The sequence below is a fragment of the Tolypothrix campylonemoides VB511288_2 genome, assembly GCF_045999855.1.
Taxonomy (GTDB): Bacteria; Cyanobacteriota; Cyanobacteriia; order Cyanobacteriales; family Nostocaceae; genus Scytonema; species Scytonema bouteillei_A.
In genome coordinates, this window is sequence record NZ_JBFPMW010000019.1 from 1 (window position 1) to 57671 (window position 57671).

The 57671-nt window shown below is 41.5% G+C and carries 46 protein-coding genes (1 of these 46 running past the window's edge); 26 read left to right on the forward strand and 20 right to left on the reverse strand.

Annotation, left to right across the window (positions count from 1 at the left end; translation table 11 throughout):
* Window positions 1–1169: 1169 nt before the first annotated feature.
* From hetF to AB0756_RS36650, 3 genes are all read left to right on the forward strand, one after another.
* Entirely contained in the window at window positions 1170–3710 is a 2541-nt protein-coding gene (gene hetF / locus AB0756_RS36640; RefSeq protein ID WP_038106001.1) for a cell division protein HetF, read from the forward strand.
* Window positions 3711–4102: 392 nt separating this feature from the next.
* Window positions 4103–4411 (forward strand): hypothetical protein, encoded by a 309-nt coding sequence (locus AB0756_RS36645; protein WP_050045631.1) that lies wholly within the window; start codon window positions 4103–4105, stop codon window positions 4409–4411.
* Between the two features lie 3 nt (window positions 4412–4414).
* On the forward strand, window positions 4415–4858 hold the full coding sequence (locus AB0756_RS36650) for a type II toxin-antitoxin system VapC family toxin (protein WP_038106003.1): 444 nt from the start codon (window positions 4415–4417) through the stop codon (window positions 4856–4858).
* Window positions 4859–5198: 340 nt separating this feature from the next.
* Here AB0756_RS36650 and AB0756_RS36655 read toward each other — a convergent pair whose 3' ends face one another.
* Window positions 5199–6698 (reverse strand): glycosyl hydrolase family 57, encoded by a 1500-nt coding sequence (locus AB0756_RS36655; RefSeq protein WP_050045630.1) that lies wholly within the window; start codon window positions 6696–6698, stop codon window positions 5199–5201.
* Window positions 6699–6917: 219 nt separating this feature from the next.
* Here AB0756_RS36655 and AB0756_RS36660 point away from each other — a divergent pair, with 219 nt between their 5' ends.
* Window positions 6918–7433: a hypothetical protein gene (locus AB0756_RS36660; RefSeq protein WP_038083055.1), complete on the forward strand. Its 516-nt coding sequence runs from the start codon at window positions 6918–6920 to the stop codon at window positions 7431–7433.
* A 287-nt stretch (window positions 7434–7720) separates the two neighbouring features.
* Here AB0756_RS36660 and AB0756_RS36665 read toward each other — a convergent pair whose 3' ends face one another.
* Together AB0756_RS36665 and AB0756_RS36670 are read right to left on the reverse strand one after the other, a co-directional pair.
* On the reverse strand, window positions 7721–8083 hold the full coding sequence (locus tag AB0756_RS36665; RefSeq protein WP_237265913.1) for an Hsp20/alpha crystallin family protein: 363 nt from the start codon (window positions 8081–8083) through the stop codon (window positions 7721–7723).
* Between the two features lie 72 nt (window positions 8084–8155).
* Window positions 8156–9118 (reverse strand): RpnC/YadD family protein, encoded by a 963-nt coding sequence (locus AB0756_RS36670; protein WP_038083056.1) that lies wholly within the window; start codon window positions 9116–9118, stop codon window positions 8156–8158.
* A gap of 141 nt (window positions 9119–9259) precedes the next feature.
* On the opposite strand from AB0756_RS36670, the gene AB0756_RS36675 reads away from it, so the two are divergent.
* Window positions 9260–9550, forward strand: coding sequence for a nucleotidyltransferase family protein (locus tag AB0756_RS36675; RefSeq protein WP_038083057.1), 291 nt, complete (start codon window positions 9260–9262; stop codon window positions 9548–9550).
* Between the two features lie 78 nt (window positions 9551–9628).
* Here the strand turns inward: AB0756_RS36675 and AB0756_RS36680 are convergent, their stop codons facing one another.
* A complete protein-coding gene (locus AB0756_RS36680) occupies window positions 9629–10333 on the reverse strand; it encodes a carbonic anhydrase (protein WP_050045629.1) in 705 nt (234 codons plus the stop codon).
* Window positions 10334–10594: 261 nt separating this feature from the next.
* Complete coding sequence (locus tag AB0756_RS36685; RefSeq protein WP_038083065.1) at window positions 10595–11803, reverse strand: NupC/NupG family nucleoside CNT transporter; 1209 nt, start codon at window positions 11801–11803, stop codon at window positions 10595–10597.
* Window positions 11804–12327: 524 nt separating this feature from the next.
* On the opposite strand from AB0756_RS36685, the gene AB0756_RS36690 reads away from it, so the two are divergent.
* Window positions 12328–13047 carry a hypothetical protein gene (locus AB0756_RS36690; RefSeq protein WP_038083066.1) on the forward strand — a complete coding sequence of 240 codons (720 nt, stop codon included), beginning with the start codon at window positions 12328–12330 and terminating at the stop codon, window positions 13045–13047.
* A gap of 139 nt (window positions 13048–13186) precedes the next feature.
* On the opposite strand, the gene AB0756_RS36695 is transcribed toward AB0756_RS36690, so the two are convergent.
* The 6 genes from AB0756_RS36695 to AB0756_RS36720 form a co-directional block, all read right to left on the reverse strand.
* A complete protein-coding gene (locus AB0756_RS36695) occupies window positions 13187–13750 on the reverse strand; it encodes a hypothetical protein (protein WP_038083058.1) in 564 nt (187 codons plus the stop codon).
* Between the two features lie 52 nt (window positions 13751–13802).
* A complete protein-coding gene (locus tag AB0756_RS36700) occupies window positions 13803–15149 on the reverse strand; it encodes a cytochrome P450 (protein WP_038083059.1) in 1347 nt (448 codons plus the stop codon).
* A 174-nt stretch (window positions 15150–15323) separates the two neighbouring features.
* On the reverse strand, window positions 15324–17216 hold the full coding sequence (locus AB0756_RS36705) for a lipoxygenase family protein (RefSeq protein WP_038083060.1): 1893 nt from the start codon (window positions 17214–17216) through the stop codon (window positions 15324–15326).
* A 633-nt stretch (window positions 17217–17849) separates the two neighbouring features.
* Window positions 17850–18722 carry a DUF5895 domain-containing protein gene (locus AB0756_RS36710; RefSeq protein ID WP_038083067.1) on the reverse strand — a complete coding sequence of 291 codons (873 nt, stop codon included), beginning with the start codon at window positions 18720–18722 and terminating at the stop codon, window positions 17850–17852.
* Window positions 18723–19068: 346 nt separating this feature from the next.
* Entirely contained in the window at window positions 19069–20667 is a 1599-nt protein-coding gene (locus tag AB0756_RS36715) for a bifunctional pantoate--beta-alanine ligase/(d)CMP kinase (protein ID WP_038083061.1), read from the reverse strand.
* A 160-nt stretch (window positions 20668–20827) separates the two neighbouring features.
* Window positions 20828–21937 (reverse strand): septal ring lytic transglycosylase RlpA family protein, encoded by a 1110-nt coding sequence (locus AB0756_RS36720; protein WP_167844719.1) that lies wholly within the window; start codon window positions 21935–21937, stop codon window positions 20828–20830.
* Between the two features lie 756 nt (window positions 21938–22693).
* Between AB0756_RS36720 and glsA the strand changes: the two genes are divergently transcribed.
* Complete coding sequence (gene glsA, locus AB0756_RS36725; RefSeq protein ID WP_050045628.1) at window positions 22694–23671, forward strand: glutaminase A; 978 nt, start codon at window positions 22694–22696, stop codon at window positions 23669–23671.
* A gap of 243 nt (window positions 23672–23914) precedes the next feature.
* Here the strand turns inward: glsA and AB0756_RS36730 are convergent, their stop codons facing one another.
* Window positions 23915–26134: an ATP-binding protein gene (locus AB0756_RS36730; protein WP_050045627.1), complete on the reverse strand. Its 2220-nt coding sequence runs from the start codon at window positions 26132–26134 to the stop codon at window positions 23915–23917.
* 471 nt (window positions 26135–26605) lie between these two features.
* Between AB0756_RS36730 and AB0756_RS36735 the strand changes: the two genes are divergently transcribed.
* The 5 genes from AB0756_RS36735 to AB0756_RS36755 all read left to right on the forward strand — a co-directional run bounded on the left by AB0756_RS36735 (window position 26606) and on the right by AB0756_RS36755 (window position 32336).
* Entirely contained in the window at window positions 26606–27517 is a 912-nt protein-coding gene (locus AB0756_RS36735; RefSeq protein WP_167844718.1) for a DUF4344 domain-containing metallopeptidase, read from the forward strand.
* A 498-nt stretch (window positions 27518–28015) separates the two neighbouring features.
* Entirely contained in the window at window positions 28016–29332 is a 1317-nt protein-coding gene (locus tag AB0756_RS36740; protein ID WP_038082797.1) for an ABC transporter substrate-binding protein, read from the forward strand.
* A gap of 10 nt (window positions 29333–29342) precedes the next feature.
* The gene (locus AB0756_RS36745; protein WP_038082801.1) at window positions 29343–30242 is read left to right on the forward strand and encodes a carbohydrate ABC transporter permease; all 900 of its coding nucleotides are present in this window, start codon (window positions 29343–29345) and stop codon (window positions 30240–30242) included.
* A gap of 14 nt (window positions 30243–30256) precedes the next feature.
* Window positions 30257–31141 carry a carbohydrate ABC transporter permease gene (locus AB0756_RS36750; RefSeq protein WP_038082796.1) on the forward strand — a complete coding sequence of 295 codons (885 nt, stop codon included), beginning with the start codon at window positions 30257–30259 and terminating at the stop codon, window positions 31139–31141.
* Window positions 31142–31244: 103 nt separating this feature from the next.
* Complete coding sequence (locus AB0756_RS36755) at window positions 31245–32336, forward strand: ABC transporter ATP-binding protein (protein WP_038082794.1); 1092 nt, start codon at window positions 31245–31247, stop codon at window positions 32334–32336.
* A gap of 74 nt (window positions 32337–32410) precedes the next feature.
* On the opposite strand, the gene AB0756_RS36760 is transcribed toward AB0756_RS36755, so the two are convergent.
* Window positions 32411–32728, reverse strand: a complete 318-nt coding sequence (locus AB0756_RS36760; RefSeq protein WP_038082792.1) for a hypothetical protein — start codon at window positions 32726–32728, stop codon at window positions 32411–32413.
* A gap of 191 nt (window positions 32729–32919) precedes the next feature.
* Between AB0756_RS36760 and AB0756_RS36765 the strand changes: the two genes are divergently transcribed.
* Both AB0756_RS36765 and AB0756_RS36770 read left to right on the forward strand, forming a co-directional pair.
* Window positions 32920–33558 (forward strand): Uma2 family endonuclease, encoded by a 639-nt coding sequence (locus tag AB0756_RS36765; RefSeq protein WP_038082790.1) that lies wholly within the window; start codon window positions 32920–32922, stop codon window positions 33556–33558.
* Window positions 33559–33754: 196 nt separating this feature from the next.
* On the forward strand, window positions 33755–34099 hold the full coding sequence (locus AB0756_RS36770) for a hypothetical protein (protein ID WP_038082788.1): 345 nt from the start codon (window positions 33755–33757) through the stop codon (window positions 34097–34099).
* A 65-nt stretch (window positions 34100–34164) separates the two neighbouring features.
* Here the strand turns inward: AB0756_RS36770 and dcm are convergent, their stop codons facing one another.
* From dcm to AB0756_RS36785, 3 genes are all read right to left on the reverse strand, one after another.
* Window positions 34165–35289 (reverse strand): DNA (cytosine-5-)-methyltransferase, encoded by a 1125-nt coding sequence (dcm, locus tag AB0756_RS36775; protein ID WP_038082786.1) that lies wholly within the window; start codon window positions 35287–35289, stop codon window positions 34165–34167.
* The gene (locus AB0756_RS36780) at window positions 35258–36541 is read right to left on the reverse strand and encodes an alpha-amylase family protein (RefSeq protein WP_038082783.1); all 1284 of its coding nucleotides are present in this window, start codon (window positions 36539–36541) and stop codon (window positions 35258–35260) included. Before AB0756_RS36780 ends, dcm begins: the two co-directional genes overlap by 32 nt.
* 158 nt (window positions 36542–36699) lie before the next feature.
* Window positions 36700–36993, reverse strand: a complete 294-nt coding sequence (locus AB0756_RS36785; protein ID WP_237265912.1) for a DUF6679 family protein — start codon at window positions 36991–36993, stop codon at window positions 36700–36702.
* A gap of 235 nt (window positions 36994–37228) precedes the next feature.
* Here AB0756_RS36785 and glgA point away from each other — a divergent pair, with 235 nt between their 5' ends.
* The 3 genes from glgA to AB0756_RS36800 all read left to right on the forward strand — a co-directional run bounded on the left by glgA (window position 37229) and on the right by AB0756_RS36800 (window position 39456).
* A complete protein-coding gene (gene glgA / locus AB0756_RS36790) occupies window positions 37229–38707 on the forward strand; it encodes a glycogen synthase GlgA (protein WP_038082780.1) in 1479 nt (492 codons plus the stop codon).
* 151 nt (window positions 38708–38858) lie between these two features.
* The gene (locus AB0756_RS36795; protein WP_038082799.1) at window positions 38859–39257 is read left to right on the forward strand and encodes a DUF433 domain-containing protein; all 399 of its coding nucleotides are present in this window, start codon (window positions 38859–38861) and stop codon (window positions 39255–39257) included.
* Window positions 39250–39456: a DUF5615 family PIN-like protein gene (locus AB0756_RS36800; protein WP_050045626.1), complete on the forward strand. Its 207-nt coding sequence runs from the start codon at window positions 39250–39252 to the stop codon at window positions 39454–39456. The genes AB0756_RS36795 and AB0756_RS36800 overlap by 8 nt, the downstream gene beginning before the upstream one ends.
* 163 nt (window positions 39457–39619) lie before the next feature.
* On the opposite strand, the gene AB0756_RS36805 is transcribed toward AB0756_RS36800, so the two are convergent.
* Window positions 39620–40597: a 2-hydroxyacid dehydrogenase gene (locus tag AB0756_RS36805; RefSeq protein WP_050045625.1), complete on the reverse strand. Its 978-nt coding sequence runs from the start codon at window positions 40595–40597 to the stop codon at window positions 39620–39622.
* Between the two features lie 378 nt (window positions 40598–40975).
* Between AB0756_RS36805 and AB0756_RS36810 the strand changes: the two genes are divergently transcribed.
* Complete coding sequence (locus AB0756_RS36810) at window positions 40976–41404, forward strand: hypothetical protein (RefSeq protein ID WP_167844717.1); 429 nt, start codon at window positions 40976–40978, stop codon at window positions 41402–41404.
* A gap of 206 nt (window positions 41405–41610) precedes the next feature.
* Window positions 41611–44244: a hypothetical protein gene (locus AB0756_RS36815; RefSeq protein ID WP_038087590.1), complete on the forward strand. Its 2634-nt coding sequence runs from the start codon at window positions 41611–41613 to the stop codon at window positions 44242–44244.
* A 55-nt stretch (window positions 44245–44299) separates the two neighbouring features.
* On the opposite strand, the gene AB0756_RS36820 is transcribed toward AB0756_RS36815, so the two are convergent.
* Entirely contained in the window at window positions 44300–47899 is a 3600-nt protein-coding gene (locus tag AB0756_RS36820; RefSeq protein ID WP_050045623.1) for a WD40 domain-containing protein, read from the reverse strand.
* Window positions 47900–48656: 757 nt separating this feature from the next.
* Here AB0756_RS36820 and AB0756_RS36825 point away from each other — a divergent pair.
* From AB0756_RS36825 to AB0756_RS36840, 4 genes are all read left to right on the forward strand, one after another.
* Window positions 48657–48896, forward strand: a complete 240-nt coding sequence (locus AB0756_RS36825) for a hypothetical protein (RefSeq protein ID WP_072040734.1) — start codon at window positions 48657–48659, stop codon at window positions 48894–48896.
* Between the two features lie 90 nt (window positions 48897–48986).
* Window positions 48987–49814 carry a PD-(D/E)XK nuclease family protein gene (locus AB0756_RS36830; RefSeq protein ID WP_038087587.1) on the forward strand — a complete coding sequence of 276 codons (828 nt, stop codon included), beginning with the start codon at window positions 48987–48989 and terminating at the stop codon, window positions 49812–49814.
* 30 nt (window positions 49815–49844) lie between these two features.
* Window positions 49845–50483, forward strand: a complete 639-nt coding sequence (locus AB0756_RS36835) for a GNAT family N-acetyltransferase (RefSeq protein ID WP_038087583.1) — start codon at window positions 49845–49847, stop codon at window positions 50481–50483.
* Window positions 50484–50486: 3 nt separating this feature from the next.
* Window positions 50487–52874, forward strand: coding sequence for a single-stranded-DNA-specific exonuclease RecJ (locus AB0756_RS36840; RefSeq protein WP_038087579.1), 2388 nt, complete (start codon window positions 50487–50489; stop codon window positions 52872–52874).
* 26 nt (window positions 52875–52900) lie between these two features.
* Here the strand turns inward: AB0756_RS36840 and AB0756_RS36845 are convergent, their stop codons facing one another.
* Window positions 52901–53599: a YdcF family protein gene (locus AB0756_RS36845; RefSeq protein WP_038087577.1), complete on the reverse strand. Its 699-nt coding sequence runs from the start codon at window positions 53597–53599 to the stop codon at window positions 52901–52903.
* A 300-nt stretch (window positions 53600–53899) separates the two neighbouring features.
* Here AB0756_RS36845 and ctpB point away from each other — a divergent pair, with 300 nt between their 5' ends.
* The 3 genes from ctpB (at window position 53900) to AB0756_RS36860 (ending at window position 57251) form a co-directional block, all read left to right on the forward strand.
* Window positions 53900–55240, forward strand: a complete 1341-nt coding sequence (gene ctpB, locus AB0756_RS36850) for a carboxyl-terminal processing protease CtpB (protein WP_038087574.1) — start codon at window positions 53900–53902, stop codon at window positions 55238–55240.
* A gap of 77 nt (window positions 55241–55317) precedes the next feature.
* Entirely contained in the window at window positions 55318–56262 is a 945-nt protein-coding gene (locus AB0756_RS36855; protein WP_050045620.1) for a glycosyltransferase, read from the forward strand.
* Window positions 56263–56555: 293 nt separating this feature from the next.
* A complete protein-coding gene (locus tag AB0756_RS36860; protein WP_038087572.1) occupies window positions 56556–57251 on the forward strand; it encodes a response regulator transcription factor in 696 nt (231 codons plus the stop codon).
* A gap of 297 nt (window positions 57252–57548) precedes the next feature.
* Here AB0756_RS36860 and AB0756_RS36865 read toward each other — a convergent pair whose 3' ends face one another.
* Window positions 57549–57671, reverse strand: partial view of an Npun_R1517 family heterocyst differentiation transcriptional regulator gene (locus tag AB0756_RS36865; protein ID WP_038087569.1) — the end only. The gene runs 159 nt beyond the window's last position; the window shows 123 of its 282 coding nt (coding positions 160–282); its start codon lies off the right edge, out of view; the stop codon is at window positions 57549–57551.

Below are 57671 nucleotides of genomic sequence, written 5' to 3' on the forward strand. Positions count from 1 at the left end.
CAGGGGAGTCAGTTATCAGGGTGCATCTACCACTACATTGTTCTTAGATTAACCAGGGCATCCGGATAAGTAGTAAAAAATCAAGGTGTTATTTATCTCACTAAAAAAAAAGACCCCTACTAGCTAAAAGCTAGCCAGGGGAGTCAGTTATCAGGGTGCATCTACCACTACATTGTTCTATTGGTAACTACCCTATCCGGAATTTTTTTCCCGAAACAGGTAAAAATTGTTGATTGAGTAGAAATGAAACTTTACCAACCCTTCTCTCAAATTTCATTTGAGTCATCTATTACCAATACGGTATTTTCATGTACCGTTAAAGAACAGCCTTAAAAAGTGTTGCAGGTCACTACCACTTTTGTAAAACAGCAGTCACTTCCATGGACGGCGTCAACTGTATCTATAACTTTGGAGAATAATATGATATGCAAAGCACAGCAAAACCCGTAAAGGGTGTAGGTTTGAGTCAGGGGAGTTAATTATTAGGGCAAATTAATTGTTAGGATGTCTCCGGATTGTTTTCCGTAGATTATAGCCTTGCCTTCATCACATCTATTTCGTTGCATCAACCATCGCATCAACCACTAAACTTTTTAGGCAAGGTAGAGGGCAAAGGGCAGAAGGGAAGAAAAAGTTTAAGGTATTCCCTTTTGCTTTGCCTGAAAGGCATTTTTAATTGGATAGGGTCTGAAGCGCCATCCAAGTGCTTTCGGACTCCTGTTTTCTTCAAGAAAACACAGAAAAACTCCCAAAAGGCTTTGATTAGCTTCATGGGAGCTCGCGATCAAGGTGCATCTACCACTATGAATGTTCTGGGCGGAACTTATAAAATCCGGATAAAGTTAAAAAAGGAGGTAGAATTCACAAACTTAAGAGCCAAAACTACTTCACTTGTAGAAATGTAGTCTTGGTCTCAAGGGAGGAATTTTCTCTCCTTTTTACCTCAGATAACATTGCACCTACTGCAAACCCATTTCTTAGTTGCATGGAATACAGTATGAATTCTGCTCTATGAAATATGAGTTTTCATGGGTTAGATTATGTTAAGCGGAACAACCTGAATCAGAAACATTCAGTGGCGGGATGCATCTAAGGTATCAGAAAGAGCGAAACATCGACTTGAAACTTTCGCGTTCCAAACCAGATTTAGGAGGCAAGCAGGAGAAGTTGTGACCCAGGAATTTCACATTTCCGTAACCCCAGTAGGGCAAAATGACTACTTGGTGCGGACGGAACAAGTCGCGCCTGGGGTGCCATTGGCAGAGGAACTGGTGACTTGGCCTGTAGCTGATTGGTTGACGGCTGCAGGTCATTTGATGAACGACCCATTAAAATTAGTGCTCCAAGGAGATGCGATCGCAAGAAACTCCATTAACTTGGTAGCGTTGGGTCAACAACTGTATAACGCACTGTTTCAAGGCACTCTCAGAGATAGCTGGATTACCGCCCAAGGAATTGCTCAGAACCACCAACAGGTACTGCGCTTGCGCTTGGGATTAAAAGATACCAGGTTAGCTCGCCTGCCATGGGAAGTCATGCATGCAGGCGATCGCCCCATAGCTACTGGTTTATACATAGCATTTTCTCGGTACCAAAATGCGTCTGGTGGTACTTCTCGTTTGCCGACAACAAGTATGCCAGTACCACCCTATGAGGAGAGTGGTATCAAAGTGTTGATGGTGATTGCTTCACCTACAGACTTAGCTCGCCTGGATTTACTCAAGCAAGAAGCTATTAGACTGCAAGCAGAATTGCATCGCAGTGTCAATGGAGACATTCCACGCATCCGATTAACCTTGCTAGAGCAACCGGGGCGAGAGGAACTGACACAAGCCTTAGAACAAGGAAGATACCACGTTCTACACTACTCCGGTCATAGCAACCCAGGTCCAAATGGTGGAGAAATTTACTTAGTCAGTGGTAGAACTGGGTTAAAAGAAACCCTAAGTGGCGATGACCTAGCAGGTTTACTCGTTAACAATCACATACAAATGGCAGTGTTTAACTCCTGTCTGGGAGCATACGCCGCCACCACCGATCCTTCAGGAGATACGGGCGAACGAAATCTAACAGAAAGCTTAGTCAAACGGGGTATAAAAAGTGTTTTGGCAATGTCAGAACGCATACCCGACGATGTAGCGCTTACACTAACACAATTGTTCTACCGCAATCTCTTGCTGGGGTATCCCGTAGATTTATGTGTCAGTCGAATGCGTCAAGGGCTCATTGCAGCTTACAGTTCCCATCAAATGTATTGGGCATTACCGATTCTGTATCTTCAGCCACAATTTAACGGCTATCTCAGTCCGGGAATGCACCCAATTCACAACGATGAGTTAATTGACGAGTTTAATTCCACTGCTTTAACGACGACAACAAGCCCAATTTATCCAGATACGGCAAATGATCCCGATATGCCGTTACCAATTGAGGAGATAATGCCTCCTCTAGCCAGGGAACCCTCAGAATTGGACTGGCTTGACGATCTTGCTGATGAAATTGAGTATGACGAGCCAACCTATGAAGAAGACTCTGCCATAGTTTCCGACTTATTCCGCCAAATCGATCGCCAACGGGCTGAGTCCGAAAACTCGATGACCGCCGAACTCGTGCAAGACTTCGGTGAAGACCGTTTTGATGAGAATGAAGTGTCAGGAGAGATAGCATCCCTAGAGAGCGATCTTGGGATGTGGGAAGAAGTAAGAGCCGCCGCCGCATATGGCAGACAACAAGGTACGGGGCGTCGCGAATTACCCTCCTCTAATGCTGGGTCCTCAGAAACACCTCTAAGATTGGAAGGGAATTGGGATCGCTTACAACTTCCCCCATCAACTGAAACAACTGTTTCATCACAACAAACTGAGCTAAAACAGCAGAAAAAACATAACCCCTTGGGTATAGTTGGTATCGCTGCTACGAGTGCTCTTGTAGCGGTTTTGGGTTTTAATTTGTTGTCAAAAACTCCGTTACCTGGCTTAATGGTTCCTTCCCCATCTCCACCAGGCTTCGATATTACAAAGGCAGAAGTCGATGATTTGACCGCCCATGCAAATGATAGGTTGAGCAAAAGTGATTTAGATGCAGGGTTGAAAGCAGTGGAAGAACTGCTCAATCGCGGCGCACTTCCCGATGCTGAAAAAATCCTCGGTCTCATTCCTCAAGATCGAGCCGATAATTCATTTGTTAACTTCCTTAAAGGGAGATTGGCATGGCAGTCTCTACGACGGGGAGACAAGAAGTACAGTTTAAATGATGCTCGGCGTTTTTGGGAAAGTGCCGTGAAAGAAGCCCCTCAGTCACCCACTTATAAAAACGCTTTAGGATTTGCCTACTATGCACAAGGAAATTTGATTCAAGCTAATGACGCTTGGTTTAGGGCGTTAGACGTAGCGGTTAAAGAGCAAAAAATGTCTGCGACTCCTCTTGCAGACAATGATAAGAACGAAAAACCTATCCCAAAAGACGCTTTAACAGCTTATGCTGGATTAGCCCTTGGATTGTATAAAACAGCTTACCAACAACCTCCTGCAAAACGGCAGCAGTATCTTAGTGAAGCCATTAAACTGCGGCAAACAGTTGTAAGAGAGGATTCAGTGCATTTCCAACCTGAAAAATTGCGTCAAGATTGGATGTGGACAGATAAAGCCATTCAAGATTGGCAAGCTTTGCTTCGGCTGAAACTGAAGGGTCCCGTTAGAAGAAGTAGTTAACAACGACTCACAAAAATGATTTATTCATTGCAATTGCTTCAAGGTTTTTACCTTGAAGCAAATTGGTTTTTGTATTTAGAATACTAGAGCCTACAGCATTTTATCGTTTGTGAAGGTGCCCCAATACTGTGTGGGTTCGCATATGAACCCACAAAACCCTAATCTCAACTTGCGTTCGACTTATCTTAGTGCCATTCTGCTAACGGAAACCCAGTATCAGGCAATTAAAATTTGCGCTACTAAGAAAGGGATGAGCATCAAAGAACTAATGATTTCTTTTATTGAACAGGAGTTGGAGAATTAATGTAATAATTAACATTATTACATTTGTAAATTTTAATAAAATTACAGACTTATATTTTTACAAAAGTAATCAAGATGGTAACAGTGTTATGCCTATAAACAGTCAAGTTTCGGAAATTCTTCGTCATTTTGAGGAAGCTCACAAAGAAGACATCGAGGTAATCACCCAGGTTCTGGCGAGAATAACAACTCTTAGTCCTGAGCAAATTAAGCCATACCTTGATACGATGCTTGAGCGGTTAGTGAAACCACAAACGGAGCGTCCTTTGTATGAGACTGCTACTCCTTTTGAATTGTCGCAAGCTTTTCGGGAGTGGGCAGATAGCCACGATCGCAATACACCACTTTTATCCGACTATGCTGTCAGCCGCGAAAATATGTACTCAGACGAGGAGTGAAGCGTGGCCTTTCTTGTAGACACAAACCTACTTCTGCGTAGCGTTGAACCATCTCACCCCATGTATGGGGATGCAAGTAATGCCATCGCCACTCTACTATTGCAAGGCGAGCAGCTGTGCATTGTCCCACAAAACTTAATAGAGTTTTGGAATGTTTACACTCGGCCTGTAGAGAGGAACGGCTTGGGACATAGCGCAGCTGAAGCTGAAGTTGAAATTAAACGCTTAAAGGCATTTTTCCCTCTACTACTAGATACCGAAGTAATTTACCAAGAATGGGAAAAGCTTGTAGTAGCTTATGCTGTCAAAGGCATAAATGTGCATGATGCCAGACTTGTTGCGGCGATACTCGTGCATGGCTTAACCCATATACTCACATTTAACACCGAAGACTTTACCCGTTACTCCGAAATTATAACTGTTCATCCCACAGCTACAATATCTTGACTTTAGCTAAACGGGAGTAAAGTCATGGCACGTCGAATCACTTTTACCTTTCATTTTCCTTAACCAAGCAGTATTGGAAGATGTCCTCTCCCGCCCTCTTAACAAAGTGTACGGGCGAGGACGCGAATAGCACGCTCAAAGTGCGACGCGGAGACAGAAGGAAGCAAAGACGCGGAGAAATTAGATAGATTACTCCCTTTTCGCCCGAAGATTACCTATTTAAATGAACCGAACTCGACGCAAAGAGCAAGGAAGTAATAGGAAAAGTAGTTCGGTAATTTTCTAGCGGCAAAGGAGTAGAAAGAAGAAAAAGTGTTTGGGTGGTGAAATACTATAACGGCTAGGATTGGAGTAATTCTTCACCACGGCGATAAAGTTCGCGAGCATAATCAGTCCAAGTGCCTTGTCCCCAGTAACGAAAACAACTTGTCTGCAACAATAAGTTATACAGCAATGCTTTTTGATACTCAGAAGTTTGTGTCAATGAAGGATTTTGCTGTACGAGTGGATCGTATTTTTCATGAAATAAAACACTCAATTTCTTCATGGGATCTAAAACATTTTCGTAACCTTGAATCCAACTTAAATGATTCGTCCAAGAAGCACCATCCATATGAAATTGTTGGTCTGTTTCTCGAGCGAGTGCGATCGCCTTTTCCACTGCTTCTGGCGTAACATTATCTGGATTGACATGCTGCCAAATTTTGTGTTGCTGTACAGCTTGACAAGCTGGATAATCGTCTGGATTAGCACCTGCTGCTTCAATCAACTCTAAATATTCAGTTCCATTGAGTGCAACTGTTCCTGAGTCATTTCCTCCCGAATCGCGAATTTCGCGATACACCCTAAAGACATCACGGGGATATTCATTCATCATAACGCCCCCATTTTCCCCATCAGCAATTTGAGTCACTAAAGAGGGAAACGTTCTATTTCCAATTGACTGCTGATTTCTACCTTTTGCCTCAAAATAGGGCTGCATCTGCGCCACTAATTTTGTATCCGAACCTTTGGTTTTAATTAATGCAGTGATACCAATCGTTTCCCCGTAAGAATTACGAGCAACCAAACGATTGGGAATATATTTATCATCATGTTTCAGCCCCGAACCATCCAAACGCTCTACGGAATGCTCTTGAACCATTAACCAACGATATCCACACTCTTTCAACGCTTTAATATACTCAAACAGCGTATCTGGATGATTTGGCAAGTGCATTTCTGGAGGAGAGAAACCTTTCACTCGCGCTAGGGCATTATAGCCAAAAATAGCTGCAAAGTGATGTTGCCACGCTTGAATGTGAAGTTTAAGATCGGGAATAGGGGTAGAAGGAACAACGGCATGGCTCCACATTGTTCCGAGCCACTCCACGTAAGGCTGGTATTGAGGATCGCAGGTGATACGCTTGAGATTGTTAAGAACATCATCTCTTCCCATTTGTCGCAATCCCCATAACAAATTACCCGAGTAGTCGAGCATAATTCGAGGATTGCAGCCTTCAGCAATCATTTGAGGAATAAAATCTCCCATGCGCTTGTAGCACCAAGCAAAAGGTTCTGCGTTATGGTTATCTCCTTCATGGGGGTGTTCAAACATATACTGGAGATTGCTAATAAGTTCGCCATTGACACCTGCTGGGATAGTAGGTTGGTGCATGTGAAGGGCGCAAGCAAATCCAGATGCGATATTTTCCAATCGGATATTTGTAGTGTTTAAAAATACAGGTTCATCCTTTTGAACGACTGAGCTAATTTCCGACTCCCAACCACAAATATTTGGTAATCCCGAGCGTAATTCTTCCAAAATTGGCAAATTCGCCGATGGTGCTGTTATTGGCATGAGACTTTCCCGTATACTGTGGTTTTTACGATACTTTCTATTCTGGCTTAAAACAAAAAAGTTCGCGATTAACTGAAAAAAAATTTAATCATGTTACGCTTATGAGCTTGTTAGTAGTTAGTGGTTAATTGTTAGTAGTTAGTTGTTAGGTTTCCAAGAAACACTAATCACTAACCATTAACCACTAACCAATAACTACTAACCTATTAGGAGATAAATGTGATTCAAGATTACTCAACAAAATGGTGGGCAGCATTTACATGTATTGCTTTTCTTGAAGCAGTCTTGCTCATGATGTTACTTTCCGGACAAGCTTCTATACAACTGCTCATAGCGATTGTTATTATCGCAATTTTACTATTTTTAATTCCTCGTCTTGATGAGGTTATTTCACTAACTTTCGATCGAGGCAAGATAGATGCAAAACTCAGTACGCTTGGCAAAAAAATTACAACTGCTAAGTCAAGAACTGATAAATTTCTTTTGCTATCAATGCCTAAATCAATGTATGAAACTCTTAAGAAGATTGATGCTGGTAAATTTGGTCAGTATAAAATGACCGAGCGTTTGGAAAGAGAACTTTATCACTTGCGGGATATCGGTTATGTAGAGGCAGAAAGAATACGCGATATTCCCTATGAAGGTAACAATCTTTCAGAATTTGTGATGATTACAGATTCTGGCAAACAATTTCTCGATCTGCGTGAAAGCATTGAGAAAGATGGGAATAGTTAATGGAACGTAAGTTCAACTGATATCTCATTAGACTCCACTCTAACCCTCCCCTTGTAGAGGGCTACGGTGATGTACACAGGTCTTCTAAAGTGCATTTTTGCAGTTTCGTTCCCCCCTAGCCCATAAATGGGGAGGAAAGTCAATTCCAATTCTCTCTTTTGACGATGTTTTATATCTTTTCTAGAGATCTGTATACACCGTAGCCTTATAGAAAATAAAGCAGGGCGGGACTTTCCCACCCTGCACCTATAGGTAATTAAATGACATTGAAGAAAATATTATACAGATTATGCTGTTGTTGAGCTAGCGTCTAATGTTTTGCTTTCACCAGAAGAAGGTAGTTCTCCCAGGTTAATCTTAACAACGCGATTGCAGACTGCTTCAACTTTGGGCAAGGTAAGAGTTAGAATACCATCGCGATAGTCAGCTTGCACTTTGTCATTTTGCACGGGAAATGGCAAGTTAATAACTCTTTGGAATTTGCCATATCGGAATTCAGAGTGCAAAGGGTTGACATTATTTCCATTTTGGAAAACCTTGCGTTCTCCACCGAGAGAAGTAGCGTCACGTGTTACGTGTACATCTATGTCTTGAGGGGCAATACCGGAAAGTTGTGCTCTAAAAATCAGATTATCACCTGCATCAATCAACTCAACAGCCGGACTCCAAGAAGAAGTGGAGGAGGTATCGCCAGCTTGTGAGCTTAACTCGTCAAAATTATCTTAGTGCAACGTGCTTTGTCCAAAGCGTGTTACCAATTCCTCACGGGAAGAGGTGAGCAAAAGGTTGGCGACTTCATCATCCGGCAGTTGGGTTAGTGGCTCAACGACAGATGAAAGCTCTTCGTCAAGAACACCAAATCGGCTCTTGAGCAAGCTCTGAATTAAATTTTTGGCTTTTTCGTGTTGTCCTTCAAGTCGTCCTTCAAGTCGTCCAATGCGCTCAATGCTGCTAATGTAGGGCATTTGATTTTCCTCCTCAAATTGTCTTAGTTCGTCCCGCAAGGTAACTTCCAACGGTTCCGGCAGGCGCATCATGCTATCCAGCACCAGGAATATATTGATGATATCTTGTCGGCTATACCCGCGTCTGTAAAGACCTTTAATCAGGCGCAGTTTCCATTGAAATCGCTCTGAGGCAGCTTGGGTCGTAGCCTGGGTTTTGCGATGCGCCATCACTACCACAGCGAACGGGTTATTGCTCGATTCCAGCGTTTCCCAGGTATAGTCTAACAATTTGATGACGGGAAACCGCAGTTGCATAGAGCAGCCCCATCGCCCGTAACCATATTCCTGGGGTCGCCAGTTGGGTTGAGAGTCTCCCAGCACGGCTAGACTTACCACTTCTCGACCATAGCGGTCAAAAATTTTATAGTTATAGGTAAAGATTCGTTTTGCAAAACCGCTGTCCGTTTGGCTTTGGATTTCGATATGCAACAGCAGCCACGCTTCCTCGCCGTCTCTGAGCCACACCTTAAGCAGCTTATCAACGAAGCGCGTGCCAATTTCAGCATCCCGGATAATCTGGGTAAACTCTTTGTCAAGGAATTCGTATCCCCGCTCCCAGGCGATCTCCCGATGTGCTTCTGGGAAGAAGAAGGCAACGAATGGCTCAAAATACTGTTCAATCGCCACTTTCCACGATTCGTCGTAATTTGCAGGAACGTTGGTTTCTGGTTCCGTCATGCCGTTAGAGTCAATACAGTCCTAAATGTTACTAGGACGTTTTACCACAAGACTTCGCCACCTTCAACAAATCCACGCTATGTTCCGTAAGGAACGTGGCAGAAATAGACCTCATCGAATGTAATTTTTGAAAAAAAGAAAATGAAGCGATCGCAAGTTTTGGAAATTATTGCCGCACACCGAGAGCAGTTGCAGGCAATGGGTGTAAAATCGTTGGATTTATTTGGCTCAGTAGCGCGAGATGAAGCTAAGGCTGGCAGCGATATTGATTTTTTGATTGAATTTAATCGTCCTGTAGGATTATTTGAGTTTATTGAAGTGCGACTTTATTTAGAAGATTTATTAGGGTACCCTGTAGATATGGGTACATTAGATGCTCTGCGAGAAAACTTTAGAGAACCTGTTCTTGAGGATATAATCCGTGCCTTCTAGACAATGGCAATTTCGGATTCGAGATATTGTGGAAGCGATCGCAGCTATTTAGAAGCGTTCGTGTCGGTGAGACATCTTTTAAAGATTTTCGAGAGACAGTGATAGAGTCTGAACGGACTGAAGAATAGGAATGTGAACTTTGAGATTGCTGAGTGCGATCGCACACGAAGGGCTTAACTGCCATTGTGAAGTAGAGACTTGCAAATCTTTAATTAACCCGCTACCGATATCTAAGACCCAACCATGAACCAACGGTGCTTTTTGTTCGTGAAGTGCTTTACGCATGATGGAAGTTTGGTACAGATTTTTCACTTGTGCCATTACATTGAGTTCTGCTAGGTAATTCAAACGATCTTCTGTTATTGGTAAAGCATCAATTTCGTCTTGTTTTTGCAAATAGAGTTCTCGTATTGGATTCACCCAATTATCAATAATTCCTATTGTTCTTCCTTCTAACGCCGCTTTGATTCCACCACAGCCGTAATGACCGCAAACAATAATGTGTTCGATTTCAAGATGGTTTATTGCGTACTCAAGAACAGCTAAGAAGTTAATATCTGTGAGAGAGACTTGATTGGCAATATTACGGTGAACAAATAATTCTCCAGGTTCTGTACGTGTAAAATTAGTTAAAGGCAAACGACTGTCAGAACAACCAATGTAGAGATAGGGTGGTTTTTGTCCCCGTGCTAACTCTTCAAAATAAGTAGAGTTTAGAGCTAGCTTTTCAGCAACCCAAGCTTGGTTGTTTTTAAGAAGTTCATCAATGCTGTGATACTTCATTAATGTCTGATGCAAGAGGTGAACTTACTACATAGTTTGAAATAGAAAAAAGGGTTGCAGGCATCTTCATTCATAAAACTTCGTATTATCTAAAAAATAGATAACAAAGTTCATTAATCTCTACATTTTCATAATGAGAAATTAATCCCTATAGTGCTATGTAAACACCAGTCTTCTTTTCTTTTTTCTAGCCTCCAGCAACTCCTGTGAAGCCCGTGTTCTTTGCGTCTTAGAGGTTCATTTTACAAATAATAAATGATATTAAACTAACATTCCAGCAATACAAGCAGTCATAAAACCTGCAAGCAATCCCCCAATCATCGATCTAACACCCATGCGAGCTAGATCGTGTTGGCGATTTGGTGCCATTCCGGTAATTCCACCAATAGTAATGCCGATAGATCCAACATTAGCAAAATTGCATAACGCGTAAGTAGCAATCACGATCGCACGTTGAGAAATTTGACCTTTCTCGATTAAAGTCTTTAAATCTAAGTAAGCAATGAATTCATTAAGAATAGTCTTTTTACCTAACAACGCTCCCACTTGAGCGCAATCAGCCAAAGGCACACCCATCAACCAAGCCACAGGAGCCATAATAAAAGATAAAATCCATTCTAGTGAAAGTTGCGGCAATCCAATCCGTGTCCCCAACCATCCAAGTAATGCGTTGACTACAGCTAACAAACCCAAGAAAGCAATAATCATCACTCCCACATTAACCGCTAACCTGACGCCTTCAAGCGCCCCTGAAGTCGCAGCATCAATGACGTTAACAAAATTTGTTTTGACTTCTACCCTCACTTGTCCCGCAGTGTCGGATACTTCTGTTTCTGGGTAAAGTAATTTCGCAACAACCAAAGATGTCGGAGCTGTCATAAAAAAAGCAGCTATAAGATGTTCTGTTGGTAAACCGAATGATAAGTATGCTCCCAATGTCCCACCAGCCACCGTAGCAAAACCACCCGTCATCACCGCAAACAGTTCTGATTGTGTCATTGTTGAGACATAAGGCTTAACTATCAAAGGTGATTCAGTTGGTCCCAAAAAAACGTTACCCGCACAAGACAAAGACTCAGAACCAGAAGTTTTCATGGTCTTCATCATCACCCAAGCCATACCAGTCACTACCCACTGTAGAATCCCGTAATGATACAGGACGCTAATGAAAGCAGAAAAAAAGATGATTGTGGGCAGAATTTGAAATGCGAACAAGTGATCTTTATAACTCTCGCCAAAAACAAACTTTGCTCCCACGTCTGAAAATGCTAAAAAACTGCTGACCACATCACCTAAAGACTTAAATGCTGCCAAACCACTAGGAGTTTTCAAAATCAAGAGTGCAAATACAAACTCCAATCCCAGTCCCCATGCTACTGTTCGCCAACGGACAGCACGACGATTGACAGAAAAAGCGTAGGATATCCCAATAAAAACAAGTAGTCCCAAGGCAGAAATTGCGCGTTCCATCATTTCTCCCAATATTTCTCCCAAAAAGGAAAGGCACCGCTCTTAACCTTGGTCACAGAGTATACACAAAATAGACGTCAGAGAAATGCCAGAAATTAATAAAAATTATGTAATGAATGAAAATCAGCAACCAGCAATTTGGTTTAAAAAAGCTTTTGGCTGTCTCTTTAATACGGAAAAGTCTCAATCGCGTACATTGATTTGTTATATCAAGTGCCTGACCTAATGCATCTGTATACTCTGCACTTACAAATTGTTACATAGATGTTGTATCAAGTTAAGTAAACGCTGATTTATCCTGAAGAACTGTTCCTACTAAAGTAAATCTGTAACAGAAATTACGGAAAAAAGGCTCAAATGTAACAAATTATGCTTGACGTGGGATAATACTGTTTCAATTTATGGATAAAAAGATATTTTTATGAACAATTTTTAACAGCGGAAGCACATTATAAACATTTTATAAATTTTTCTGTTATATAATATTGAAAAAAAAACTTATAGATCCCAAGGATATTAAAACTGTGCTTGATGATTTAGTAGGATTAGAGATTAGTCGGAAAGAATTACAGAAATTAACTAACTTGCCCGTAAATGATGAACTAATAATTATTAGCCATCGTTTTCAAGGAATATTCAGGAGATTTATAGAAAAAGTTAAAGGTTCTGAAGGAGCGACTGTAGTTTTTATAGGATTGAGTGTATTAGTGGGTAGTTATGTTGCCATTGACCTTCTTATTCGATTTTTTGCAACTTGGGTAGCAATACCATCCTGGTTATTATTAATTATCTTGAGCTTTTTAACTGGTTCTAGCACACAAGGTTTCTTGTATTTTTTTTGGAAGCAAAGGCTGAAGCTGGTTGATAAAAATATGACTCCTTCCTTAAAAATTCTCTTGAATGATGTCGAAAGATATAACTCTGTTATTAAAGCGATAGATATTAACGACCAAATAGAAGAAGCTGGAAATCCGGGAGTCAGTTTAAAAGAAAGACAAAAAGTTCTTGAAGCACTTGAGCTAACAAGAAGCGATCTTGTGCGTGCTTTAAAGACGGAAAGAATCTTAAGAGAGAATAAAAAATTTATTATCAGTAGATCGGAGTTATTTGCCAATAATTTAGCAACATTAACAGCAATGCAAGTCAGCGAACAAGCGAGCGAGCACGGACGCTTGTTGAATGAAGCCTTGCAAATTGCTTTGGATGTCCAACATGAGATGAAAAGTTTACAAAGTCAGGGATAAATGATTGCTCCAATTCAATCCTTTTATCCAAACAGTGTGAATAATGGGTAATTTTAGGTAAGGGTTTGGTTGCAGTTACAAATCCACATAGGTGGGTTTTGCTCGTATAGCCTGCGAATGCTATTTGCTACAAACTCACCTAAATTTTTTCGTTTCTAACAATTACCAAACATTCGTTTGGAGACGAGGTCAGCATATCGTTGAAAGCAGGTGTATGGCGACCGTTTTCATCCACAACCCTACGAAGTGTATATTCCCCAACTCGTGAAAGTCCGCCAAACCAGACGTTCTTTCGTTGCCAAGTGTTTCTATCGTTAGAGTTTTTGTCCTGGATCATTGTGAGCGCTATAATCCACTTTGGAACTGGTAGCCCAAATGTAAAAGGTGTAATTTGCGCTTGCTGTAAGGTTTCATCTTCAAATTGAATTTTGTACGTCAATTGAATGACCTGGATGGCAATCAGTAATATCCATCCACGAACTGAGTTATGAAAAGTCCATTGTAATGGGGCAAAGACGGGTAGAACTAAGGAACGGGTTTGCATATCCCATTCTATATTGTAGAATGTGATGCACTCATCTGGAAGTGGATTGCCATCCATATGGAATACGCCCCTAAGAATATTAGGTAGGTTTGTTTGTGTGATGGGAATCATCCAAGTTGCTATGTTGTCGAGTCGCTTTTTTTCGATCGCTCCAATCATTCCCTGGTTCCTTTCTTACGCAAGTCATCTAAAAAATACTTTTCTGCATTGACTATCGATGAGTAAATCCTTGCAGCACTAAATCATTAGGAGTAACAGCAGTCACTTTTTCAAAATCCCACTTGACTTGTGTAAAGGAGTTCCATTGATATTTTTTAAACAGATACAGACAAAACATTTTCACTATCCCAATAGATAAGGATCTACCGGGACAAGCACGCTCATGTCCTGCTCCGTTCCAAGATACGATATCGGAAAAATCTCGCGTAACGTCAAAGTTATCTGGATTGCTGTATCTGTTGGCGTCACGATTTGCTGTGAAGATCGATCCGAGCAAACGAGTTCCTCTTTGGAAGGGACACCTGCGCCCTCCGATCTCAACCTCACCCCCCTCGGTAGTGAGTTGGCTGACAAATCGCACGGGTGGATACATGCGAGCTGTTTCCAGAATAACTTTATGGGTGAGTGTTAACTGTTCTAGAGCATCTCCACTAGGGGTGTCTGTACCATCCCACACAGCATTCACTTCAGACACGACATCATTTCTTAAGGTCTCATCCAGACACAGAACACCAATGACAGATCCCAAAAGAGCGCTGGTACCTGCAGTTCCAGCAATATGGATCATATCGAAAACAGTGTTAGCAACTTGGTGTGCGTTCAACTGATACTGGCTACCTGTTTCTAGGTAAGATTCCCATCTCGGAGATTGTTTGTATCGCTCGGTCAAACGCTTTCGATGTTGGATGTTAGGAAAAGTTCTAAATGCAAGCAAATACTGACTGATGAAATTTGGTAAGGACGCAAGTACTAGCCCGCTAATGTAATTACGGGATGCCGTAATTTCGGGCTCAGATAATGAAATCTCGAAAACAAGTTGATGCAAAATCTCAAGTAACATCTTTGGCAAATCATTGCCGATATGTACTTGTCCCTGTATGGCAGCCTTTGCTAGCGATCGATCTACTAAATACCCCAATACTTCTGCGTGTTCTGATGGTTCTGGTAAAGCTTGCAAAAATATGGCACGAGCTCCTGTATGCTCGTTACCGTTCATTCCCAAACTAAGTGGATTGTTTAGCAGGTAGCTAGGAGCTAACATTCTAATGATGCCTAAATCATTTCCCCTCACTTGAGGCTCAACGTGCATGAGTTCCCTCACCTTGGAGTGAGAGGTATGCATAATTGCCTGGTCTACTGCAAAAAATTTCTCGCCAATATTGTCCCTGCGGATGTAAAGAAAGTCTGTCCATGCACCGAGAATGATAAAAGCATCCATATAATAAGCCCACAAGCGGAGAAGCCTGCCAATGGGACTGTTGTAACCAACTCTGGCAAGAATACCTGAAAGCCAAATTTGGCGCTCGTGAGCTTGGAGGATTTGATCTTTGTTGGCCATAATGTTACCTTTGATACCTACTAACTATGCAGTAATATTTTCAAACTCCTGACTCCTAATATCATGTCCGGTTGCATACCCGTAGTTGGGACAGACCCGGAGACCCGGAGACACGGGGATGCAAAGAAAGTTTTATTATGGGCATTTAGCCGGACTTGATATAACCGCTATTTTCTAAATATTAATGCTCTGGGGAATTTTGGAAGGCAGCAAATAATTATAGATTGGGCGTTTCAAATTGCGCTGATTGATAGTTGCTTCAACCTGCTTGAGATTGCTCTGAAATTCCTGTAGTAAAGGTTGGACTTGTGGATTTGTAAAGTGTCCTTGCGGGTATTCACCGAGTTTGTTATAGTAAACAGCACTCAGCAAAGCCAGTAAATTATACTGCCTTTGTGCTTGATCTAGGGGTGCGAGCAATTTGAGATAGTCTTCTTCACTCACTTCCTTAGTGAGAGTTGAGGCTGGTGCGTAACCTGCTAGTGGTACGGCAGCTGCGTAACCCATGAGACTTTTCTGGGGAAAGTTAACCGCAGCATGTTGAGCGCTGGCTGTGAAAATAATCAGCGTAAGGGCATCTGCTAGATATTCTCGTGTCTTGATACCTCCATCTTCACCAAAATCAAACACGCGACCGCCATCGTAAGATCGGGCTTCAGCAACCCATGCTTGAAGGGCTGCGTCTTTTTGAATGTCCTCATTAGTGGAGTAGTAAAGGTTTACGTAACTCGAAACCCATTGATGAATGGCATTCCAAACCAAAAGTGCATCATCTCGGTAAGGATATACGGGCAATAGATTGGGATCTTCCACGCCTCGCTGCTTAAATTGCTTTGGTAGGATGGCATTATTGAAACTGTAACTTTGCAACCCGTACACCGCTAAAACCCGAGAGTTATCGATGGTTGCTGAAAGCAATCTATCAACTCCACCACCAGGAGCAATCAAAGCTCGTTGGGCTGCATCGTTAATTGCTAAGGTTCCCTCGAAATGAGGACGCAGAAGTACGCTTAAAGGATGGGTGCGGAGAAGTTGGCGATGGGTTGCAAGTACAAAAGCACCAACGAATAAGTGTGTTCTGGCTAGGTGAGTGACAGCTTCGTGGACATTGGCATCTGCTATCTGGACAACGGTTTTGGCAAACAGCCAAGCATACTTACCGGAGTTAGGGGTGACGATCGGATAATCTGGACCGGGAGTTTGACCGCATTGAATGGCTATCGGGCGCAGCAGACGGTTGGGGTCAGAGCCTTTGGGTAATGCAAAAAGTGCTAAGGGAGCGTAAAGGTATTTTTGATAGTACGGGAATGTCCCGCCGATCGTTCCTTCTAAAATTCCATAATCTGTTAAGTAGAGCCTTCCTTCTTCTCCGGCTGCTGCAAGGGAATCATCAGTTCCCATCACCACCTGGTAATGTTCTTCTGTGACTGGAAAACGATCGCCAGGACTGCTGACTCGCTCAATGATTACGGGATTGTACCCTGCAACTCGCATATAGGCAAACACTTCATCGTCTTGGAATGTTGTTGCGATCGCGGGGACTCCCAGCACTGGGAATAACTTTTCGTAATCATTCAAACTGGTAGGGCGTCCAGTTGGTTGTCCTTCGTACAAAAGCTCAATAACTTTGTTTAAAGAATCTTTAAGAATTGTGATGCCGCTGTCTTTGAGGATAGAAAATAACAGATCGTCGAGTTCTCGGTAATCTCGAGATATACCTTGAGCTAAAATCTGAGGGACAATTTGTAAAACTTTAACAATAATGTTGGTTTGGAAAGGTATTGCTCCTTTCAGCAATACTTCCAGGATAAACAATCTCACATCATCACGGATCGACTCGGAGCCGCGATTTCCTCGGTTAGTAATTAGAGTATTAACAAATAGTCCCCTAACTTGCTGAGCCAACAAAAAGTACCAGGCACTTGCAAAATCTTCTGCTGGAGGTAGCCGATCCACCATAGCCAGAGGTGGGATATGGGTGTAGCTATATTGGTATTCTTGCCTAGCTATGTCCAGATTATCTGCATTTGGGACATTTATCGAATTATCTTGTGATGAAGCAGTCATGGAGACTCCCTAAGTATAAATTTCAGAGAACTTTAGAACTCAATGAAAAACAGCCCTCCTTTACTTTTTTTTAATTAATTAAGTGGTCTAGAAACCTTCACCACTTCAAGATTTTTTAACTGACACACTATTCACAAAAATTTTCTGTATTCCGTGAGTTTTCACTCTGGATTTTATACATCACTGAGTTGTTAAACGCAATACTAGCCAGTGAGATTCCTTGTTTATTGTAAATAGGCAAGCGTAGATCGACAAACCCATGTAACAATATGTAAAAGATAAAAAAATAATATTCTGGCACAATGTAACTCTAAGTCAGAACATTAACGCAGATACTTACCGAGTAACATAGAGAAGTATTATAGAAGCTAAGCCAGCAGACAATCAGGCCATAAATAAATGACGAAGATGATTGTGGTGGTTCTCCCCCAATTTCACGAAAACCAAATCCCAAACCATCGGATCGTGGCTTATCCGAGCGATCGCCAATAGAACATCAACCACCCCATCATAGAGAAGTAGCATCAGATTGAGCCTTGAATTGAATAAACGTGATTTCCCGCAGTCCTTACCGTCTAGCAAGATACCTGACTTTCTGAAAGAAGCCAGGTATCCAACCAATGAGCTTTTTACCTAGTATGGTGGATAAGCAAAGTCATCTTCATCAGGATAGACGTAGGAGGAATTTGAAACTCCTGCCATTGCCATTTTAGATGTTTCTACTTTTGCCGTATCCTTGCCAAACTCTTTATATTCTTCAAAAGTTTTACAAATCACTCCAGATTCCTCAGCATCAGAAGCAATGAGATAATCTGTGAGTGTAGAAACTGTGGGATGTTTGTAATCCACTGTTGAAGCCACTAAAACTGTATTTGGTTCAATTCCTCTTTCTTCGCAGTTTATGATTGGGCAAAAAATCCCGTGAGCGTGAAAGAGAGGACCTTTAGGTGTTACGGGTAGACGACGATATCCAGCATAAGCTTTTTCTAATTCAGCGAGAAATCCGCTTGTTATCCTACCTTGTTGATACTCGCAGTAGCTTTTACTAAAACTTGCTCCTGCTGCACCATTAAGAGTTAATTGTAATGGCGTCTCGTGTAAAAACTTTTTATCTTCCCCTACTAAATAAATTAAATAGCGAGTAAATGTTTTAAATTTAAGTTTGTCTGCTAAAAAAGCATCGTAATTATCTTTGAGTGTTCCTAATTTGATTCCAGTCTCTCGGTCTTTGACAGATAAAGGTCCTCGCCTGACTATGACTACGCGTGGAGTTGTGGTCATAAAGACCGTTTCAACTCCAGAACTAAATTCATGCTCTATTTGCTGCCAGGAGCGATCGCTTTGAAAGCCAACTGCATGAGCATTATCTAGCTTAATCGCTAATCCATAGGGTTGTAAGCCCTCTGTGCCATACCGAGGATTGATCATCTGACACCAAGGAATGACTTGAGAAGCTCTTGCGCTATACTTCTCGTCCTCAAAGTCGAATTTTGCAGATGGTTTCATCATCTTACGGCAGTTCTCAGTGTTTTAAATATCAAGTTTACAAGAAAAAAGGCAGAGGACAGAGGAGCCAGCACTTTATGCGGACAATGCCCGACTTAAAGCGACTGGCGTGGAAGAAGGGAAAGAATCAAGGAAAAAGTAATACTTTTGTATCATTATATCGGGATGATAGACGCAACAACACAGCAGATCTTAACAATCTGCTGTTTAACCTTGGGTCAAGAAACCCGGTTTCTTGAAGAAACCGGGTTTCTATGCCCGCAGCTATATATCAATTTAAATCGCCATAAGGCACAATTTACGATAAGAGCTTCGGATAAAAATAGTGAAAAATACTGTGTGATAGTTAAGACAACTTTTGCTGGTAGAAGTCAACAATTGTTTCAATGACTTGAATCACACTCATACCGTCAGTCTTGATTTCAACAGCATCTGCCGCTTTCTTTAGGGGAGAAACTTTCCGATTGCTGTCTTTCCAGTCTCTTTCGGCAATATCGCGTTCTAATTGCTCTAAACTAACTTCAGGTTGACCGAGTCTTTTGTAATCTTCTTGACGCCGGCGAGCCCGCTCGCTGACAGAAGCAGTTAAGAAAATTTTTACCTCGGCATCAGGAAAAACTTGAGTTCCAATGTCCCTGCCTTCAGCAACTAAACCTCCTTTTTTCCCCCAACTTTGTTGTATCTTCACCAAAGCTTGACGTACAGAACTCTGTGCTGCTACTGTAGAAACTTTGGATGTCACCTCCATAGTACGAATAACCTGGGTAACATCAGTCCCGTTAATCCAAACCCGTACCGGAGCTTGTAAATCCTCGTTAGGGGTAAGTTCTATGAAACACTGGCTCGCGACTTCTGCAATGGAGCACTCATCGTCAAGGGGAATTCCCCTTTGCAGCACCAACCAAGTCACGGCTCGATACATAGCCCCTGAGTCTAAATAAACTAGACCCAGTTTTGCCGCTACCTGACGGGCGACAGTGGATTTTCCCGCCCCCGCAGGTCCGTCTATTGCGATAATGGGTTTGCGATCGCGCAGGACAATGTTGTCAATCAACCGTGTGGAACCAAGACGAGCTGCGATCGCCAGCATCCCTTCCTCCTCTATTGTCTCTATAGGCATCAAAGTATTTGGTTCAACCAATTCAATATATTCCACTAAAACAGAACTCGCCATTGCTATTTCTTGCTGGACTACTGATAAAAGAGTATGGCTCTTGCGAACACCCGTGTGAAACACTGCTTGAGCTTGTTGCAAGCTGCGATACAGCAGGGCTGCTTGCTGATGAAGTTCTGCATTCAAATATTGGTTGCGAGAACTCAAAGCAAGACCCGATGCTTCCCGTACAGTTGGACAAGCAACAATCTCTATCGGAAAATTCAAATCGGCAACTAGCCGTCTAATAATGGCAAGCTGCTGACCATCTTTTTGACCAAAATAGGCGCGGTCTGGCTGTACCAAGTTAAAAAGCTTGGTTACAATTGTCGCTACACCCTGAAAGTGACCCACTCGAGAACGACCACACAAGCCAGATATCATAGCAGATGGCGGGGTAACTTGTGTATCAATAGATTCTTGTATACTCTTCTCGATAACTCCCATTTCTTCCGGAGAAGGAGCAAAAATAGCATCTACCCCAAATTCTTCGCACAATTGCAAATCTTTATCTAAAGTGCGGGGATAGCGTTGATAATCTTCATTAGGACCAAATTGCAGTGGATTGACAAATATACTCACGATCGTCGTGGCATTTTCTTGTCGCGCACGTTCAATTAAACTCACATGACCCTGATGCAAAGCCCCCATAGTGGGAACCAAACCCACTGCTGTTTTAGACCTTGCAGTTATATCATACTGCAGCGGTTTTTCATTGGTTAAAGGTTGAATCTCAAAACGGCGTTTAGCCAAATAGCAGCGTAAAGCAGCAACAGTTGACAGCAATCGCACAAAAATACCCCTAGTTTTTCTAGCTTCTCTCCCCCGTTAGTTTATATCTGAACTGAGGAAGAGATCGGAAACTAGGGGATTGAATGAATTATGAATGCTGAGTGATGAATTATGAAATCAGGTATTGCTTCCCAATTCATAATTCATAATTCATAATTCCTTACCTTCCTAGGACTTCGATACGCACCGGAGCAATACCTGTGCTCATTACACCGAGAATTCTTGCTGCGCCAGCAGAAAGGTCAATAACTCGACCCCGAATAAATGGACCCCTGTCATTAATTCGCACTACAACAGAGCGACCATTGCGGGTGTTAGTGACACGGACTCTTGTTCCAAAAGGTAAGCTGCGATGGGCGGCGGTTAATCCTTCTGGATTGTACCTTTCACCAGTAGCAGTCCGATTGCCAGAACCGTCATAACCGTACCAAGATGCCATACCTTGAAGCGTACCGCGTACTCTGCTAGCAATTTGAGTCGGTAACTTTGGTAGTGAGATTTTTGGAATTTGCAGGGGCGATTGCACGGGTAAATTCGCGATTTCGTTCAGAGGAGCTGCATTACCAAGCAGTCTCCGCATGCGATTGGTTGCTTGCAGTGCGTCTTTTGCCGGGTCGTTGGTTGTATCTGCAAGTCGTGTATCGCCATTAATTTCCACGAGTTCTTTGCCATCAACCTTGATGAGATAGCGCCCTTTCTGTGTTGGCTGATTCTCCGACGTTGGCATTCCTTTAGCAGATTCCCAACTCACTGCAATCTTGTTGGGATCGACTTTATCTAAAACTAACTGATTGATTTTTGCTGCTACCACTGTTGCTCTTTGAACTGGGTCATTAGCTGCAGCTACAGGCTGATTTTTGATGTCCGCACTGTTTCCTATTGAGGAAACCTTTGCTTGGTTCAATCCATCAGTGCTGAAATCTCGTGTACCACCAACCTTGGCACTGGTATCACCAACGGAACCAACCTTAATTCCTGAGGTTGATACAGGCTGTTTACCTACAAAGGTAAGAACAGGAATCTTGCGAAGATAGAGCGTTGCTGCCTGATGCCCTGCTAAATTATGCGTGTGAATTTCCGCGATCGCAGATGCATTTTTAGCAAGGTTTTCTGTCTTTGGTTGATACTCCCCTACTTTCACTACATCTGATGAAGCTACAGTTTGCGAAGTTGAAGCCGTTTCCTTGATTGCTTGAGCGCGACCAATTGACGGTGTGCCAAAAACAGTAGTGAACAGAGCTACAACAGCCCACAAAAGTTTATAATTCATGCGTCCGATATTAAAGCGACTGAAGAACAGAAGTTTCGTTAAATTAGCGGGGTTTTTGATTGTAGAAACGTTACAAAAAGCGTTTCGACACATTCCCAAAATTCAAACTCGTTCCGCTTTCACTTTTTGCTTTTAACTGCATCACACTATCACGAAAAAACGGTGTTGGGGATCGGGGTTTTAGCGTAGGTGTTGGTAACCTTCTCAAATTTTTACTCTCCTTTTTCGCGCAAAACCTTACTCTCACGAGTCTTTTCGCCCTGTATCGCTTTTTTTCTTAAATAAAAAAATTTGTTGTTAAATCTTCACAACATTTATTAATCAAATTAATCAAGACGGTATATACGGTTGTATTTAGAGCTAGTTAATGGTAGCTTAACGAGACCGACAAGAAATTTTACGTGTTTACACGTAAAATTTTCGTCGTGCCACTGGTAAAAAATTTAAAGTTTGAGTCAACAGACCAAACTGTCAAAATCATGCTTTCTTCACAGAAAGAGCCACTAACTCGTGCATGACTTTTACCATCTCTAACATCTCAAATGGTTTTATTACAAGCAGTTTGAAAAAAAAGATTTTTGTAATAACCACGATTACTATTAATTTATTAATGCCAAAAAAAGTTATAATGTACAAAATTAACAAGTTAAAAATATAACTATGTTAAAGAAAATACTTGCAAATGAGCAAGTACATGGTATCTTATCTGCGGCATAAAAAGAAAGCATAAGTTTTGTTATTTAACTAACAGCCCTCATGGCAAAACAAGAAGAATTAAAAATAACTGCATCGTCTGTAGAACCTTTTTTGAGTGAACTGCATTCCCAGTACAAGTCCTTGCAGGATGGCGCGGTGGCTAACTATATTCCAGAACTTTCCAAAGTCAATCCTGAGTTATTCAGTATTTGCATCGCCACTGTGAATGGAGAAGTTTATCAAGTGGGAGACTACAACGAATTATTTACCATTCAATCGATTTCTAAAGTTTTTGTCTACGGACTTGCTCTCGAAGATCGCGGACGAGATTACCTTTTGACAAAAGTTGGTGTTGAACCAACAGGAGATGCATTTAACGCCATTGTTCTTGATGAGGTATCGAAACGCCCTTACAACCCAATGGTGAACGCAGGAGCAATTGCAACCACAAGCTTGATTAAGGGTACAGATGCAATCGAAAGACTCAATCGAATGCTAGATATGTTCCGTCGATATACGGGTCATAATGTATTTGTTGATATCTCGGTATTTACCTCAGAGCGCGTGACAGGACATCGCAACCGTGCAATGGCACACCTGATGTTAAATTTTGGCACGATCGACCAAAGCGTTGATGAAACACTAGATCTTTACTTCCAACAGTGTGCGGTCATGGTAAACTGTCGCGACTTAGCAGTTATGGCAGCAACCCTTGCTAACAAAGGTATTAACCCCATAACAAGAGAACAATCCATAGATAGCCGTTATATTAAAGACATTCTTAGTGTTATGTATACCTGTGGAATGTATAATTTCGCTGGTGAATGGGCTTATAAAATTGGGATTCCAGCAAAAAGCGGTATTTCTGGTGGAATTATTGCAGTTATTCCCAACCGTATGGGCATTGGAGTCTTTTCACCTCTGTTAGACTCGCGAGGTAATAGTATTCGTGGTGTGAAAGTATGCGAAGAACTTTCGCAGAAGTTTGGTTTGCATTTATTTAACTGTTCGCGCCAAGGATTACAGTTTTGTGAGTGATTTAATTGCAAGGGCTGCAAGAACCCTAGCTTCTTGAAGGAAACATCTGTTTAATGGGAGAGATCGACCCTTACTTGGCGCAAAGTCCCGTTTTTCTCTCGATCCGGATCGAGGTGAGAGGTGAGAGCTATTATTTGTCAACGGCATCCTTAACATTCTTAACAGTTCTCGGGGATTCGATCGCTAAGTGCTGACTTCGTTCCAAGCTAGAGATACCCGATCGAAAGCGAGCGCACTCAACAGTCATTGAGTAGCGATCGCTATAGGGATCTCAACGACAAAACAAGTCCCTTTTCCGGGTGTGGAATGACAGTATAGCCGTCCTCCGTGTTTTTCAACAACAATCTGATAACTAATTGATAACCCCAACCCCGTACCAGAACCTACAGGCTTAGTAGTAAAAAAGGGATCGAAAACTTTCTTTTGTATCTCACAATCGATACCACAACCGTTATCAGTAATGCAAATTTTTACAGTGTTTAATCCAGCCAATTCAGTAGAAATTTGAATTGTTGGGCACTCGGAGTTAAGAGTTAATTCTAAGTCTCCAGATCTATGCCTCTTTGCCTCTTCTAAAGCATCAATTGCATTACTCAAAAGATTCATAAATACCTGATTTAAGCTAGAAGCATAACAGTTAACTAAAGGTAATTTTCCGTACTCTTTAATAATGTTAATTTTGCTCCAGTTATCGCTTGCAAGTAAGCGATGTTGCAAAATCATTAACGTACTTTCAATCCCTTCATGAATATCCACCGGCTTCATGATGGCTTCATCCAGACGGGAAAAATTACGCAAGCCCAAAACAATTTTCTGAATCCGTGTTGTTCCCAATTTCATGGATTTGATAATATCGATCAAATCTTTTGTAATAAAATTTAAATCTATATTTGTTATTTTTTCGTCAATTAATGAAGTTTTTATTGGACATTCTTTCTGGTATATCTCAATCAACTCGAGCAAAGATTGTATGTAATCATGAGCATAATTTATATTGCCATGAATAAAATTGATAGGGTTGTTAATTTCATGAGCAATTCCCGCTATCAGTTGCCCTAAGCTAGACATTTTCTCTACTTGAATTAAGTGGCTTTGAGTGCGTTTAAGTTCTTCTAATGCTTGTTCTAAATCTACATTTTTTTGTTGTAACTCAGTTGTCCGTTGCGCGACACGAATCTCTAATTCTTTAAAGGAAGATTCTAATTGTATTGCCATATGATTAAAGGATTGACCTAAGGCTTCTATTTCTTCTATTCCTTTAAAATCAACAGTTTGCTCTATTTTTCCAGAGGCGATCGCCTGACTGGCTATCCTCAATTTCCGAATAGGATCTACAATCCAGTGAGAGGTAAAAATTCCCAATATTGCTGCTACACCTAAAGCACCAAAGGATAGTAATATAGTAGTTTGCGTATTGGCATGGATTTGCTCCATAAAACTGGTTTCTGGGACAACTACAACAACTAGCCAATCTAGCCCAAACTTATCGCGCCAGGGAGCAACTTGAATAAACTGGCGCTTTCCTTGAAGCATAAAGTCAAGATTTTGTTGGCTCTGAATCTTTCTAAAATCGCCATAATGTTTTTTTAGATAGGTAGCTGTAGATTGAATCAGAAAGTCTGTGCTGTTAATAACATTTAGACGTTGTGCTTTCCCATCAGACAAAGTATAAGGCTGTTCTTGACTGGAACTAGCAATAACTAAACCATCACGTTCAATAACAAATGCTTTACCTAAAGAACTAACTTTTAACTTGCGGAGAAAATCACTTATTTGTGCTAACCGCAAGTTAGTTACCAGTACCCCTACAAGTTTGTTTGTCTTGGTATATAGCGGATAACTTGCAGAAATTGAAATAATATTAGGAAAGTTATCCCATTGATAAACCTGGCTCCATACAGCTTTACCAGCTTTAACAGCATCAGTATAAGCTGCTTCTTCTTGAGGATGGTAGTTATCGTAGGATTTTATCAACTTAGTACGATTTCCCTGACTATCCGTAGCGTAAGTATTGGCTTTATGTTGAGTGTTAGTAGAGAGTTCGTCGATAGTAACTTTGTTTGGCTCTAAGAAGATACCAGCACCTGCATATTCTCCAGTGGATAGTACATAGTAAATATAACCAACGTCAAACACGGACATTTGTTTCCAAAAGTAATGTCCTACACCCTGAAAATCTCGCAAGTCTAGTTTTCCCAGTTCAACAGCATTGGCATTAAGCTGATTAATTTGGTGAGGTGTCGCTAAATATCGATCTAGATGCTGGTGAACTCGCGAACTGATTTCCTGCTCCAGTTGATTCGCAAGATCGTTGACAGCCCTTTCTCCATTTTTAAATGAAAAATATCCTATCAAACCTACGGCGCTAAAAATTTGAATCAGAAAAGGAATAATTAAGAATAGACGGAGTGATATTTTCCCAGACGCTATTTTATAAATAATATTTTTTAATAAAAAATTCATATTTCTTCACAAAGTAAGGCTCGTCATTAGTCATTGCTCATTAGTAAGGGTTTCAGGCAAGTTTAATTTTTTAATAACTTTTTGTTGATTTTTGCCCAGCTACTTACTGTAAGCTATTTTTCCCAAAAACTCCGTGTTTCTATCATGAAGCTTTAACAGTGAGTAGTGACCAATGACCCCTTGAATTTACTAGGTTCTAGGGAACTGGAAAGCTACCTTTAGGACTGGAGCCTTTGTTAAACAATTAATTTTCGAGAAAACTCAACTTACTTGTTTTTAAAATTTCATAAATTTTTCAGTAAGAATACTGCTTTAAATTTGTGAAGTTTTTACTTAATTTTTAACAAACATAAATAACTTTCTGCTATAAAAAAATACTTCGTTTCTGGAATCACTAAGTACGTTCGTGTAGTTAAAAAAAGTAACCCTCTCTCTTAAGACGCTTTCTATTCTTTGCGTTCAAGGTACTACATGCGTAAACATAAATTTTTATTAGATCGGGCTATTAACTTGTTTTCGAGAAAATCGCTATTTCAAAAAGCCTTTGCTGTTTCTTTGTGTGGTGTTCTTGGTGTCAACTTAACTGCTGGTTTATTGATAGGACAGAACCGTCGTGCGATCGCAACTGAAGCTGACAAAACCCTTGTAGCGCAAAGAAAGTACCAACCAGGCAAATTTCATATTGTTTATGGAGAAGTCAAAAGCCCGTTTTATCGTGAATTGCAAAAAGAATTGCGAAAATCTAAAGCCTTGGAACCCGTTGGAGAAGCACTCAACAGTCTTCAATTAGCTTTACCAACGGATGTAGCGATCGCCTTTACAGAATGTGGTGAGTTAAACGCTTATTACAATCCCGGTGACCAATCAATAAAAATTTGTTATGACTTGCTCACACATTATGCAGAATTGTTCTCTAAAGATTCTCCTAAAGGTTCAACAGATAAAGCCTTTGAAGAAGCTGCAAGTGTTTTGTTTTTCGTAGTTCTACATGAAACAGGACACGCTCTCGTTGATTTGTTAAAGATTCCGGTAACAGGAAGAGAAGAAGATGCTGTTGATTCACTAGCTGCTGTCATGTTATTAGAAGGCGAAGGGGAAAATGCAGCAGATGAAATAGTGATTAATACAGCACGCGCCTTTGCTTTACAAGGACAAGGACAACTCAAAGGTGAAACAATTCCCTTCGCAGACGAACATTCTTTAGATTTGCAAAGATTTGCTAATTTGGCTTGCTTGGTTTATGGCAAAAACCCTGAAAAATATACTGATATAGTTAAAAAAGGAATTTTGCCAAAAAGCAGGGCTGCGAAATGTCCCAGTGAATACACTCAAGCAAGAAATAGTTGGTTGCGTTTGCTGGAGCGCCACAGTTTATCATCCTAGCTAGTAGGTTCTGGGTTGCGTATTATATCGTTTGCTAAGATCCCTGACTTTTTTGTCAAGTCAGGGATCTTGTAGTTTTCAGTAAGATAAATACAACTATCCTCTACTTTGTTGTTTTCACGAATCGGCTAAATATGAAAAATTGTAAATTTTAGTGCTATCTTCGCTGTATTTCTTTAAGAAAGTTATCCTCAGTAGCTTTCTCTATCTTTGGAAAGTTGTGTAGTTCTTTAAAACAAGTTTTAATTATAGCCAATCATAGCATTTTTTGAATTTCCAAATAGATAGCTTCTTCTTTTATAGAAATCATAAATGATTTATGAAAAGTTTTAAGCACTGTAGGGGCGGCATTGCCTTCTACATTCAAATTGCTTTTTATCTTGCTTTTGAAAAGGTAGAATTTTCTGCATCTAAAGCAAATTTGTAAGCAAACAGCAAATCCTATTTGGAAGGTTAAATCTTTTATTTGCTAGCAGTTAACAATCGTATTCATTTATAATGTCGTACCGCAGAACACTGAATAAACTGGGAAATTTCTTACGAAAACAAGGTTTTTTACGTACAGGAGTTTTCCTGACACTGTTATTGAGCATCATATTGTACAGTTGGGTAGCATTCTCGCAACAACCAGTTGTCTTGAATATGTTGATTGCTGCGCCTGATGCTCCACCTTGGAAACAATTTTTAATAAAAAACTTTGAAGCCAAAAACCCAGGTATTCGCATCAACCTTGTTGAAGGACCAAATGCTACCAATTTGTTGGAAGATTTGTATACTTCTGCTTTTATCTTGGGTGAGTCTCCTTATGACTTAATTTATATGGATACGATCTGGGCTCCTAAGTTTGCAGCCGCTAACTGGTTGCAACCTTTAGACGATCGCATTTCCAAGCAAGAGTTAGCAGCATTTTCGCCCAAGGATGTGGAAGCGGGACGCTATCAAGACAAGCTCTACAGGATTCCCGTGCGTTCTGATGCGGGAATGCTCTACTACCGAGAAGACTTGCTCAAAGAAGCAGGATTCAAACCCCCTGAAACTTTCGAGGACTTAATGCGAATTTCCCAAGCCTTGCAAAAACAAGACAAGGTAAACTGGGGCTATGTTTGGCAAGGTCGCCAGTATGAAGGATTGGTGGCGATGTTTGTCGAAGTTCTCGAAGGTTCTGGTGGCTTCTGGATTAATTCTGATACGGGAGAGGTGGGATTGGATCGACCGCAAACGCTAAAAGCGATCGAGTTCTTGCGTAACACTGTAAGGGAAGGTATTTCCCCTCCTGGAGTTACGACTTATATCGAAGAAGACACCAGACGGATGTTCCAAAGCGGTCAAGTGGCATTTCTACGAAGTTGGCCTTATGTCTGGACTTTAGCCAATAAAGAAGGTTCGCCAATCCGGGGCAAAATTGGTATTAAGACGATGGTTCACGCACCAGGAAGCACTGGGGGTGCTTGTCTTGGGGGATGGGGTTTGGGAATTGCCAAATCTTCCAGACATCAACAACAAGCATGGAAAGCAATTCAATACTTTACAAGTGAAGAAGCACAACGCCAATTTGCTTTAAGTGAAAGCTACGTCCCAAGCCGCCGCGCACTCTTTACAGATCCAGAAATTGTAGCCAAATATTCTTACTTTCCCCAATTGCTAAAAGTTGTAGATAATGCTGTCTTACGCCCACCCGTTGCTCAATACGCTCAGGCTTCAGATATTTTACAACGCTACTTAAGTGCGACGCTCAGCGGTCGGATGACTCCGGAACGAGCAATGCAGGCTGCTGCTAGTGAAACGCGCCGACTGCTAAAAATTGGACAAAGCTAAAATAGTCAAGGTGATGAACTTGCAAACACTTAAAAGTCGGCAACAAAGGACAGCATGGATTTTACTAACACCAGCATTGCTACTGCTGTTGTTTGTATTTGCATATCCGATCGCACGAGCATTTTGGTTAAGTGTATTTACTAGGAATTTGGGAACGGAGTTGCAACCCGTATTTTCTGGTTTGGATAATTATGTACGGATGATAGGAGATGGTCGTTTTTGGCAGAGTCTTTGGACGACATCCGTATTTACAACAGCATCCGTTATTTCAGAATTATTATTGGGATTGGGAATAGCCTTAGTTCTCAATCAGGCATTTTTTGGACGGGGAGTTGTGCGTACCATCGCAATTTTACCTTGGGCTTTGCCCACGGCTCTGATTGGTTTAGCTTGGGCGTGGATTTTTAACGACCAGTTTGGAGTTGTAAATGATATTTTGCGGCGATTCGGATTGATACAGACTGGGATTAACTGGTTGGGAGATCCAACACTAGCGATGATAGCAGTTATATTTGCTGATATTTGGAAAACGACACCTTTTATTAGTATTCTGCTACTCGCTGGCTTGCAGTCAATTTCGCAAGATCTTTATGAAGCTCATTCCGTTGATGGCGCAACACCGTGGCAAAACTTCTACAAAATTACTTTGCCGTTGCTATTACCGCAAATTCTCATTGCAGTGTTGTTTCGGTTTGCTCAAGCTTTCGGGATTTTTGACTTAATTGCTGTGATGACTGGGGGCGGACCTGGTGGTGCAACAGAAGTGGTTTCGCTGTACATCTATTCTACTGTGATGCGCTACTTAGATTTTGGCTACGGGGCAGCTCTTGTGGTCGTAACATTTTTAATACTGGTTGCAGCAGTGGCGATCGCCAGTTTCTTGCTTAACAGATCCCGTGCTAGGACATAAGGAGTTATTTACCCATGACTGCACTTCCAGAAACAGTTCCATCAAACACTTCCAAACCACCCAAAAAAGCAATTCCTTGGAAAAAATTCTTGCTACCAATAGCAATTGCACTAGTGGCTTTGTTCAGCCTAGCACCAGCACTCTGGCAACTGCTGACCTCATTCAAGGTCAATGAAGACATTGCTGCGATTCCCACTGTCTATATTCCTACGCGATACACTCTCTCTCACTACATAGAGCTATTCGTCCGACGTCCATTTTGGCGCTATATCTTCAACAGTGCTTTCGTTTCCGTAACATCCACGGCTCTGTCCTTAGCGATTGGAGCACCCGCCGCTTATGCCCTTGCACGGTTGCGCCCTTGGGGCGAACGATTTATTCTTGCAAGTGTGCTCATTGTGACATTATTTCCAGGAATTCTTCTATTTATAGGATTGTTAGAAATTATCCAAGCACTCAGGTGGGGTAACAATTATTTGGCATTGATTGTACCTTACACCGCTATCAATTTACCTCTGACAATTTTAGTCTTGAGAAGTTTTTTCCAGCAATTGCCTAAAGACTTGGAAGATTCAGCCAGAGTCGATGGCTATAACACCTTTCAATTGCTGTGGCAAATTGTATTGCCTATGACCCTTCCCGCCTTGGTGACGACTGGAATTCTCACCTTTATTTTTGCCTGGAACGAGTTTATTTTTGCTCTCACGTTTATGACTCGCGAAGAATTAAAGACAATTCCTGTGGCTGCAGCACAGTTAGGAGGCGCTTCAGTTTATGAAATTCCTTACGGTCCAATTGCAGCAGCAACTGTTGTGGGAACTTTACCTTTAGTTTTACTCGTTTTGTTTTTCCAGCGCAGGATTGTTCAAGGTCTGACGGCTGGTGCTGTTAAAGGGTAAATTGATGTCAGAATTTTGATTTTCAACAATGTCATACAGAATAAACTTCTTTCAAAAGACACGACATCCTAAAAATTGTTAATCCAAAATCCAAAATCAAACAATGGCTAGACTTGTACTGAAAAACTTAAATAAAACCTACACTTCCAAAGTTGTTCCGGTAAAAGATGTTAGCTTAACCGTAAACGATGGAGAATTTCTGACTTTGTTAGGTCCTTCTGGCTGTGGAAAGTCTACCACACTGCGAATGATTGCAGGGTTAGAAGAACCAACTCGCGGTCAAATTACAATTGGAGACGTGGATGTCACCTACAAGCGACCAGCCGAGCGCAATATTGCAATGGTGTTTCAAAGTTATGCGCTTTATCCCCACATGACAGTGTATGACAACCTTGCTTCTGGTCTCAAACTGCACCGCACTCCACCCGTAGAAATTAAAAGCCGAATCGCAGACGTTGCTCATATTTTAGGATTGGAAGAATTATTGAACCGCAAGCCCGGTCAACTGTCTGGAGGACAGCGACAGCGAGTTGCAGTAGGGCGAGCGCTTGTCCGGCGTGCTAATGTATACTTGTTAGATGAACCCCTAAGTAACCTAGATGCATTGCTCCGCGAACGAGTGAGGGCAGATATCAAGCAACTATTCGCTGCTCAAAATGTTCCGGTTGTTTATGTTACTCACGATCAGACAGAAGCAATGACACTGTCTACTAAAGTGGCTTTGCTCAATGATGGTTATGTCCAACAACTTGACCCACCCGATCGCATCTACAACCATCCAGCCAATTTATTTGTTGCTGGATTTGTTGGCAGTCCCCAAATGAATTTACTGACTTTACCTTGTCAAGGGCGACACGCGATGCTGGGGAACTTCCAAATATCTCTCCCAGATTTACCAACTGTACCACCTGAAATCGTATTGGGAATTCGTCCGGAAAACGTTCGGATTCCAGAAGCCAATGATACACAAACTATTAAAGGGCGGGTGTATCTAGTGGAGAATTTAGGTATGCACTATTTGGTCAGCGTGAAGATTGAAGGGTCGCAGACGACAGTACGTGCGTTGCTACCAACAGATCGAAGTTGGAGTGGCGAGGATATTACCCTGGCATTGACTCCGCAAAACATTCACTGGTTTGATGTTCGCTCGGGGGATGCTCTTGTCAGGAAACAAATGTCGAGTGTTGGAGCATAGATATGGGATTGTATTGTTTGAGGTAATATCAAACCTGGCTCTGATTTGAGTAGAGACAAGACCATCGCCTTGGATCATATCCGTCCGCAGACTCCTGTCTCATTCAAACGGAAAGCTGCAAATTGACCTTGTGGGTGTTTTTGCAGCGCTTGTTGTAAAGCACTCATACTATTTGGTGCTACGAAGTAGTCTCCACTATCTGGCTCGATTAAAATAAACCAGTTGTAGTGGTCTTGAATGAGTTGAAGACGAATTTGCTCGAAAATGAGACGACCTCTCTGGTGAAAAGCGTTCGCCTCTGCTTGGCGTTTGGCTTTTTCTGTAGGTGAAATAGTGCGTTCTGGAAACAGTCTGCCTCTTTTGGGGCGATCGCTGTTGTGTAACTGTGTCATTTTTGTACTTTGCTGTATTTCGTTGACGTACTTCTGCGTTTTTACTGTACTCCGCTCTAGAACGTGTGTTGTTAGTTAGCCAACCAGCCAATTAACACTCTTTAGCCCACTGACAAATTTTGTTCGGGTACTATTAAGATTGCGATATCGAATTTTTTTGAAGGCTGAACGATGAACTACGGAGATTGAATATGGTAGTAGCAGCAGTACTCGCAGAAACTAGAACTGTACTTGAGAACATTAGCTGGCAGACATTTAAAGCTATGTTAGCTGACATGAGCAACCAACGCAACACTAGACTTGCTTATGACAATGGGATACTAGAAATCATGTCTCCAATGATGCCGCACGAGAACTCTAATCGCATAATCGAAGGTTTTATTGGGGTGTTGTGTGAAGAACTGGGGCTGGAAATTAAACGCGCTGGTTCGCTGACTTTAACACGGGATGACTTGGAACGAGGTGGTGAGCCGGATAGTAGCTACTACATTCAAAATGAGTCTTTGGTTAGACATAAAGAAAATATAGACTTAGCAACCGATCCACCACCAGATTTAGTACTGGAAGTCGAATATTCCAGACCAAAAATAGATAAGCTAAAACTATATGCTGCAATGGGTATCCCTGAATTCTGGGGATACAACGGAAACGTACTTCGATTCTACGTACTTAGCTCTGGAGACTACTCAGAAGTAGAGCTTAGTCCGACCTTTGCGCCTGTACCAGTGAACGAGATTCCTCGCTTTATCCGAGAAACCAGAACAAATGGGGAAATGTCAACAACTCGCGCTTTTCGTAATTGGGTGAAGCAGGCGATCTCTGCTATGTAAACGTCTCCCCTTACCAAGAGGGGGTTATAGAGTTTTCTTCAACCGAGCGATCGCTATTCTGGGACTGAATGACTGGGAGGAAGGTATTACTGCGTTAGAGTACGCACTTGAGCGCATAAAGTCTACAAGCGATATAGAGGTAGAAGATGGTGAGTTAATTTTCCGCAATTTATTTAACAGCACAAATGATGCGGCGGTGTGGAAAACTCGTATCAAAACCCTGATAGAACTCTATGACAGGTATGAACTTGCTTCAGTCTTGGCACAAGGACTTGTGCGACAACGGAGCATTCAGGCGCTGATGTCGGAGATAGTAAGCAACAAAGCAGCACAATCGTGGCTGGAGGTATGGCGGGAAGTGGTGGGAAGCCGCCCTGAGTTCCAAATTTCTCTTCGTCTTTTAAATGCTGCTGTCCGCTATCGGGAAACAAAGGGGGATAGGCGCGTGTTGCTAGAACTGCCTATTGAAGAACGTAAACTTTTACAAGAGGTACTGGGGATCGAGGAATCGTCAAGTCAGAACAATAAGCCAAATCCATAAAATACCCTAGCGAACTATCTAAACTAACCAGAGTAACGTTACGTGTGGACGAAGGTGCGGATTAGTCAACGGCTAAACTCTGCTTCTGGTAAATCGGCAAAAGCCTGACCAACTGTTACATATGGCAACAGACCAAATAATTCAGGTTCTGGCGTATGAGTTGGTAAAGGTAAGCTAATACTGCCAATTTCTTTTAAGCAACCAACAAAGAACAATCGCCGTCGTAATTGGGGAGTGCCAAAATCAGCAGCAAGAAGTATCCCAACTGAAACTTGATAGCCTAAATTCGCCATCTTCTGCAAAATCTCCTGATATAACTGACTTCCTGCAATTCCTTTAAGATTGGGTACATTTTCCATGACAAAAAAGGGAGGATGTAAATGTTCTACGAAGCGCAAAAATTCGTAAATCATTTTACCTCGGTCATCCTGCAACCCTTTTTGTTTACCGGCTTGACTGAATGCTTGACAAGGGGGACCACCAAATACAAGGTCAGGCTTATCAACTTCACCTGAGGCATTTTGCCAGAGATTTAATGGATCTTCTAGGGCGGAAATATCTTTTTCTAAAACGGAAACACCTTTACGAAAAAAACCACCTAGCGTTGCACAAGCATCTGACCAATTATCGAGTGTTACACAAATGTCTATGCAATTTGTAAGATGAGCACCAATATCCATACCTCCTGCACCACTAAATAAACTGAAGGCTTTTAAAGTACGATTATTAAATCCAAGCATATGCGCTTGGTGAGCTAAATGTTCAAACACAGCCTTTGCAAGTGGTACGGGAACGGCATTACCTACCTGAAGCTGAGTACTGGTTAGGGTTCCTTCAAATTTCATGCCATCGGGAAAACCTTGCAAACGTGCTGCCTCTCGTACAGTAATGAACCTGTTTTCATAAGGATGGACAAACTTGTTAAAAATATAACCTGTCACTGTTAAGGAAGGTTTATTCGGATCGAGTCTAATCATTCTCAGGTTTGGTCCACCCTGTCGATTTGGGTCATGCTTGACATAGTATTTAAAGCTATCATGCCAAAGCTCTTCGGGTAAATCCTGCATTTTTTGCCCTATTTTCAGGGCGTTAATACGTTTTTGAACATCGGAACCTACTCTTCTAGCAATATGATTTTCAATAATCTTATATGAACTGCTAGAATTGGAAATTTTGTTGAATCCATTCATCTCTTACATGGCTTTGTGTGAAAGTAATAATACCATCAAATAAGTTATATATTTCTCGGTCTAATGGCAAATCACCAACTTTTTTTGCTTGTCCTGTTGTATCTAAAGTCCACACAATATCCTGAAGCTCAAGCAAGTAATCTCTGTAATGACGTACAGCGTGAATGTTAGACAGTAATGCAGTTTTGAAAGCAAAATGACTGGCTTTGGGTTTACCAAAAGCCGCAATTTTTAAGACTTGATAAATACCTTTTTTTATATCATCGGTTCTATCCATTCCCACACTTGATTTACTATCAGAAATAGATTCGTATCCCTCACCCTTTCTTCTCACAGGCCAATTTTCGGGTCTGGGAATAGGTTGTCCGCAGGCATTTGTTAACCAATAAACAGGCTCTGGTAAAGTTCCTCTTCCTCTTACAGCTTTGTTATAGGCAGAGTAAGCAATATTCCAAAACTGGAAATATCTATAAAACAGTTCGTCTTCCTCGCCAAAAACTTTTCCAATTTGCTCGTATGCCCATTTTGTAGAACTACTACTTCCTCTTACACCCAAAGGTACAAGCTCATAATTCCAGCGATCGTCTTCCAACTTAGGAAGCATAATATTCATTTGAGATGACGTAAGAAACGAATTATCCGTAGCAGAGTGTAAACGAGGTATAGGTTCTCCGTTATCATCTACCTCAGTTTGCACCTCGACTTTTACTGCTAAGGGAAGTGTTGTCAGTGGTGCGGCTTTTACTTCCGCTAATAAAACTACATCTTGTGTTTCATCATGAATGATTACGTCAATAGGTTCTGTACCGTAATAAATTTTCAAATACCGTGAATTTATTGTGAATAAATGCTTGAGAAATACACAGAGCAAACGCCTTGTTGTTCCACCAATAGTTCCAGAAGAAGGTTTGTTGGCTTGATGAAAATAAAAATTTCCTTGCAAAACACATCTTGGACAGGTGTTAGTGTATGGATAAATTAAAAGAGGGGAATTTTTTACTGGACAATAAAGCCATCCCGTATTCGCTACTTTTGTATAGTACTCAGCAGCGACAATGAGGTCAAAAGCAGCCGCAAGTGAAATACCGGGTGCGGTAGCAGTTCTTTCAGCATTTTTCAGAGCTTGCTCAACAAGAACTCTGGCTAATGCTTCTTCATAAGTATTGGCTTCAAAAGCTTTAGCCTCAGAAAGAAGCTTTTCTATCCAATCAACCTCAACTTCCGACCTTTGACGACTGTCACTTGTACTCAAACCATCTCCTAAAAGGACTTTGTATCAATATGACCTAATAATACTGAGATTTCTCACTACTTACAGCTAAATTGAATAAGATACCTGTAAATTCAACATTATACGCCACCCTCTTATCTGTAAAGAGGATGGCGTATGAAAGAAAGTGATTGGACAATTTATTTTTCTTCCTGCTCTAACAGCTTGGAAAGCCTGTTTTTGATATCTTGCACTTGCCGATCGTTCTTTGGCAGTGTTAACAAACGAACTTCTATTTCTGCAATATTGTCAATTCGAGTGGTTTTCTCCCACATTCTCTTTTCTGTATCAGATTCGTGCTCGTAACGGAATGTTACAGTATCATGACAGACATCCATGATTTCTACGTTTTTTAGCCAGCCATTACTGCTTTTGACAAAAAGCCACACGTTAGGCAAGCCAATAAGCTCTTTAAGTTTACTCTCCATACCCATGATATTTAGAATCCTAATCTAAAGATAGTAACATACTGTGTCAATATAGCTTAAGACGTATTCTTGCACGCATTCTAAATATTGAGAAGGATATTTTTACGGACAGACAACACTTATGCGGTCACTCGGTAATTTTGTTCCTAATGAATAGGTAACTTACTTGCCAAGAGATACATCTTTTCTGTAATTATGGAAAACATAATATAAGGTAAAATTTTATTAAGCGAGGATAGACATGTACATCGTTCACCTTGCCTCAGAATGCGCTCCTGTGATTAAAGCTGGAGGCTTAGGCGATGTCGTTTATGGACTCAGCAGAGAATTGGAAATCCGGGGGCATTGCGTCGAAATTATCCTTCCGAAGTACGACTGTATGCGCTACGACCACATATGGGGGTTGCATGACGCTTACATGAACCTGTGGGTACCCTGGTATGGGGCGGCGATTCACTGTTCGGTCTACTGTGGGTGGGTACATGGGCGAGTGTGTTTCTTTATCGAACCTCACTCACAGGATAATTTCTTTAACCGGGGCTGCTATTACGGTTGCGATGATGACAATCTGCGGTTTGCGTTCTTCAGCAAAGCCGCTTTACAATTTTTGCAACAGAGCAACAAGCGACCTGATGTAATCCACTGCCATGACTGGCAAACGGGCTTAGTTCCGGTAATGCTCTATGAGATTTACCAATATCACGGGATGGGTCATCAACGGGTTTGTTACACCATCCACAACTTCAAGCATCAGGGCTTTGGTGGTGCTGAAATTCTACGAGCAACGGGTTTAAACCGACTAGAACATTACTTCCATTACGATCGCCTGCGAGACAACTTCAACCCCTTTGCCATCAACTTAATGAAAGGGGGGATTGTTTACTCCAATGCAGTCACAACAGTTTCACCCCATCATGCCTGGGAAGCCCGTTGTACTAACATTGGTTACGGGTTGGGTCACACCTTGCACCTGCACCAAGGTAAATTTACTGGAATTTTGAACGGTATTGATTACGATTTCTGGAATCCAGAAATAGACCGTTACATACCCCACCACTTTAGTCAAGATAATTTTGAAGAGAAAGCAAAGAACAAAAAAGCTTTACGAGAACGACTGTTGCTGCAAGATGTCGATAAACCACTGATTGCTTACATTGGTCGTTTGGATGAGCAAAAAGGTGTTCACCTTGTGCATCATGCAATGTACCATGCCATTCACAATGGAGCACAATTTGTGCTGTTAGGTTCGGCAACAGAGTCAGGGATTAATACTCACTTCCAGCACGAGAAACGCTTCTTAAACGACAACCCGGATATTCATCTAGAACTTGGTTTTAACGAAGAATTATCCCACTTGATTTACGCAGGAGCAGACATGATTGTTGTTCCCAGCAATTATGAACCTTGTGGGCTAACTCAGATGATTGGTTTGAAGTACGGTACAGTACCGATAGTTCGGGGAGTGGGTGGGCTAGTCAACACCGTGTTTGACCGAGATTATGACGAAAACAAGCCCCCAGAAGAACGGAATGGTTACGTGTTCTCCGACTCGGATTACCATGCTATTGAGTCAGCAATGGATCGCGCTCTGAAGTTGTGGTACAACGAGCCAGAGGAATTCCGCAAGCTTGCTCTCCAAGGGATGGAGTATGACTACTCTTGGAACCAGCCAGGAGAAGAATACGTGAAGATTTACGACCAGATTCGATATCAGTGGTAGTAGATTCGGTTCTTTGTACTTAAAGATTTTTCCCTTGCTCTCTCATAGGGGCGAGGGATTAATTTTTTTCCCGTGTTTTGCAATTCACAGACAATCCTCAAACTTAGCTAGGATGTACGTAGAGCTACAGGTTAATGACTTTAAAAAACTAATGGCACCTTACTCCTTAAATTTACCACTTCAACTACAACAAGAAGCAGAAAGATACGCTAGTAGCCAAGGGATTTCACTGGAGCAATTTATTATTTGGGCTGTAGCGGAGAAAGTCGGTGTTCTCAATCAACCAGTTGACGATCCCGCATACCCAGGAATTACATATCGCATTGGTGCTAGTGGTACAAGAGTTTCTGTACTGCGAGGGACTGGGCTGCGAGTTCAGACGTTAGTTATTGCTAGCCAACAATGGGGGTTGTCTGTTCCAGAGATTGCAAGTGAATATAACTTGAGTGAAACCCAAGTGCATGAAGCTTTAGCTTTCTACGCTGCACACAGTCAAGAGGTCGATAAAGCAATCGCATCCGAGCAAGCGTTGGAATTGCATCATGTCTAAACCTCTGCTGCATTTAGATGCGGATGCTTCAATGAGAGCACTACATACAGCTTTGGTAAATCGCGGTCATGATGTCACTCGAACACCTAATGATTGGATGCCTCTAGATGCCAGTGATGAAGCGCAGTTGTTAGGGGCAATAGCTCAAGGACGATGTATTTTTACTTTCAACATTCGCGATTTTTTAGTTCTATCATAACGGTATCCAAACCACTATGGCATTGTCTTAGCAGCCCAAAATAGTTGGTCTCTGTCTGGTTTAATTGCGGCTTTAGATAATATGCTGACAGAAACACAAGCCACGGATTTGATTGGACAAGTGCGTTGGCTCAACCAGTGGCAAACATAGGATTCTACAGACTTCAGCCATAAACTTTAGGATTGACACAATAAGGTAATTGCTCGCCTTTCAACCCAGCAATTAAGTTAGCGATCGCCATATTTGCCATTTTTTCCCTTGTTTGCCGACTGGCACTGCCAATGTGAGGCGCAATAATGAGATTATCAAGCGTGAGTAACGGGCTATCGATAGGAATTGGTTCTGGATCGGTAACATCTATGGCTGCACCTGCAATTTGACCTTGTAAAAGCGCTTGGTACAGATCGTCTTGGTTGACAACTCCTCCTCGTGCGGTGTTAACGAGAATGGCAGATTGCTTCATCAATTCAAACTGCCGATCGCTAAAGAGATGGTAAGTATCATCAGATAACGGAGTATGAATTGTTACAAAATCTGATTCTTGCAGCAAACTTTCAAAACTGACAAACTCTACACCCAAGGCTTGCTCTAGTTCTGGCTGACATCGGTGTTTGCTAGTATACAAGACCCGCATATCAAACCCCTTAGCACGACGAGCTACCGCCTGACCGATACGCCCCAATCCCACAATTCCCAAGGTAGCACCTGCAATATTTGGCCCCAGTAACAAGTCTGGTTCCCAGGTGCGCCACAAACCAGCACGAGTCAACTTATCTGCTTCCACAACTCGTCGTGCAGCAGCCATTAATAATGCCCACGCAAAATCAGCAGTTGCATCTGTTAATACGCCGGGAGTGTGACCGACTGGAATCTTTTGTGCGGTGGCTGTTGGGATGTCAATGTTGTCGTAGCCGACTGCCATTTGGCTGATGACTTTAAGACAAGTTCCGGCTTCTATGAGTTGTTTGTCTATTCGGTCACTCAGCAAGCAAAGCAAGCCATCTACTGTCTTCACCTTTTCCAGCAAAACTTCATAAGGAGGTGGTTGGCGTTCTTCCCAAACTTCGATAGCCGCAACTTGCTGCAGTCGAGCTAAATCGGTGGGAAGGCGGCGGGTGATAAAGACTTTGGCTTGGTGCATGGGTCAAGGTTTACAAGGTTTTCAGATTGAGGATGTGCGCGATCGCTCCGTATATCTCTGGAGGTTATGCTATCAGATCTACCAGATCTCCGACTGCTTGAACGTTGGGTATTTCTCCCACAAAGTAAATACACGATTCTTTCAATCTTTAATTTTTGATATAAATACTTGTACCTTTCTATAGTTTAAGAAAAATTTTAAAATCAAATCTGTAGAACTACGAATTTACAAACCCTAGAAAAAGAAATAGAAGAAATAAAAGAACAAAAAAAAGCCATTTTTTTATTTTTGTATAAGAACATAAAAATAAAAAAAAGCCATTTAACAAGTAGTTCTAGTTTTGAGTTTCTTACAAAACGCGATCGGGAAGCACACCATATGAAGTTCAGCATAAAATTCAGTTTTTCTTTTCTAACTTTATTAGGGATAACAACACTCTTAGGAGCACCCGTAACTGCTCAGACTGCTAGTGCAAGTGGAAGTTTCGTGTTAGTTAGACCATCAGGTGGTTCACAAAGTATCAGTGGAGAAATTAGTTTACCTGCTGGGTTTTATTTTCAGGGACCTCTAAATGTGAAACCGACAGTCACACCCGGAAAAAGTCCAGGCGGAAATGATGAAAATATTGGTAATTTACTGATCGATCCTGGTACAGTCACCGCAGTCACTAATTCAGTCAGTGCCAATCCCTTTCTCCAAGAAGCAGCTACAGCTTTAAAAGCTGCTACAACCGCCAATGATGTTGCTGCTCAATCAGCCATTATTAAATCGGGGGCTGGCGTGAATGGTTTAGGCGGTCTTGAATAAGAAGATTTTTACAGAGATGACTCTCTAATTTCTACAAGATTTGAGCAGACATAGGTAGGTCGGCAAGAAAAAACACAAATATATAACGAAATGTAAAATTTTCTATTCGGTTTGTAGTTGGACTATCTTCACGTTTGGTGCAACTACAAACCTGACTTACTAATTTTGTCTGGAATATCTCAAATTCTTTTTTTGTTTTTCATTAAATGAAAAATTTGATTTTAATTCAACATTTTATTATCTATTTAATTTCAATATTAGTTTCTAACTATTATGCCTTAAAATCGGTAAAAGCTATTGATGAAAATGGTTTAAAAATAGAAACAATAGATACATCTAACCTTCCTCAGCTAGAACCAATTTCTAAAAAATCAGAATTAGAAAAAGTAGAAGCCAAGAAAAAAGATCAAAATCAACAACAAATTATTCTAGATGCTTTAACAGTCAGTGCTAGCAAATATCCTTGGTTTGTTAATCCAACCGATAACTTAACGTTTTCTCCTCAAATTTTCAACCCTAATATAAACGATCGTTATTTTGATTTTGATATAAATTTTGCTAAAGAAAACCCCATTCTTCACAAGTTTACATTTGCTCTTTTCCCTAAAGAAGAGCAATTCTACTGGGTATTACCTAGTAATAGAATTGTTTTTGAGACTCAAGGATGGCAAGGGGGAATTGTTTATCAAGGCAGATCCAGTGACACCAAAATTATGCAAAGCATGACGTTAGAGCAAGCATTTGGAGGTATTCAAGCAGTTTCATTCATTCCCAGTAATTTTGAGAACCTAAGCGGAGATGTTGTAAGTCAGAACTTTTCTATCACGGCTATTGGAGGAAAAATAACAAATCCACCTGGTATTTCTGCCGATCGAGTTATTATTCACAGTGGAATTGATTACAGAAATTCTAATGTAACGATTTTGAAAAATACTGCTCCCAATCTTGGTAGTGCTTCGACTGATAGTGTAAACGGTGGTAGTTCTTTATTTCAATCCCTAAATGTTTCTAATTCTCCCCGAATTTTGCAAGGCTTTCCTACTGTAGATTTAAAACCTCTGCTTAATGATGGTAACTTGAGATTGGCAGAAGGAGAGATTATTCCCAAACAGGTTTTAGAAGCCACTGGAATTTTTTGGGGAGATCCAATCGCAGGAAAACCATCTCAGTTTACAGCACCAATAACTTCTTTGCCAGGAATTAAAGTTGCACAGTTAGGAAAGTTTGATAATACAGATTTACTCCATACCTTAGTCAATCCCTTACAAACAGATATCGAAAGAGATTTACACTATCTCAATTCCTTATTTTGGGTGTCCTATGGTCAAAGAAAACCCAAGTTTAACGTTAGTATACAACGTCAAACCGAGCGCGATTGGCACAGAGTGTATTTTAGTCATGTTCGTAACAGTAGTACGATCGAGTACAACTCCATGAATGCGAGTGCTTCTTATACTAATGTTTTTGCTAATCCCGGTATATCACTCACCCTCAATTTAGAAGATGGAAAGATAAATGATACTCAAAGCGTAAATTCTACTATAGGAATGGCACTTGGTCTCATTTTTAAAAATATTGATACTAATAATCTCAAGACTCATCTTGAAAATGCTAAAACCTATTTTTATGGTGAACAGAAGTTTGCCAGCTTGACAGCGAAAGCAACTGTTCTTCAAAGAAGACAAATCAATTACAGACTCGACAGGACATTATTTTATGCTAATTCAGTCAGTGGTTTAAAGCAGGTTTCTGGAAACATGACTTTTAAGAGCAAAATTACACCTGTCAGTTCCAATGTTGTTCAAGTGAGAACGGGGCTATACAGGCGGGGATTGCAGTTTTTTCATAAGAAGAGTAGTCCATTCATCGAAGGAAGTACTTTTTTTTCTAAACTAAGACTTTCCAATAAAGATTTTGGTATACTTAGCTTTATCGGTACGCAACTTCCTTCAAGGAAAACGGCTGTTACTCCCATAAACGAATCTGCATCTGCTGAGATTATCTTACAACATCCAAACGGGAAAAATTTTGTTCAACAATTTGATTTAGCAGAGGCTGAGGTAGTACCTATTGGGATTAAATCATCAGATTTAGCTTTCGATCGCATTGAGATTACCAAAACAGATCGTCAGAATATTCGCTTCAGAACTTTTAACGGCTATTTATATTTACCAGCAGTAGAAATTGCCTATAGTGGGTCTTCCGGTTATTTTCACTATAGTACTGCCACAGGTTTGTGGTTTAATACTAATTCTAATACGGCTCCTGGTGTATTTTACAACAACATGGGTTTATCAGAAGTTGCGTTAGGAATATACAGTAATATATTGTTGAGTTTTCAGAAAATAGATGTCCAAAGAGATGCTAGCAATAAACCAAAAGCAATTACAACTTATGCTTCATCCTTAAATGCAAATTGGAATAGTGCAAGTAATAAAAACAATCCCTTTTCTGCTCTCCTCAGTTATTCCTACTCCTATCAAAATCAGAACTTTGGATTCTCAGTCACTCCAGGTATTGCTTTTGCTGAAAGTAGCGATCGCAGTGAATGGACAAAATTTATTGCTACACAATTTAGCCTGAAAACTGGCTTAGAATGTAAGACAACACTGGAACTCAGCAAAGAACTTTTTTTTGATGTCAATGCCTTACAAAAAATTAATCGAGACCTATCTATTGGAGCTTATCTCAAAAATTTTAGTGAAATTAACCTTGGTCTTGACAGTCGAGCTTCCAACCTAAACTACGGTATTATTCTAAAACATAAATATCTAGAAGCTCAAATTGGCACTGGAGAAAAGGGATTTGACGCTCGATTGCAAGGAGGAGTGCAATTTTAAGCATAAAAAATACACAAATATGATTTTCTTGTTTGTACTTCATAAATTTCTGATTTTAACTAACATCTTCCACCGCCCCCAAAGCCTTCAACGTTTCTTTTTGAGCTATAGTTAAACCTATCACCCCAGTAATATTCATCCCCTCGTAGGGTCTAAATGTTCGCAAAGTTTTAAAGCATTCACCTGTCAATACATTCCACAGCTTAATAGTCTCATCTTGACCGCCACTCACCAAAGTCAGACCATCAGGACTAAACGCAACCGACCTTACCCGATTAGTATGTCCGTGTAAAGTTTTCAGGCATTCACCCGTGCAAACATCCCATAACTTCACCACTAGGTCATCACTACCACTAGCTAAAATTTGACTATCCGGGCTGAAAGCAACTGACCTGATCCGATTTGTATGCCCTTGTAAAGTTCTCAAACATTCACCCGTTTGGACATCCCATAATTTCACTGTTTGGTCTTCACTACTACTAGCAATCTGACGACCATCAGGACTAAAAGCAACTGACCAAAGTCGATTGGTATGTCCGTGTAAAGTTCTCAGACAATCACCCGTTTGAACATCCCATAATTTCACTGTTTGGTCTTCACTACTACTAGCAATCTGGCAACCATTAGGGCTAAAAGCAACTGACCATATGCGACTGGTATGCCCTTGCAAAGTTTTCAAGCATTGACCTGTTTGGACGTCCCATAACTTCACTGTTCGATCTTCACTACTGGTAGCTAAAGTACAACCATTAGAACTGAAAGCGACTGACCATACGCGATCGGTATGCCCTTGCAAGGTTTTCAGACATTGACCGGTGCGAGTATCCCATAACTTCACTGTTTTGTCGTCGCTACTACTTGCGAGCTGGGAACCAAACCCTTGCAGGGACGCTTCGCAAACAGGGCTGAAGGTAACTGACCTTACCCAACTAGTATGCCCTTGTAAGGTTTTCAAGCATTGACCCGTTTGAACATCCCATAACTTCACTGTTTGGTCTTCACTGCTGCTAGCAATTTGACAACCATCAGGACTGAAAGCAACTGACCTCACCCAACTGCTACTTCCCTGCAAAGTTTTGAGGCATTGACCCGTGCGAACATTCCACAACTTCACTGTTTGGTCATCACTGCCACTTGCTAAGATGTAACTAAATCCCTGTAAGGAAGCTTCGCGAACGGGACTAAAGGCAACTGACCTTACCCAGCTGGTACTGACCTGCAAAGTTTTCAGACATTCACCCGTGCGAACATTCCATAATTTCACTGTTTGGTCGTCACTACTACTGGCTATCTGGCAACCATCAGGACTAAATATCACCGATCTGATGCGATTGGTATGTCCTTGCAGAGTTTTCAGGCATTCACCCGTGCGAACATTCCATAATTTTATTGTTTGGTCTTCACTTCCACTGGCTAAAGTGTCACCAAACCCCTGCAAGGAAGCTTCGCGAACGGGATGAAAGGCAACTGACCTGATATGACTGGTGTGTCCTTCCAAGGTTTTAAGGCATTTACCCGTGCGGACATCCCATAACTTGATTGTTTGGTCTTCACTTCCACTTGCTAGAGTGTCACCCATAGGACTGAAAGCAACTGACCAGACTCGGCTAGCTTTCTCCTGTAGGGTTTTGAGGCATTCACCCGTTTCGACATCCCATAACTTGATTGTTTGGTCTTCACTTCCACTGGCGATCAGACAGCCATCAGGGCTAAAGGCAACTGACCAGATTCGACTGGTATGCCCTTGCAAGGTTTTGAAGCTTTCACCCGTGCGAACATCCCAGAATTTTATTGTTTGGTCTTCACTTCCACTTGCTAAGATCTCCCCATCGGGGCTGAAGGTTACTGACCTGATCCAACCACTATGTTCTGCACAGGTGAAAAGTAACTTTCCTCCTTCAACTTGCCATAAATGAGTTTTCCCATCAGCATCACCTGTAGCCAAAAGTTTTCCGTTTGGGCTAAATACAACTGATGAAATACTAACTAATTTTTCAAAAAAAACAGACCTTGCTAGATCGCTATTGGCAAAATTTACATGATGTAAATTAACTCCTTGTAAATAGGCTTGCCAAACAGTTAGATTGGCAAAGTTATAGTCGCTTAAATTAGTTTGTAACTGACAAAGCATATTGAGAATATTGCCGCCTGCATATCCTGCTTCTAGGGGCGATCGAGCCTGTAGTTTTGCTAAAATTTGAGTCAGCTTTTTTTCCAGATTTTTAGGCGTTCTAAAAAGAGTTAACAACCTGTCTATAATTGGTTGAAGTATCAGTTGAGTTTGAGTATTCCTAATATAATCTTTTGTAGTCGCTTCAATAAGAGCATGGCTCATAAATAACGCGATTTCACCAGTCCTGATTTCTTGAAAAACTCGTTCAACTACTTTGTCGGTCATGTATTCTAGTACAACTGGTTGAAGCGTAAATAGTGCCAGACTTTTTTCAATTAAAGAACGTCGCCGTAACGATTCTAATGCTTCTAGTAATTCTCTTTTTGAAACGAGACGTATAATATCATCTAATAAGTCTTCTAAAGAAATTGTTTCTCGCTTAATTGCCAGCCAGTACATGATTTCTTTTTCTTGCTCTGACAAGCGATCGAACTGCTGATCTAATAAATTGCGCGTATCACCAAAAATTATCTCTCCTTGTTGCATAAAAACGGCGATGTCACCGCCAAATAACTCGCGAATTGGCTCAGCAACTAACTTTAACGCTAGCGGATTGCCAGAATATTTTTCAACCAGTTGTGTCCATTCTTGTTCGGAGCCAAATAAACCTTTATCTTGAAGAATTTTTTGCCCTTCTGTTTGTCCCAAGCCAGATAATGAGAGCGTTCTAACTGGTGATGTCTCTCCTTCAAGAGGTGCGAATTCTTTTGGTTTTTCTCGACTGGTTAATATCAAGCAACTTTGATGAGATTCTTCCCCTACCCTTTTCAGCAGTTCACCGTAACCTTCATATCCTTCTCTATAGTCGCCTGCGCGATCGCCCCCTTGCAAAACTGTCTCAGCGTTATCCAGTACTAAAAGACTTTGGTGCTTTCGTAAATAATGAATCAGCAGCGAGAGTCTTCCATCTACAGTGTCAGGTAAATCAGTTTCTTGCTCATCTGACAAAAATCGTATTAGGTTGGCTAAAAGTTCTTTGACTGGTGGTGCGTTGCGTAACGATCGCCAAATGAAGTACTCAAAATTATCTTTCACTTCATCTACTAATTTTACCGACAAAGCCGTTTTGCCAATTCCTCCCATTCCCAATAATGCAAGAAGTTGGCAATTATCCCTAACAATCCACTGCTTGAGCACAGACAGTTCTGCTGTCCGTCCGTAAAAGACACACAAACTCGGTGCTTCACCCCAATCCTGTCGCTTTTGGACAACAAATTCCTGAGTCTTAGTAGATGCTTGATACTCATATTGCAGAACTTGTTGTAACTTAACTATCTTCCCAGGTCCCCCACCACCGACATTAAACTTCTTATACACCTCACTTAATCTTTTACGCACTGCTTCGGCGCTGATACCCAGTTCCTTGGCAATTAAGGTTGGCGATTTTCCATCCACGGAAAGAAAAAAAACTTCTAGTTCGCTGCTAGACAACCCTCGTTTAGCAGCCAAAGCTTCCAGAAATTCAGCAGAAAGTACATTCATAACCTGCAGCAATCAAATTGATATCTGCCTACCGATGGATTGAAAGAAAGCACCGTGTTGGATTGGCACCCCTCGAAAGTTAGATAAATATTTTATTTCAGAAGAAGTAGATTCTTCTCCAACCCACACTCTTCAAAAATATCAAAATAATTGCTCTTTAGTAGATTCGGTACAGATGTAACCAAAGATGAGATGGTTGTTGCTTGACTTTGTAACTTAGTTACTTTAAAGTGAGAATTAAGACCATATCGGTCATTAAGCTATTTCGCTTTAAATTGCACGACAGGGCGGGCAAAGATACCCATCCTATAAGAATTAGGTTTACTAAAGCGGTGCAAGTTATAGAACGAGCGGCTTAACTTAGGTGGTAAGGAGTAACTACAAGAAACTTAGTGAGCTAAATTTAGTAACTAAGTATGATTTTGGATATCCAGATTTTGGATGGAGATGAAACAGCAGTTGCTGGAAGATGACTAAATGTCAAAGTTTTCATACAAAGTTGCGTTCATCGCAACTATTCATACTCCACGGACACCTTCTCCCGATTTGGGAGACAGGCTGTAACTCAGTACCAGTTTCTAGCCCTAGTTTTCAGCCTCAAATCTTAAATTTGGAAAATTCCAGCCTGGGTTCAAACCCCATGCATCAAAGCACGAACTCTAGCCTGTCAATAAAACGGCTCTCTTTTTCCTATTCCCTTTAGGTTGAAATTCCGTAGCACTCTCAATAGATTCAACTTCCAATTTAGGACAAGGCAATGAAAACTAATCTTACTGACGAGAATAGTTTACTTTTCAAATGGGCTTGTAAAATACTTAGGTATTTTTTACTGGTTATGCTTGGCTTTGCAATAGCCTACATTCTTTCTCACGTTTTTAGTGTTTCTTCAATTCTTGCGTTTTTGTTCTCAGCAAGTGTATGGCAATGGATAGGTCGTGCAACCGTTTTCGTCTTTTGCCTGTTTGCGATCGCAATGATTTACGAATCATCGCGTTAATAGCCTAAAAATATGACATCCAAGATTCCCCACTATCAAATTCACAGCTAATAGTTGAGTCAGTGTAAGATGATAATTTAAAATCTTATCATGCTGACCACTCACCCTCAACTATTACGACTGTCGCAAGGACAACTCAACGTGCTTGAACGTTGTCCCCGCCAATTTCAACATACTTACTTAGAACAACTTCATTCTCCCTCTAACCCAGAGCATGAGGAACGGCAAATTTTGGGTAGTCGCTTTCACTTGCTGATGCAACAGCGAGAAATGGGATTACCTGTTGACGCTCTCTTAAAAGAAGATGCTCAATTACAAAGCTGGATGACAGCTTTTGCTAATGCAGCACCAGAAATTTTGACGCCCTCCTCTCATACCCAATCCTTTCGTGAAAGCGAACATTACCGTACACTCCAAGTTCAAAATTATTTACTGACGGTTATCTACGATTTATTGATTGCAGATAAAGAGCAAGCACAAATCCATGACTGGAAAACTTATCCAAAACCCCCATTAAAAAGCAAATTAGAACAAAACTGGCAAACACGGCTCTATATGTACGTATTAGCTGAGACTAGCAATTATTTGCCAGAAAATATTTCCATGACATACTGGTTTGTTCCATCTGAAGATAAATTACAAAGTGTAAAATTTGTTTACAGCAACTTTCAACACCAGCAAACTGCCAACAGGCTGAATCAACTCCTAAACCGGTTAACATATTGGTTAGAACGTTATTACAAAGGAGAATCATTTCCCCAAGAATCTGACGGTAGCAAAGCCTGCAACTACTGTCAGTACACGACACGTTGCAATAGAACGCAAGCTATATTCGAGCAAACATCTGCGATTGCAACTCCTGCTCTAGCAGCTACAACCTTACTAAATATAGAGAGTATTCAAGAAGTTAGCTTGTAAACTGCGGATAATTTCTAAATTTATTATTTTATGCATTTTGATGATAGTGATGCGGTTTACGTCCGCGAATTAGGAATAGACGACATTGCCCCTGTGTACCACTTGGGCGAAGAGTTATTTACCAGCGATTTATATCCTTATCTATATCGTTGCTGGGATGAATGGGAGGTGATAGGACTTTACAACACCGATCCAGAATACTGCCTGGTTGCCGAAGCTGATGGGCATCTTGCAGGATTCATTTTGGGAACCATCATTACCAAAGCAAGTTGGACATACGGATACATTTTGTGGTTGGGAGTCAGCCCTAAGTTTCAACGTCGCGGCGTGGGAGATAAATTAGTTGATAAAGTTGTTTCACGCATGATAGAAGATGGGGCGCGATTCATGCTAGTAGACACAGATCCTGCCAATGTTCCTGCAGTGAAATTCTTTACCCGCAAAGGTTTTGGTAATGTGCGCCAACATATTTTCCTATCCATGAATCTTAGCAGGCACGAGTACTATGGCAGACTGATTGACTACGAACATCAAAAAGCTGAAAGAGCAGGTTATAAGCGTTCTCGTCCTGCTATGCGTCCCCGTAAAACTGATGGAGTCGCTGGTGAAATTGCCCTTAATACTTTGGTAGCTGACGCTCAAACGACTGAGGAACAAACTCCTGTTTAGGTCATGTCCGTACCACAACAGCAATGGATTCTTGCACAAACTGGACAACCGCCCGAATCTTTTATTCAGGCGGTGAAACAATATGCTCCCGCATCAGGAGGACACTTTGCAGCACAGTTGTTATGGCAAAGAGGAATACAAGATGAAGCAACATTAGCTGCTTTTGTCAGTCCTCAAGCTTATCAATCGGCAAGCCCCTTTGAGTTTGGGCAAGAAATGTATTTGGCTGTACAACGGTTAGAGCTCGCTTGGGAAAACAACGAACAAGTTGCTATTTGGGGTGACTTTGATGCAGACGGTATTACCTCCACTGCTGTTTTATGGGATGGGTTGGGACAATTTTTTACCCAAAACAAGCAATTAACTTACTACATTCCGAATCGTATTACTGAATCCCATGGATTGAACAGTAAAGGAATTGAAAACCTAGCTAGAAAAGGTTTTCAATTAATTGTAACTTGTGACACGGGCAGTACAAATATAGAAGAAATTACTTATGCGAAACAGTTAGGTATAGATATTATTGTTACCGACCACCACACTTTACCAGCAGAACGTCCAGCAGTAACAGCGATCGTCAACCCGCGATATTTACCAAACACTCACCCACTGTTTCATCTTTCTGGTGTAGCTGTAGCTTATAAGTTGGTGGAAGCTCTTTATCAAACTTTGCCAAGTGTTCCACAAAGGTCTTCACTAGAAGATTTACTGGATTTAGTAGCCGTTGGGCTAATTGCGGATTTAGTCCAGTTGCGTGGAGATTGTCGCCACTTAGCACAAATGGGAATTCAGCGACTGCAAGAAGATTTTAAGAAAACACCTGAAATGCGGCGGCGTCCTGGAGTGGGACGCTTGTTGGAATTGTGTCAAAAAAATGGCGATCGCCCCACAGATATTTCCTTTGGATTGGGTCCAAGAATCAACGCTGTCAGCCGCATTCAAGGGGATGCAAGTTTTTGCGTGGAATTACTGACAAGTCGAGACCATAAAAGAGTCAGCGAACTTGCGGAGATGACAGAACTAGCTAATGCCCGCCGTAAATCTTTACAAAAAGATGTAACCCAGCAAGTAGAGCAAAAGCTAGCCAGAATGGACTTATCAACTACTAGCGTTATTGTCCTGGAAGACCCTCAATGGGCTGTAGGTGTTTTGGGATTGGTTGCCGGACAAGTCGCACAAGAGACAGGGCGACCAACTATTTTGTTAAGCACAGAAGGAGTGGAGATGGGAGACCGGGAGAAACCTGCTACCATGTCTCCCCCCTCTCCCCCCCTCTCCCCCTCTTCCTCTCCTCTTCTCGCCCGTGGATCTGCTCGTTCAGCTAACTCAATCGATTTGTACCAACTCGTCAAAGAACAGGCACATCTTTTACACCGTTTTGGAGGACACCCCTATGCAGCGGGATTAAGTCTTCCAGTAGAGAATATTCCATTATTTACAGAAGCAATCAACCAACAGTTACGACGATCTTTGGCAGGTACAAACCTCATACCAACCCTAGAAGCAGACATAGCGGTGACAGTGGCAGATTTGGGAAAAGAATTATTTTTAGAACTGAAACTGCTAGAACCCTGCGGAATGGGTAATCCCGTACCAAAACTTTTGATTCAAAACTGCTGGTTTGAGAACGCTTGGCATCGAAATCAGCAAGATTCGCGAGGAAAAAAAGTACAGTACATTAAAGCCGAGTTTGACATTCGGGATGATTCCACAAAAAACCCTTTTCCTGGGGTGTGGTGGGGACATTATAAAGATGAATTACCTCTAGGAAGGTGTGAGTGCATAGTCGAACTCGATTACAACACCTTTAAAAAACGTTACGAAATCCGAATTGTAGCAGTACGTTCCTTACAGCAATCGGCTTTCAGCCAGCGATCGGCACGTATACTCGATTGGCGTAATACCTCCCCCTCTATCCCTCCATCCCCCAATCCCCCCTCCTCCGTTCCCCTCCTTATCGAAAAATGTCCGACTAGTTGGGACGATTTAAGAGCGTGGTTGAAACGTTCCCTTTACGAGGGACAACCACTTGCACTTGCTTGGAGCAAACCAAACCACAAACCGCCAGAACAAATTTGGTTAACTCTGGTAGGGCTTGCCAAATACCTCAGCCGTACACATCAACCAGTCACTCGCATTCAGTTATTAGAAAAACTTGGTATCGGCGATCACCCATTACTTTTGGGGTTAAGAGGTTTAAAATATTTAGGTTTTAGAATCACGCGCCAAGATCGTGCTTTCATTTTTGCTCAACACACAAATATTGAATCAACCCTTGCAGAGACAGCCATTGCCCAATTTTTAGTCGCTGTCCGAGAAGAACAATTTCAGCAACAGTATTTTGCGGATGTGCCTTTATCTACAGTAGAAGCGATCGCAAACAGTGGTTAGTGGTGAGTAGGAATCACAACCCACAACTAACGACGAAGTTTCCCCTGACGTTCGCATTTAAAACCTTGCCGTTGCCAAACATCCATCTTCACTTCTGCCAGTTGTGTGACAGAAGAACAGCGCGGTTGAATGATGGGGCTTAACCCCGCCCACAATAAACTGCGTGTGATGTCTAATCCTGTTTTCAACCAAGACTCTTGATTACCGGGGACACCTTGCTCTTGAACAATTTCTGTTTCTACCCAAATACCTTGAGCGCCAAAGAAAATCTGTGCCAACCATTTAGCTCGAGGTAAATGAGTAGGTGAGGTAATCATTTTTACTTTACGGACTTTCCACTGACGTAAAATTGGAATACCATAGTAAAAATTCCCAAAAGTAGAATCTGCACATTTTTCCAGCCAAACGTTCTGGATTTGGTCTGCTTCTTGCTGGAAAATCAACCAGATACACGGGTCTTGGGAACCTTGAGAAATCAGAACCGGAATTTGTGGATATTGTTTTGCCAATTTTGCAACATAAATTTCTCGTCTTATACTTCCACCAAGTACAAAAAAGGCATCTACAGGCTTGGAGGAGGCAGAAATTAGGGTTATAGTGTTAAAAACCAGCAAGGTGGCTAATACAATACACAGTCCAAGAACTAGTTTCTGTAAAAATTGCCACTTTTTACCGGACAGTATTGCCTTGAGGTTGAATCTACTGTTTGTTACTTGGCGTTTCATTAAGTGTTTAATACCACTCTATTTTAGGTGAATTCTGCTACACCGATCTAACTAGCTAAATGCTATCTTAATAGAGTAATAACGATCGCAGAATGGCACGCATCAAAGTGCCACAATATAGCATTAAGCTTGCGGAAAACGCGAGCTATGTTATAACAACTGGTTGAAAGGTGACCCAGTATTCTTAAAGAAACATCAAGGAAAGTTAATGAAGAAGGTTTACACAAACAAAAAAATCTATAGTCCTTAAAAAACCTGATTGCTACACTGTCAACAACACAATTATTCCAGCTAATATACATGAATCAATCTGCAAAACGCCACTCGCCGCTCCAAGTAGCCCTGATCGGTGGAGCTATAGCTTCAACGGCCTCTCTTTCTGTATTTGGTCCGGTCTGGTGTCATTCGGTGCGTGCTGCACTTCAAGATAGCCCGAAGGCGATAGTTGATGAAGTATGGCAACTTGTAAATCGTGAGTATGTCGATTCTTCGTTCAACAAACAGAACTGGTTAGCAATTCGCCAGAGTTTGCTAGGTAAAGATTATACCTCCCGCGATGAAGCTTATGTTGCTATTCGGGAAGCTTTAGAAAAATTGGGCGATCCTTACACTCGCTTTATGGACCCCAAACAGTACGAAGCTCTTACCAATCAAACATCTGGAGAAGTCTCTGGAATTGGTATCCGGATGGAATTTAATGAAAAAAACAAGCAGCTGACTGTTGTAGAAGCTATTGAAAATTCTCCTGCACTGAAAGCGGGTGTAAAAGCAGGAGACACGATCCTAGCAATTGATGGCAAACCCACTCAACAAATGAAAGTGGAAGACGCCTCTAAGCTCATTCGCGGCAAATCAGGCACTATGGTAACTTTGCGCTTGGGACGCGAAGGACAGCCATCCTTTGATGTGAAGCTAACACGAGCAACTATTGAAGTGCCAACAGTACGTTATACCCTCAAGCAAGAAGGTAAGCGGCGTATTGGCTATATTCGTTTGCGGGAGTTCAGCGCTCACGCTTCAAGTCAAATGCGACGCGCTATCCGCAATTTGAATGCTCAAAAAGTTGATGGCTATGTGTTGGATTTACGTAGCAATCCGGGTGGTTTGTTACAGGCTAGTATTGAAATTGCTCGAATGTGGCTCGACAACGGAGCAATTGTTAAAACTGTAGACCGTGAGGGCGGTAGCGAGGAAACTAAAGCAAATCACACTGCTATAACAAATAGCCCCCTAGTGGTCTTGGTCGATAACAATTCCGCAAGTGCTAGCGAGATTCTCACAGGAGCACTGAAAGACAATAACCGAGCAGTCGTTATTGGCAGTCAAACTTTTGGAAAAGCACTAGTACAGTCAGTTCACGAACTTACAGATGGTTCCGGTGTTGCTGTCACCATCGCTCACTATTATACTCCTAAAGGAACAGATATTAATCACAAAGGCATCGCCCCAGATATTAAATTAGACTTAACAGAAGCACAGCAGCGTCAGTTAGCAGCAAATCCCGATTTGCTGGGAACTCAGAATGACCCTCATTATGCGCGAGCACTCTCCATCCTATCCACCAACGGTCTTGCTCAGCCCGTATCACCAAAACAACCGTTACAGTCGTTGACCAACAGCGCTAACGATTTGAAATTGTAGCTAAATGGCTAATGGCTAATAGCTAATGGCTAATAGCTATTAGCCACTAGCTATTAGCCACTAGCCATAAACAATTTATGTTTTTGCCAAAAATATCGGTAATTATACCTATTTATAATGGAGAAGCAGATTTACCAGAACTCATATCTAACCTAGTAAATCAAACTTACCCCAAGGAGAAAGTAGAGTATTTATTGGTAGATAACAACAGTCGCGATCGCACGACCACTCTACTCCAATCTGCTGCTGAAAATAGTCCAATTACAATTCACCCTTTAAGCGAAACAAAAATTCAAAGTTCTTACGCTGCTCGTAACGTTGGTATTCGCACTGCCACTGGTGAGATACTGGCTTTTACTGATGCAGATTGTCGTCCGGAACCGGAATGGTTGAAGTCACTCATTGCGCCTTTTGAGAATCGAGATGTAGCGATCGTTGCGGGTGAAGTTGTGGCGTTGCACGGAACCACATTACTAGAACAACACGCAGACCGACAAGACACGTTATCTCAGAAACACACTCTTGCTCATCCCTTTTATCCCTACGGTCAAACTGCGAACTTGGCTGTTCGACGGGAAGCTTTTGAAAAAATAGGGTTATTTCGTCCTTACCTGACCACTGGTGGAGATGCAGATATTTGTTGGCGTATCTTACAGCAAAATATAGGACGTCTGGAATTTGCTCCTGAAGCCATCGTCAAACACCGTCACCGCGCAACATTGAAAGAACTGGAAAGTCAATGGCGGCGCTACGGGCGTTCAAATCGCTATTTACACGAACTGCATGGTGTGGAGTTAATGCGGGATATGAAGCGAGCAGAGTACTTCTACCGCTTTGGGCGTTGGGTATTTAAGGAACTGCCAAGAGATACGATAAAAGCTGTTCTCGGTAAAGCGAGCCTTGTGGATCTATTAGGTACTCCTATTGGGTTATTTACAGCTAAAGCACGCGCTCAAGGGCAAAGAGATGCTCAATTACCAGAAAATGCCAAAACTATTGAGTGGCTAAACAGCGATCGGTGACCGATAATCAGTTTGTTCGTTCTCAGGTGGAGCCTGGGAACGAAACCCACTACTGCGCGTTTGTTAAGTTCTTATAAAATTTCCTTTTATGCTGAGTTATTAATTTGACTTTGCTAAAGAGAAGTGCAGACATGGTAAATAAATATACATTATTTTCTTTTTATTAAAAAAATTTATTAACACACTCAAACTTAAAAGTCAAAACAATAGATCGCCTTTTATTTTCTTTATCTTCTCCTTATTGTCATTAAATTTCGCTAAATTGGAGAAAAGTAGTGGTAAGGATACCGTAGATGGCAGGACAATTGTTACTGGTAGATGATGAGCCGGGATTGCGTGAAGCAGTGAAAGATTATTTGCAAGAGAGCGGTTTCAGCGTTCAGGTTGCCAGTAACGCCCGAGAGGGCTGGGAGTTAGTGCAACAGAACCTACCAGATTTGGTCATCTCAGACATTATGATGCCTCAGGTGGATGGCTACCAATTCCTCAAGCAATTGCGAGATGACCCTCGTTTTCGCTCGCTCCCCGTGATATTTCTCACTGCAAAAGGAATGACAACCGACCGCATTCAAGGTTACCAGGCAGGTGTTGATGCTTATCTGCCAAAACCTTTCGATCCTGACGAGTTAGTAGCGATTGTGGAGAATTTATTAGAACGCCGTTCCTCTCGCACTCCTGCACCCACTGAAGATGGCGAAGCGCTCAATATTACAGAACTTGCCAATCAGATTGCTCAAATTAAAGCTTTGTTGACTCAGAAAAGTGCAATTGCTCAATCCCCAGCCCCTTTTGCTATTGACTTAACTCCTAGAGAACAAAGCGTTCTCAATCTAGTTGCTGAGGGGTTAATGAATAAAGAAATTGCTCGGCGCTTAGATACTAGTGTCCGAAATGTAGAAAAATACGTTAGCCGTTTGTTTAGTAAGACTGGAACTAACAGTCGCACAGAGTTGGTTCGTTTTGCTTTGGAACACGGTTTGGCAAAGTAACAGTGACCGTGGGTCACTGTTAATGGTAGAAATGATTACCCTGAAATTTAAATTATTAGAAACATAATCCCGCTTAAAGGTGCGGATAATTGCTATATCTAGTCTAGGTAGGCACCCATTGGTTCCCGTAACCTTACTAAGGATTAAGGTAAATACTAGCTCTAGTACTAAGGTGGGTAAGAGGAAATAAAATAAGCCGAGTCATTGAGAGAACAAGTAAGCTCAGTGGCAAACTTAAAAAAATTCACCTTTCTACACCCAAGAATCGGAGCGAGCCAAGACATGGGATGTCCTTGACTACTGAGTGACGTCAGTTGCATTGCGTAAACGCATCAGCTGGCGTCTCATTTGTGGAGAGGCTTTTAACTCGGAGACTTCTTGCGCCTTTACAGAAGCTTGTAACGTTTCTAAAAAGTCGTC

Coding starts and splice junctions, on each gene's coding strand:
- AB0756_RS36645 (WP_050045631.1), top strand. CDS start 4,103: ATGCCTATAAACAGTCAAGTTTCGGAAATTCTTCGTCATTTTGAGGAA.
- AB0756_RS36655 (WP_050045630.1), bottom strand. CDS start 6,698: ATGCCAATAACAGCACCATCGGCGAATTTGCCAATTTTGGAAGAATTA.
- AB0756_RS36670 (WP_038083056.1), bottom strand. CDS start 9,118: ATGACGGAACCAGAAACCAACGTTCCTGCAAATTACGACGAATCGTGG.
- AB0756_RS36675 (WP_038083057.1), top strand. CDS start 9,260: ATGAAGCGATCGCAAGTTTTGGAAATTATTGCCGCACACCGAGAGCAG.
- AB0756_RS36680 (WP_050045629.1), bottom strand. CDS start 10,333: ATGAAGTATCACAGCATTGATGAACTTCTTAAAAACAACCAAGCTTGG.
- AB0756_RS36685 (WP_038083065.1), bottom strand. CDS start 11,803: ATGGAACGCGCAATTTCTGCCTTGGGACTACTTGTTTTTATTGGGATA.
- AB0756_RS36695 (WP_038083058.1), bottom strand. CDS start 13,750: ATGATTGGAGCGATCGAAAAAAAGCGACTCGACAACATAGCAACTTGG.
- AB0756_RS36700 (WP_038083059.1), bottom strand. CDS start 15,149: ATGGCCAACAAAGATCAAATCCTCCAAGCTCACGAGCGCCAAATTTGG.
- AB0756_RS36705 (WP_038083060.1), bottom strand. CDS start 17,216: ATGACTGCTTCATCACAAGATAATTCGATAAATGTCCCAAATGCAGAT.
- AB0756_RS36710 (WP_038083067.1), bottom strand. CDS start 18,722: ATGAAACCATCTGCAAAATTCGACTTTGAGGACGAGAAGTATAGCGCA.
- AB0756_RS36720 (WP_167844719.1), bottom strand. CDS start 21,937: ATGAATTATAAACTTTTGTGGGCTGTTGTAGCTCTGTTCACTACTGTT.
- glsA (WP_050045628.1), top strand. CDS start 22,694: ATGGCAAAACAAGAAGAATTAAAAATAACTGCATCGTCTGTAGAACCT.
- AB0756_RS36730 (WP_050045627.1), bottom strand. CDS start 26,134: ATGAATTTTTTATTAAAAAATATTATTTATAAAATAGCGTCTGGGAAA.
- AB0756_RS36735 (WP_167844718.1), top strand. CDS start 26,606: ATGCGTAAACATAAATTTTTATTAGATCGGGCTATTAACTTGTTTTCG.
- AB0756_RS36740 (WP_038082797.1), top strand. CDS start 28,016: ATGTCGTACCGCAGAACACTGAATAAACTGGGAAATTTCTTACGAAAA.
- AB0756_RS36750 (WP_038082796.1), top strand. CDS start 30,257: ATGACTGCACTTCCAGAAACAGTTCCATCAAACACTTCCAAACCACCC.
- AB0756_RS36755 (WP_038082794.1), top strand. CDS start 31,245: ATGGCTAGACTTGTACTGAAAAACTTAAATAAAACCTACACTTCCAAA.
- AB0756_RS36760 (WP_038082792.1), bottom strand. CDS start 32,728: ATGACACAGTTACACAACAGCGATCGCCCCAAAAGAGGCAGACTGTTT.
- AB0756_RS36765 (WP_038082790.1), top strand. CDS start 32,920: ATGGTAGTAGCAGCAGTACTCGCAGAAACTAGAACTGTACTTGAGAAC.
- dcm (WP_038082786.1), bottom strand. CDS start 35,289: ATGAATGGATTCAACAAAATTTCCAATTCTAGCAGTTCATATAAGATT.
- AB0756_RS36785 (WP_237265912.1), bottom strand. CDS start 36,993: ATGGGTATGGAGAGTAAACTTAAAGAGCTTATTGGCTTGCCTAACGTG.
- glgA (WP_038082780.1), top strand. CDS start 37,229: ATGTACATCGTTCACCTTGCCTCAGAATGCGCTCCTGTGATTAAAGCT.
- AB0756_RS36795 (WP_038082799.1), top strand. CDS start 38,859: ATGGCACCTTACTCCTTAAATTTACCACTTCAACTACAACAAGAAGCA.
- AB0756_RS36800 (WP_050045626.1), top strand. CDS start 39,250: ATGTCTAAACCTCTGCTGCATTTAGATGCGGATGCTTCAATGAGAGCA.
- AB0756_RS36805 (WP_050045625.1), bottom strand. CDS start 40,597: ATGCACCAAGCCAAAGTCTTTATCACCCGCCGCCTTCCCACCGATTTA.
- AB0756_RS36810 (WP_167844717.1), top strand. CDS start 40,976: ATGAAGTTCAGCATAAAATTCAGTTTTTCTTTTCTAACTTTATTAGGG.
- AB0756_RS36815 (WP_038087590.1), top strand. CDS start 41,611: ATGAAAAATTTGATTTTAATTCAACATTTTATTATCTATTTAATTTCA.
- AB0756_RS36820 (WP_050045623.1), bottom strand. CDS start 47,899: ATGAATGTACTTTCTGCTGAATTTCTGGAAGCTTTGGCTGCTAAACGA.
- AB0756_RS36825 (WP_072040734.1), top strand. CDS start 48,657: ATGAAAACTAATCTTACTGACGAGAATAGTTTACTTTTCAAATGGGCT.
- AB0756_RS36830 (WP_038087587.1), top strand. CDS start 48,987: ATGCTGACCACTCACCCTCAACTATTACGACTGTCGCAAGGACAACTC.
- AB0756_RS36835 (WP_038087583.1), top strand. CDS start 49,845: ATGCATTTTGATGATAGTGATGCGGTTTACGTCCGCGAATTAGGAATA.
- AB0756_RS36840 (WP_038087579.1), top strand. CDS start 50,487: ATGTCCGTACCACAACAGCAATGGATTCTTGCACAAACTGGACAACCG.
- AB0756_RS36845 (WP_038087577.1), bottom strand. CDS start 53,599: ATGAAACGCCAAGTAACAAACAGTAGATTCAACCTCAAGGCAATACTG.
- ctpB (WP_038087574.1), top strand. CDS start 53,900: ATGAATCAATCTGCAAAACGCCACTCGCCGCTCCAAGTAGCCCTGATC.
- AB0756_RS36855 (WP_050045620.1), top strand. CDS start 55,318: ATGTTTTTGCCAAAAATATCGGTAATTATACCTATTTATAATGGAGAA.
- AB0756_RS36860 (WP_038087572.1), top strand. CDS start 56,556: ATGGCAGGACAATTGTTACTGGTAGATGATGAGCCGGGATTGCGTGAA.